Origin of the sequence: Paenibacillus spiritus (assembly GCF_008710135.1) — a bacterium.
Classification (GTDB): Bacteria; Bacillota; Bacilli; order Paenibacillales; family Paenibacillaceae; genus Paenibacillus_AQ; species Paenibacillus_AQ glufosinatiresistens.
This window is the reverse complement of the sequence record NZ_VYKK01000030.1, coordinates 1-57,671: the sequence shown is the minus strand read 5'-3', so window position 1 is coordinate 57,671 and position 57,671 is coordinate 1. Positions and strand designations below refer to the sequence as shown.

Annotated in this window: 48 protein-coding genes and 3 riboswitches (1 of these 51 running past the window's edge); of the genes, 38 read left to right on the top strand and 10 right to left on the bottom strand. The window is 60.8% G+C overall.

Features of this window, described 5'->3' with window-relative positions; all coding sequences use genetic code 11:
- The 3 genes from F4V43_RS17910 to F4V43_RS17900 all read left to right on the top strand — a co-directional run.
- Nucleotides 1–311, top strand: the final stretch of a protein-coding gene (locus tag F4V43_RS17910; protein ID WP_150459633.1) for an MFS transporter. Its footprint begins 1,000 nt before the window's first position; the window shows 311 of its 1,311 coding nt (coding positions 1,001–1,311); the start codon falls outside the window, past its left edge; its stop codon occupies nucleotides 309–311.
- 129 nt (nucleotides 312–440) lie between these two features.
- On the top strand, nucleotides 441–1,211 hold the full coding sequence (locus F4V43_RS17905) for an ABC transporter ATP-binding protein (protein WP_223879960.1): 771 nt from the start codon (nucleotides 441–443) through the stop codon (nucleotides 1,209–1,211).
- A gap of 11 nt (nucleotides 1,212–1,222) precedes the next feature.
- Entirely contained in the window at nucleotides 1,223–2,503 is a 1,281-nt protein-coding gene (locus tag F4V43_RS17900; RefSeq protein WP_191089639.1) for an ABC transporter permease, read from the top strand.
- 70 nt (nucleotides 2,504–2,573) lie between these two features.
- On the opposite strand, the gene F4V43_RS17895 is transcribed toward F4V43_RS17900, so the two are convergent.
- The gene (locus F4V43_RS17895) at nucleotides 2,574–3,905 is read right to left on the bottom strand and encodes an NAD(P)/FAD-dependent oxidoreductase (protein ID WP_150459631.1); all 1,332 of its coding nucleotides are present in this window, start codon (nucleotides 3,903–3,905) and stop codon (nucleotides 2,574–2,576) included.
- Nucleotides 3,906–4,058: 153 nt separating this feature from the next.
- On the opposite strand from F4V43_RS17895, the gene F4V43_RS17890 reads away from it, so the two are divergent.
- Nucleotides 4,059–4,496: a BrxA/BrxB family bacilliredoxin gene (locus F4V43_RS17890; protein ID WP_150459630.1), complete on the top strand. Its 438-nt coding sequence runs from the start codon at nucleotides 4,059–4,061 to the stop codon at nucleotides 4,494–4,496.
- A gap of 102 nt (nucleotides 4,497–4,598) precedes the next feature.
- On the opposite strand, the gene F4V43_RS17885 is transcribed toward F4V43_RS17890, so the two are convergent.
- Nucleotides 4,599–5,423 (bottom strand): alpha/beta hydrolase family protein, encoded by an 825-nt coding sequence (locus F4V43_RS17885; protein ID WP_150459629.1) that lies wholly within the window; start codon nucleotides 5,421–5,423, stop codon nucleotides 4,599–4,601.
- A gap of 145 nt (nucleotides 5,424–5,568) precedes the next feature.
- On the opposite strand from F4V43_RS17885, the gene acpS reads away from it, so the two are divergent.
- Nucleotides 5,569–5,967: a holo-ACP synthase gene (gene acpS, locus F4V43_RS17880; protein ID WP_150459628.1), complete on the top strand. Its 399-nt coding sequence runs from the start codon at nucleotides 5,569–5,571 to the stop codon at nucleotides 5,965–5,967.
- On the top strand, nucleotides 5,960–7,291 hold the full coding sequence (gene mutY / locus F4V43_RS17875; RefSeq protein WP_150459627.1) for an A/G-specific adenine glycosylase: 1,332 nt from the start codon (nucleotides 5,960–5,962) through the stop codon (nucleotides 7,289–7,291). The genes acpS and mutY overlap by 8 nt, the downstream gene beginning before the upstream one ends.
- A 166-nt stretch (nucleotides 7,292–7,457) precedes the next feature.
- On the opposite strand, the gene F4V43_RS17870 is transcribed toward mutY, so the two are convergent.
- Complete coding sequence (locus tag F4V43_RS17870) at nucleotides 7,458–8,066, bottom strand: superoxide dismutase (RefSeq protein ID WP_150459626.1); 609 nt, start codon at nucleotides 8,064–8,066, stop codon at nucleotides 7,458–7,460.
- Nucleotides 8,067–8,459: 393 nt separating this feature from the next.
- Here F4V43_RS17870 and F4V43_RS17865 point away from each other — a divergent pair, with 393 nt between their 5' ends.
- From F4V43_RS17865 to folE, 5 genes are all read left to right on the top strand, one after another.
- Nucleotides 8,460–8,879 carry a GNAT family N-acetyltransferase gene (locus tag F4V43_RS17865; protein WP_150459625.1) on the top strand — a complete coding sequence of 140 codons (420 nt, stop codon included), beginning with the start codon at nucleotides 8,460–8,462 and terminating at the stop codon, nucleotides 8,877–8,879.
- Between the two features lie 172 nt (nucleotides 8,880–9,051).
- The gene (gene lepB, locus F4V43_RS17860; RefSeq protein WP_150459624.1) at nucleotides 9,052–9,666 is read left to right on the top strand and encodes a signal peptidase I; all 615 of its coding nucleotides are present in this window, start codon (nucleotides 9,052–9,054) and stop codon (nucleotides 9,664–9,666) included.
- Nucleotides 9,667–9,711: 45 nt separating this feature from the next.
- A complete protein-coding gene (gene queG, locus F4V43_RS17855; protein ID WP_223879953.1) occupies nucleotides 9,712–10,887 on the top strand; it encodes a tRNA epoxyqueuosine(34) reductase QueG in 1,176 nt (391 codons plus the stop codon).
- A 91-nt stretch (nucleotides 10,888–10,978) separates the two neighbouring features.
- Complete coding sequence (locus F4V43_RS17850) at nucleotides 10,979–11,230, top strand: YneF family protein (protein WP_150459623.1); 252 nt, start codon at nucleotides 10,979–10,981, stop codon at nucleotides 11,228–11,230.
- Nucleotides 11,231–11,296: 66 nt separating this feature from the next.
- A complete protein-coding gene (gene folE, locus F4V43_RS17845; RefSeq protein ID WP_150459622.1) occupies nucleotides 11,297–11,890 on the top strand; it encodes a GTP cyclohydrolase I FolE in 594 nt (197 codons plus the stop codon).
- Between the two features lie 144 nt (nucleotides 11,891–12,034).
- Here the strand turns inward: folE and F4V43_RS17840 are convergent, their stop codons facing one another.
- Nucleotides 12,035–13,351 (bottom strand): 2-isopropylmalate synthase, encoded by a 1,317-nt coding sequence (locus tag F4V43_RS17840; protein ID WP_150459621.1) that lies wholly within the window; start codon nucleotides 13,349–13,351, stop codon nucleotides 12,035–12,037.
- 223 nt (nucleotides 13,352–13,574) lie between these two features.
- Here F4V43_RS17840 and F4V43_RS17835 point away from each other — a divergent pair, with 223 nt between their 5' ends.
- Entirely contained in the window at nucleotides 13,575–14,075 is a 501-nt protein-coding gene (locus tag F4V43_RS17835; protein ID WP_150459620.1) for a pyridoxamine 5'-phosphate oxidase family protein, read from the top strand.
- Between the two features lie 157 nt (nucleotides 14,076–14,232).
- On the opposite strand, the gene F4V43_RS17830 is transcribed toward F4V43_RS17835, so the two are convergent.
- Together F4V43_RS17830 and F4V43_RS17825 are read right to left on the bottom strand one after the other, a co-directional pair.
- A complete protein-coding gene (locus F4V43_RS17830) occupies nucleotides 14,233–15,294 on the bottom strand; it encodes a Fe-Mn family superoxide dismutase (RefSeq protein WP_150459619.1) in 1,062 nt (353 codons plus the stop codon).
- A gap of 241 nt (nucleotides 15,295–15,535) precedes the next feature.
- Nucleotides 15,536–16,597: an alpha/beta hydrolase gene (locus F4V43_RS17825; RefSeq protein WP_150459618.1), complete on the bottom strand. Its 1,062-nt coding sequence runs from the start codon at nucleotides 16,595–16,597 to the stop codon at nucleotides 15,536–15,538.
- A gap of 231 nt (nucleotides 16,598–16,828) precedes the next feature.
- On the opposite strand from F4V43_RS17825, the gene F4V43_RS17820 reads away from it, so the two are divergent.
- Nucleotides 16,829–17,575: an IclR family transcriptional regulator gene (locus F4V43_RS17820; RefSeq protein WP_150459617.1), complete on the top strand. Its 747-nt coding sequence runs from the start codon at nucleotides 16,829–16,831 to the stop codon at nucleotides 17,573–17,575.
- Nucleotides 17,576–17,682: 107 nt separating this feature from the next.
- Here the strand turns inward: F4V43_RS17820 and acnA are convergent, their stop codons facing one another.
- Nucleotides 17,683–20,421, bottom strand: a complete 2,739-nt coding sequence (gene acnA / locus F4V43_RS17815; protein WP_150459616.1) for an aconitate hydratase AcnA — start codon at nucleotides 20,419–20,421, stop codon at nucleotides 17,683–17,685.
- A 224-nt stretch (nucleotides 20,422–20,645) separates the two neighbouring features.
- On the opposite strand from acnA, the gene F4V43_RS17810 reads away from it, so the two are divergent.
- From F4V43_RS17810 to def, 9 genes are all read left to right on the top strand, one after another.
- Nucleotides 20,646–21,701, top strand: a complete 1,056-nt coding sequence (locus F4V43_RS17810) for an amidase domain-containing protein (protein WP_150459615.1) — start codon at nucleotides 20,646–20,648, stop codon at nucleotides 21,699–21,701.
- Between the two features lie 15 nt (nucleotides 21,702–21,716).
- Entirely contained in the window at nucleotides 21,717–22,814 is a 1,098-nt protein-coding gene (locus F4V43_RS17805) for a D-alanine--D-alanine ligase (protein ID WP_150459614.1), read from the top strand.
- Nucleotides 22,815–23,003: 189 nt separating this feature from the next.
- Nucleotides 23,004–23,327, top strand: coding sequence for a hypothetical protein (locus tag F4V43_RS17800; protein WP_150459613.1), 324 nt, complete (start codon nucleotides 23,004–23,006; stop codon nucleotides 23,325–23,327).
- On the top strand, nucleotides 23,324–24,334 hold the full coding sequence (uvsE, locus tag F4V43_RS17795; protein WP_150459612.1) for a UV DNA damage repair endonuclease UvsE: 1,011 nt from the start codon (nucleotides 23,324–23,326) through the stop codon (nucleotides 24,332–24,334). Before F4V43_RS17800 ends, uvsE begins: the two co-directional genes overlap by 4 nt.
- 119 nt (nucleotides 24,335–24,453) lie before the next feature.
- Nucleotides 24,454–25,221, top strand: a complete 768-nt coding sequence (fabI, locus tag F4V43_RS17790) for an enoyl-ACP reductase FabI (RefSeq protein ID WP_150459611.1) — start codon at nucleotides 24,454–24,456, stop codon at nucleotides 25,219–25,221.
- Nucleotides 25,222–25,252: 31 nt separating this feature from the next.
- A complete protein-coding gene (locus tag F4V43_RS17785) occupies nucleotides 25,253–26,128 on the top strand; it encodes an inositol monophosphatase family protein (protein WP_150459610.1) in 876 nt (291 codons plus the stop codon).
- A 65-nt stretch (nucleotides 26,129–26,193) separates the two neighbouring features.
- The gene (locus F4V43_RS20045; RefSeq protein WP_317983794.1) at nucleotides 26,194–26,628 is read left to right on the top strand and encodes a hypothetical protein; all 435 of its coding nucleotides are present in this window, start codon (nucleotides 26,194–26,196) and stop codon (nucleotides 26,626–26,628) included.
- 151 nt (nucleotides 26,629–26,779) lie between these two features.
- Nucleotides 26,780–28,051 carry a GDSL-type esterase/lipase family protein gene (locus tag F4V43_RS17775; protein ID WP_150459609.1) on the top strand — a complete coding sequence of 424 codons (1,272 nt, stop codon included), beginning with the start codon at nucleotides 26,780–26,782 and terminating at the stop codon, nucleotides 28,049–28,051.
- An 83-nt stretch (nucleotides 28,052–28,134) separates the two neighbouring features.
- Nucleotides 28,135–28,701, top strand: a complete 567-nt coding sequence (gene def, locus F4V43_RS17770) for a peptide deformylase (RefSeq protein ID WP_317983796.1) — start codon at nucleotides 28,135–28,137, stop codon at nucleotides 28,699–28,701.
- A gap of 160 nt (nucleotides 28,702–28,861) precedes the next feature.
- On the opposite strand, the gene F4V43_RS17765 is transcribed toward def, so the two are convergent.
- Nucleotides 28,862–30,169 (bottom strand): glutamate-1-semialdehyde 2,1-aminomutase, encoded by a 1,308-nt coding sequence (locus F4V43_RS17765; RefSeq protein WP_150459607.1) that lies wholly within the window; start codon nucleotides 30,167–30,169, stop codon nucleotides 28,862–28,864.
- A gap of 189 nt (nucleotides 30,170–30,358) precedes the next feature.
- On the bottom strand, nucleotides 30,359–31,411 hold the full coding sequence (locus F4V43_RS17760; RefSeq protein WP_150459606.1) for an LCP family protein: 1,053 nt from the start codon (nucleotides 31,409–31,411) through the stop codon (nucleotides 30,359–30,361).
- A gap of 108 nt (nucleotides 31,412–31,519) precedes the next feature.
- Here F4V43_RS17760 and bcp point away from each other — a divergent pair, with 108 nt between their 5' ends.
- The 5 genes from bcp (at nucleotide 31,520) to F4V43_RS17735 (ending at nucleotide 39,139) form a co-directional block, all read left to right on the top strand.
- A complete protein-coding gene (gene bcp, locus F4V43_RS17755) occupies nucleotides 31,520–32,011 on the top strand; it encodes a thioredoxin-dependent thiol peroxidase (RefSeq protein ID WP_150459605.1) in 492 nt (163 codons plus the stop codon).
- A 125-nt stretch (nucleotides 32,012–32,136) separates the two neighbouring features.
- Nucleotides 32,137–36,390: a 2-hydroxyacyl-CoA dehydratase gene (locus tag F4V43_RS17750; RefSeq protein WP_150459604.1), complete on the top strand. Its 4,254-nt coding sequence runs from the start codon at nucleotides 32,137–32,139 to the stop codon at nucleotides 36,388–36,390.
- A 56-nt stretch (nucleotides 36,391–36,446) separates the two neighbouring features.
- Nucleotides 36,447–36,974 (top strand): DUF5412 family protein, encoded by a 528-nt coding sequence (locus F4V43_RS17745; protein ID WP_150459603.1) that lies wholly within the window; start codon nucleotides 36,447–36,449, stop codon nucleotides 36,972–36,974.
- A 180-nt stretch (nucleotides 36,975–37,154) separates the two neighbouring features.
- A complete protein-coding gene (locus tag F4V43_RS17740; RefSeq protein WP_150459602.1) occupies nucleotides 37,155–37,613 on the top strand; it encodes a MarR family winged helix-turn-helix transcriptional regulator in 459 nt (152 codons plus the stop codon).
- Nucleotides 37,610–39,139 carry a DHA2 family efflux MFS transporter permease subunit gene (locus tag F4V43_RS17735; RefSeq protein WP_150459601.1) on the top strand — a complete coding sequence of 510 codons (1,530 nt, stop codon included), beginning with the start codon at nucleotides 37,610–37,612 and terminating at the stop codon, nucleotides 39,137–39,139. The genes F4V43_RS17740 and F4V43_RS17735 overlap by 4 nt, the downstream gene beginning before the upstream one ends.
- Before the next feature lie 108 nt (nucleotides 39,140–39,247).
- Here the strand turns inward: F4V43_RS17735 and F4V43_RS17730 are convergent, their stop codons facing one another.
- Nucleotides 39,248–39,922, bottom strand: coding sequence for a DedA family protein (locus tag F4V43_RS17730; RefSeq protein ID WP_150459600.1), 675 nt, complete (start codon nucleotides 39,920–39,922; stop codon nucleotides 39,248–39,250).
- Nucleotides 39,923–40,040: 118 nt separating this feature from the next.
- Here F4V43_RS17730 and F4V43_RS17725 point away from each other — a divergent pair, with 118 nt between their 5' ends.
- The 11 genes from F4V43_RS17725 (at nucleotide 40,041) to F4V43_RS17680 (ending at nucleotide 57,219) form a co-directional block, all read left to right on the top strand.
- Entirely contained in the window at nucleotides 40,041–41,405 is a 1,365-nt protein-coding gene (locus F4V43_RS17725) for a polysaccharide deacetylase (protein WP_223879952.1), read from the top strand.
- 160 nt (nucleotides 41,406–41,565) lie between these two features.
- A complete protein-coding gene (locus F4V43_RS17720; RefSeq protein ID WP_150459599.1) occupies nucleotides 41,566–43,269 on the top strand; it encodes a DUF58 domain-containing protein in 1,704 nt (567 codons plus the stop codon).
- Complete coding sequence (locus tag F4V43_RS17715; RefSeq protein ID WP_150459598.1) at nucleotides 43,242–45,662, top strand: transglutaminase-like domain-containing protein; 2,421 nt, start codon at nucleotides 43,242–43,244, stop codon at nucleotides 45,660–45,662. Before F4V43_RS17720 ends, F4V43_RS17715 begins: the two co-directional genes overlap by 28 nt.
- Nucleotides 45,663–46,025: 363 nt before the next feature.
- Nucleotides 46,026–47,564: a glutamine-hydrolyzing GMP synthase gene (gene guaA / locus F4V43_RS17710; protein WP_150459597.1), complete on the top strand. Its 1,539-nt coding sequence runs from the start codon at nucleotides 46,026–46,028 to the stop codon at nucleotides 47,562–47,564.
- Between the two features lie 310 nt (nucleotides 47,565–47,874).
- Entirely contained in the window at nucleotides 47,875–48,024 is a 150-nt protein-coding gene (locus tag F4V43_RS20115) for a DUF6199 family natural product biosynthesis protein (protein WP_411898472.1), read from the top strand.
- A gap of 97 nt (nucleotides 48,025–48,121) precedes the next feature.
- Nucleotides 48,122–48,221: riboswitch (purine riboswitch) on the top strand.
- Between the two features lie 135 nt (nucleotides 48,222–48,356).
- Nucleotides 48,357–49,763, top strand: coding sequence for an NCS2 family permease (locus F4V43_RS17705; RefSeq protein ID WP_150459714.1), 1,407 nt, complete (start codon nucleotides 48,357–48,359; stop codon nucleotides 49,761–49,763).
- Between the two features lie 279 nt (nucleotides 49,764–50,042).
- Entirely contained in the window at nucleotides 50,043–53,861 is a 3,819-nt protein-coding gene (locus tag F4V43_RS17700) for a glycosyltransferase family 39 protein (protein ID WP_150459596.1), read from the top strand.
- 105 nt (nucleotides 53,862–53,966) lie between these two features.
- Nucleotides 53,967–54,971 carry a glycosyltransferase family 2 protein gene (locus F4V43_RS17695; protein WP_223879959.1) on the top strand — a complete coding sequence of 335 codons (1,005 nt, stop codon included), beginning with the start codon at nucleotides 53,967–53,969 and terminating at the stop codon, nucleotides 54,969–54,971.
- Nucleotides 54,964–55,413 carry a GtrA family protein gene (locus tag F4V43_RS17690; protein ID WP_150459594.1) on the top strand — a complete coding sequence of 150 codons (450 nt, stop codon included), beginning with the start codon at nucleotides 54,964–54,966 and terminating at the stop codon, nucleotides 55,411–55,413. Before F4V43_RS17695 ends, F4V43_RS17690 begins: the two co-directional genes overlap by 8 nt.
- Before the next feature lie 25 nt (nucleotides 55,414–55,438).
- A complete protein-coding gene (locus tag F4V43_RS17685) occupies nucleotides 55,439–56,083 on the top strand; it encodes a class D sortase (protein WP_150459593.1) in 645 nt (214 codons plus the stop codon).
- 115 nt (nucleotides 56,084–56,198) lie between these two features.
- Nucleotides 56,199–56,281, top strand: a riboswitch (cyclic di-GMP riboswitch).
- A gap of 34 nt (nucleotides 56,282–56,315) precedes the next feature.
- Nucleotides 56,316–56,397, top strand: a riboswitch (cyclic di-GMP riboswitch).
- A gap of 15 nt (nucleotides 56,398–56,412) precedes the next feature.
- Nucleotides 56,413–57,219 carry a transglutaminase-like domain-containing protein gene (locus F4V43_RS17680; protein WP_150459592.1) on the top strand — a complete coding sequence of 269 codons (807 nt, stop codon included), beginning with the start codon at nucleotides 56,413–56,415 and terminating at the stop codon, nucleotides 57,217–57,219.
- Nucleotides 57,220–57,671 lie beyond the last annotated feature (452 nt).

Genomic DNA, 57,671 nt, shown 5'->3' with positions numbered 1-57,671 from the left:
TGGTGGCAGGGGCCGGAGCGGGAATGATCTTCATCCCGTTCCAGACCCTGCTTCAGCAGCGGACGCCGGAGACGTACAGCGGACGCGTCTTCGGGACCGTGGGATCGCTGACCAGCGCTGCGGTCATTCTCGGCCCGGTCGCCGGGGGAGCGCTGGTCACCGCTGCGGGGCCGCTCTCGGCCTACCTGCTGTCAGGGTCGCTGCTCGTGCTTCTGGGCTGCGGCATGCTGCTGCTCCGCACAGCCATTGAGCGCCGGGATATACGGTCGAGCGAAGCTGCGGCGGCTCTGCCGGAGACGGCGGTACTCTAGACGGATAATGGTCCGTCCGTTTCGGTTTTGTATCAGGACCTGCAGCGTCTCTAAAGGAAGGCTGTATCCATAGACTGGAAGTGTTATGATAGAGTCCGTCAGAGACAAAGGAAACGGAGAGTGGACGGTGTGGAGGAGAAGCGGACGGAAGAGACGCCAGCGGCCCTGGGAACAGAGCCGGAGACGGTGCTCCGTGTTCATATTGAGGAAGCCGGTTACGAAGCCGGAGATGTGCGCATCCGCGACATTGGCTTTCAGGTCCGGCGCGGCGAGCTGCTCGGGCTGATCGGTCCGAACGGAGCGGGCAAGAGCACGACCATCAAGACGCTGCTCGGGCTTTTGAAGCATGCCAAGGCGGAAGTGTCTTTCGGAGGAAGCGGCGAAAGCGGCGAAGGCGGGAAGGCAACCTACGCCTATGTGCCGGAACAGCCCGTATTCTACGAAGAGCTTACCCTGTGGGAGCATCTGGATCTGGCAGCGGCGGCATACGGACTGGACTACGGGACATTCGCCACCACAGCGGAAGAGCTGCTGGTCCGGTTCGGCATGGAGCATGTCCGGCATGACTTGCCGGCCGGGTTCTCCAAGGGGATGAAGCAGAAGATGATGCTGATGCTCGGATTTCTGGTCCGGCCGGACGTGTATGTGGTGGACGAGCCGTTTATCGGGCTGGACCCGAGAGCGACGAAAGACTTCCTGAATCTGCTGAAATCAGAGCGGGAGCGGGGAGCGGGCGTCCTGATGTCCACCCATGTGCTCGATACGGCCGAGAAAATCTGCGACAGCTTCGTACTGGTCTCTGCCGGCGAAGTGGCGGCTTCCGGCACGTTGGAGAAGATCCGGGCAGCGGCGGGGCTGCCGGAGGCTTCGCTGTTCGATTGTTTTGACGCGTTGACATGAGGGGTCCCACTGTGACTGTGCCAAAAGAACCCGCCCCGGCCCGCCGCCGGGACGGCTATCGCACCGGTTCGCCCGGCCGGCTGCTTCGCAGGCGGCTGACCGGGCATATCCGCGAGCAGCTCGGAATGATCCGCACCGTCGCCGACTGGACGGTGATGCTCTATCTGATTATTCCCGGCCTGCTGCTGGGCGGCCGCTATTACTACGGCTACTGGCAGGAGCCGCTGCCCGGCTGGTCGCTGAACCTGCCCTTGGCGCTGCTTCCGGGCATCCTGGCGCTCGGGATCGTCTCGGGCGGCCTGCTGCTCCTGCTGCATGAAGGGGATCTGCTGTTTCTCCGCCAGCAGCAGCGCTGGGTACGGACGCTGATGCTGGGCGGCACGGCCTACAGCCTGCTGCTTACCGCGCTCAAGCTGCTGGCGGTCTGGGGCGTCATGCTGCCCTTTCTGATCCGCGGCTATGCCGTCTCCTGGCCGTCGGCCTTGGCGCTGGCAGCGCTGACCTTAGCCTGCGGCTGGTGCGTCAAGCTGCTTCGCCACCTGGTGCTGGTGCAGCGGCAGGGGTGGCGCCGCTGGCTGTGGCTCATTCCGGCTGCCGGCGTGCCTGCAGGCCTGTACGTCCGGGCAGTCTCCGCCTGGATGCAGACGCCGGCTCTGCTGTGGCTGGCTGCGGCGGTGTATCTGGCCGGCGCGGCGCTGGCGCTCCGCACCCGCCTCTCCCTGCGCGGCAGCTTCACCGGCGATGTCCGGGAGGATTTCAAGCAGCGGATGCGGATTGCGGCTTTTCTGCTGAGCGGCGTCATCGACAAGCCCCGGCCGACGCGGTACCGGCCTTGGATCTTCCGCAAGTCGCAGACGCTGCTGGCCACCGCCCCGGCCGAGAAACGGCTGACGGAGGCCGGAATCAAGGCGCTGGTCCGGCATACCGGCCATCTGAAGCTGTACCTTCAGTTCCTCGGGGTATCGCTTGCCGCCATCTTTATTGTGCCGTACGGCTTCAAATGGCTGGTGATCGGGGTGCTGCTGGCCATGCTGTCCTTCTGGCTGGTGTCGTTCTGGAAGTCCCTGATGGGCGAGGAGTTCGCCGCGCTGCTTCCCTTCTCCAAGGAACAGAGGGCGGTGGCGGGGACGAGAGCCGTTCTCCTGCTGTCGCTGCCTTACAGCGCGCTCACTTCGCTGCTGGCGGCTGTTCAACTGTACGGCTGGTGGGGAATAGTGTTCTTTCTCCCGGCGGGATTCGGACTGAGCTGGGTGCTGGCCGGGATGTTCGCGGGGATGAGGCTGGAGCGGTAAAAGAAAGGCGGGTGCCCGTGAACGGGCACTCGCCTTTTTGGGATAGCGTCTCATCACCTAAATCAGTAACCTACTGCGCCGAATAATGCCCTGCCCGCTCGGCGGCGTGCTTACCCGCCGTGTAGCCGGTCGAGAAGGCGGCGGTGATGTTGTAGCCTCCGGTATAGCCGTGGATGTCGAGCACCTCGCCGCAGAAGAACAGGCCGGGCATGAGCTTCGACTGCATGGTGCCGGGCTCAATTTCTTTGAGGTGGACGCCGCCGCCGGTGACAAAAGCCTCGGACAGCGAACGCGTGCCGTGAGCCGTTACGGGCAGGCGCTTCAGCATCCCGGCCAGCGCGGACTGGGCGGCCCGGGACAGGCTGCCGGCGAGAAGGTCGCCGTCCAGCCCGGCGCTGCGCAGCACGAGCGGAACGAGCCGCTCGGGAAGCAGCCCTTTCAGCACATTGCGCAGCGCGCGTTTGGGCTCAGCGCCAAGCTTGTCCGCGAGTAAGTCCTCGGTCCCGGACATATTCAGATCCGGGAACAGGTCAATGGAGAGCAGAACGGCCTTCTGGCCCGTCTTCTGCTGGACCTGGCGGAGGAACTGGCTGCACCGCAGCGCAATCGGCCCCGACAGGCCGAAATGAGTGAAGATCATATCGCCCCGGTGGGCGATTATTTTTTTGAGGGAGAGGAACGGGTCGGCTTCGGGATCGCCTGCAGCCGCGGCCTTCCGGCCCTTGGGCCCCCAGACGGACAAGGTGACATCCCGGAGGGACAGGCCCTGCAGCTCGCCGGACTGAATCCAGTCCTCGCGCGAGACAATCGGCACCTCGGTGGGATAGAGCTCGGTTATGGTATGCCCGGCAGCCATCGCCCAAGGATACCCGTCGCCGGTAGAACCCGTCTGGGGAACCGATTTGCCGCCGGTGGCCACGATGACCGATTTCGCGTCAAGGGTCTCTCCCGAGGCCAGCGCAACGCCGCTTACTTCTTCCTTCCCGTAGCGGACCTCCCGGACCGATTGTCCGGTACGGATCTCGACGCCCAGTGCGCGCACCCGTCCGATCAGCGCCGAGACGACGCTTGCGGCTTTGTCCGAGACCGGGAACATCCGGCCGTTATCTTCTTCTTTCAAGGCGATGCCGAGACCCTCGAAGAAAGCGATGATATCGCGGTTGTCAAAATGCTGGAATGCGCTGTACAGAAAGCGCCCGTTCCCCGGAATATGGGCGATCAGCTCGTCCGGTTCCTTGGCGTTGGTCACATTGCAGCGGCCGCCGCCGGATATGCCCAGCTTGCGGCCCAGTTTGTTGCCCTTGTCGAGCAGCAGCACCGAAGCGCCGCGCTCCGCCGCCGCCACGGAGGCCATCAGGCCCGAAGGCCCGCCGCCGATCACGATGACATCGTAAGCGTTCATGAGAGTAGCTCCTTCTTCCAAGTTGTAGCTGGCCCCATCATAGCATTAGACAAGGACCGAAGCCAGCCTGAAGGGGTCCGCCGGCTGTTCTCTTGCTTTCAGAGAGTTGGAATGTATAATAAAGTTAGTTCATTACTAAGGAGAGTGACCGACATGTCGATGTTTTTTCACCAACATATGAGAGACTCCATCCAGCCGATGCGCGATGACCTGACCAGCATCGGGTTCCAGGAGCTGCTGACGCCGGAGGACGTGGAGGCCGCGCTGCCTAACGCCAAGGGAACCGCGCTGGTCGTCGTCAATTCCGTCTGCGGCTGCGCTGCCGGACAATGCCGTCCCGGGGTCGCCGAAGCCCTCAGAGAGAGCGGAGTCAAGCCGGACCATCTGTTCACGGTGTTCGCCGGACAGGAGAGAGAAGCTACGGCCAAGGCGCGCGAATACTTCGCTCCGTACCCGCCGTCCTCGCCGTCCATCGCCCTGATGAAAGACGGAGAGCTGGTGCATTTCATCGAGCGTCATGGCGTGGAAGACCGCTCCGCCGCCGAGATCGCGGATGAGCTGAAGGAGATTTTCAGCCGGTACTGCCAATAATCTGATTAGAACGCAGCGATCCCGCCGCCCCTTTCGTGGGCGTGCGGGATCGCTGCGTTCCGGGCTGCGAAGATTCATTCAAGGAACAGCTGCGGACGGGGATTAACCCGCCAGCACCCGTTCCACGAAGGCCCGGGTGGCCGCAAGGGCGGCTTCGAGCTGCGGCGTCGTTCCGGCAAAAGGATGGACGGTGCCGAAAGTATGGTTGCCTCCCGGAATCCGTACCCATTCGATATCCGGCCGGACATCGACAAGCCGCTGCGATCCCCGGATCAGATGTTCTCCGTCCCCGGTGCCTTGAATCAGCACGACGGGGAAGTCGGCTCCGGCCAAGCGGAAGATCAGCTGGTAGCGGTCACGCTGCCGCTCGAGATCTTCCAGAATCACGGCATCCAGCGGCATCTGCTGGCCGGTCCGTCCGTTCAGCACGAAGGCCCGGCCGTTCTCGCGCATCCCCTGCTTCTGCTCTTCGGTGAACAGATCGAGGTCGGTCACGCCGTTCCAGCAGATGACCCCGGCGGCTTCGCCCGGATGATCCAGGGCATAGAGCAGGCAGTCGCCCGCTCCCCGGCTGTGGCCGATCAGGAACAGCGGCAGTCCGCCGAGCTTGGGATGCTGGCTGAGATAGGCCAGCAGCACCTGCAAGTCCCGGCTCTCCCGGTCGTAGGTATTGCGGGCGAACTTCTCCAGCTCGGTGAAATTCATCAGATCCTCGCCGATTCCGCCGTGGGAGAAATTGAAGGTAACAACTTCATAGTCCCGGCTGAGCGTCTCGGCGGCATAGGGGAACATGCCCCAGTCTTTGAAGCCTTTGTAGCCGTGGGCGATGACGATAAGCGCTTTGGCTCGGGCGGCCGGGGAAAAACGCGAACAGCGGAGAACGGCGTCGTCTCCGGCCGGAATCTCAAAGTGCTGAACGTTCTTCATAACAGTGCGCTCCTTGTCTGATGGGATAACCGGCGTCTGGACACCTGCCGGATTATTATATAGAATAAAGAAATTTGTTGAGAGGAACTCTTCCTCTATTAAGATAGCAGAAACGGAGCTGCAAAACTACTAAGGAGCGAAGGACATGATATTCGGAATCGGACATGATCTGGTCGAGATCGAACGGGTAGGGCGGCTGCTGGCCGGCAAAAGCGCGGAGCGGTTCCTGGACCGGATTCTGACCGTCCGGGAACGGGAAGCCATGCGGGCGCGGCCCGGGCGCGAGCAGGAATTCGCCGCCGGCCGGTTCGCGGCGAAGGAAGCCATCGCCAAGGCATTCGGCTGCGGCATCGGCGCAACGCTCGGCTTCGGCGACATGGCGATTGTGCCGGCCGAAGGCGGCCGTCCGGCGGCAGAGCTGAGCGAGGCGGCGTGGACCCGGCTTGGCCTGGAGCCCGGCCGGTGCGCCGTTCATCTGACGATTACGCATGAGCGGCAGATGGCTTCGGCCTTTTGCGTGGTGGAGGTGAAGCGCGGTGACTGATACGAAACTGGAAGAACGCTGGCCCCGCGAAGACCGGGAATTCTTCAGTGCGGGACTGCTGGACTGGTATTTGGCGCATAAACGCGATCTGCCCTGGCGGCGGACCCGCGACCCGTACCGGATCTGGGTATCGGAAATCATGCTGCAGCAGACGCGGGTGGATACGGTCATTCCGTATTTCCTGCGGTTCGTCGAACGCTTCCCCGATGTGACTGCGCTGGCGGATGCGCCGGAGGAGGACGTGCTGAAATGTTGGGAGGGCCTCGGCTACTACTCCCGGGCGCGCAATCTCCAGCAGGCTGCGAAGGATGTGAAGGAGCGCTACGGCGGCGTGATTCCAAACGATGTGGAAGCAGTGGCCGGCCTGAAGGGCGTCGGACCGTATACGGCGGGCGCAATTCTGAGCATCGCGTTCGGGCGGCCGGAACCGGCGGTGGACGGCAATGTCATGCGGGTGCTGTCGCGCTTCTTCCTGATTGACGACGACGTCGCCAAGCCGAAGACACGCATTCTGATGGAAGGACTGGCCCGGGAGCTGATCCCCGAAGGGGAAGCGCGGGAGTTTAACCAGGCGCTGATGGAGCACGGGGCCATGACCTGCACGCCGAAATCGCCGCGCTGCCTCGTCTGCCCCGTGATGGAACGCTGCGCGGGGCGGCTGGCGGGCCGGGAGAACGAGCTGCCCGTCAAGAGCAAGGCGAAGCCGCCGCGCCCCGAGACGCGGCTTGCGGCGCTGGTGGAAGGCCGCGGCGCGCACGCGGGCAAGGTGCTGATCCGGCAGCGTCCGGCCCAGGGCCTGCTGGCCCGCATGTGGGAGCTGCCGCACTGGCCGGCGCCGGAGGAGAGCGGCGCCTCCGAGCGTCCCCGGACCGGAACGGGGACGCGCAGAAGCGGCCTTCCGGCGGCGCCGCCGGAAGAAGCCGTGCGGGACCGGCTGCGCCGGTCCCTGGCGGGGGCCGGGATCGCAGCCCGGCCCGGGAAGCACTGGATGGCTGCCGAGCACACGTTCAGCCATCTGCAATGGACCCTGCAGGTGTACCTCTGCAGGGAGGAAGAGCTTCCGCTGCCGATGGCTGCGGAAGCCAGGGTGCCTTACGGGGCGGCGGGCGCAGCCGCCCCGGGGGAGGCTCCGGCAGGCGAAGCGCCGGAGCCGGTGCTGCCGTTCGAGGCCGGGCCCGGCTCGTCCGGGGATTCCGGCCCGCACCGCTGGATCGGCCGGGAAGAGATGGCCGGCTACGCTTTTCCGAACGTGTTCCTGAAGCTGCTGAACGCCTACTTCGATCAGCGGGAGCAGGGGGAGACGCGAGGACAGGAACCGGAGTAACAGGTAACAGCAGGACGGACAGCAGAATCTGCCGCCAAATCGACAGCAGAACCTGCCGCAAATCGACAGCAGAACCTGCCGCTTGTCCGGCAGGCGGCGAACAGCAAGAAGCCCCGAACCTTCCGGTCCGGGGCTTCTTGCTGTTCAGGCTATAGGCGGGACAGAATTATTTTGCGCTGTCGTAGCGCTTGCCCACGGCTTCCCAGTTCACAACGTTCCAGAACGCCTTGATGTAATCCGGGCGCTTGTTCTGGTATTTCAGGTAGTAAGCATGCTCCCATACGTCCAGGCCGAGGAGCGGAGTCGCGCCGTCCATGATCGGGCTGTCCTGGTTCGGGGTGCTGGTAACGGCCAGCTTGCCGTCCTTAACGGTCAGCCAGGCCCAGCCGCTGCCGAAGCGGGTAGTGGCCGCAGCCGCGAAATCTTCTTTGAACTTATCGAAGCCGCCCAGTTCCTTGTCGATGGCTTCAGCCAGCGCGCCGGTCGGAGCGCCGCCGCCGTTAGGGCCGATTGTCTCCCAGAACAGCGAGTGGTTAGCATGGCCGCCGCCGTTGTTGCGGACAGCCGTGCGGATCGCTTCCGGTACGGAGTTGATGTCGGCGAGCAGTTCTTCCAGGCCCTTGCCTGCGAGTTCCGGAGCCTTTTCCAATGCAGCGTTCAGGTTCGTAACATAGGTGTTGTGGTGGCGGTCGTGGTGGATTTCCATCGTTTGAGCATCAATGTGGGGTTCGAGTGCGTCGTTAGCGTAAGGAAGTGCCGGTAATTCAAATGCCATGGAAAAATCCCTCCTGAGTGGTATTGGAATTGATATGACCATTAAACCGCATTCGCTGGAAGAATGCAACACTAAACAAACACAAACGTTTGTTTAGTAAGGAGCCTTTGCCTCCGGGGAGGAGACAGCTGTTCGGTCCGGGAACACAAGGCTGACACTGCTTTACACAGATCGGGAAATTTCAAAAATTCGCAGGACTGAAATTCAATGAATTTACATAAATCTCGATGAAAACGCTTTATATAAAGCGCTTTCGGGAGAAATGTAATGATATCGCGAGAAAAGTATGTTTTAATACTACTAGAAGCAGGTATTCCTCGAAATTTGATGTTTCCACCCGCCTATCAAGGGAACTCCTTCAATCCATGCCAAAGAAAAGGGAGATTTTGAAGAATGCAGGTTCGATCCATTCAGTTAAGCGATTGCAGCTCGGTAATAGAGCTGCTGCAGACAGCCCTGTCTGAAGAATGTTTCGAGAACACGATGGAGCCTTTTTCCCGGCAACTGTCGTGGGACTCCGACTTGATTGTCGTAGCCGAAGAAGACGGCGCCATTGTCGGCGCGCTGATCGGCACGATCGAGAAGAACCAAGGCTGCTATTTCCGGATTGCCGTACATCCCGACTATCGCCGCAGAGGAATCGGCCGCAGTCTTGTACAGGCAATGGAGAGCCGCTTCCAGGCCCGCAAGGTCGGCGGGATCTATGTGGCGGTGGACGAGCATAACGATCCTGTACTGCCGCTCTACGAAGCGATGGGCTACGGAGAGAACAAGGCATTCCGCTCGGTGCGCCATTTAAGCATTGTGGGTTGACAGCGTTGTATCCGGTTCCAAGCCGGACAAGTGACCGTACTTATAGAAGCAAATGGAATTGAACCGGATGTGCCGGTTCCTTTATACTAGGCATATCCCCCGGGCCTTGAGGCCGGTTAGGGATATGCTTTTCTATTGGAAGACGGCTAACGGACCGTCGGAAGGATCAGCCATGAACGAACCTGAACGCGAAGGCGTTGCGCCCCAGTTCCCCAACCGTACCGACATGCACACCCGGCGCCGCCGGCTGCGGCGAAGAAGCGGCTGGAAGGGCGCTCTCCGGGATATTATAATTGCCGCAGCAGTCGCGGTGGCGGCGGTTACCCTGCTGAACCTGTATGTCTTCAACCTATCCGTCGTGGAAGGCCAGTCGATGCAGCCGACGCTGCTCGAGGGCGAACGGCTGTTCATTAATAAGATCGGCCTGCTCTTCACGCCCCCGGGAAGGGGCGAGATTGTCGTGCTTCATGATCCCGAAGACGGACCGCAGGCCAAGGAATATCTCGTCAAGCGGGTGATCGGCATTCCCGGCGACACGGTGGAGGTGCGGGAGCACGAATTGTACGTCAACGGGAGACCGGTGCCGGAGTCCTATACCGACGCGCCGATCGGCGATGCCGATTTTGCGGCGGTCACGGTCAGCCCGGATCATTACTTCGTGATGGGCGACAACCGCCGGTCCGGGGCAAGCCGGGACAGCCGGTTCTTCGGGGAAGTGGACGAAGAGCGGATTGTCGGACGGGCCTCGCTGATCTGGTGGCCGCTGTCCAAGTTCCGCGGGCTGTAGCGCCCGCGGGCAAGAAGAAGGCAATAATTAGAGGAGGCTTACTCAATGAACCCCATGAACCCGGCAGCGGAAGTATCCGCTTCCCGTCGCTGGGAACAACTGAAAGCCGAGCTGACATCGGCCGCGCCGGCGCTTGGCATTGACAGTATCGGGTTCGCCGCGGCGGACCCTTTTCTATATCTCAAAGAACGGCTGCAGCAGCACCGGGACCGGGGCCATGAATCCGGGTTCGAGGAGCCGGATCTGGACAAACGGACGACTCCGGCGCTTGCGGCCGGAACGCCGCGCTCGATTCTGGCGGTCGCGGTGGCCTACCCGTCCAAGATGAAGAACCCGCCGAAGTCGGAGCCCGGCGCGCGCCGGGGCATTCTGGCCCGCTCCGCCTGGGGGCGGGACTATCATCTGGTGCTGAGAGAGGCGCTGGAGAAGCTGGAGGCGTTCATCCGGGAGCGGGTGCCGGAGGCCGTCATGGAGAGCATGGTCGATACCGGCGTGCTGGTGGACCGGGCGGTGGCAGAGCGGGCCGGGATCGGCTTCAGCGGCAAGAATTGTTCGATTATTTCGCCGGAGTGGGGCTCCTGGATCTATCTCGGCGAGCTGGTGACGGATATCCCGTTCCCTCCCGACAAGCCGGTTGAAATGGGCTGCGGCGACTGCACCAAATGCATCGACGCCTGTCCGACGGGAGCCCTGGTCGGCCCCGGAGAACTCAACGCCCAGGCCTGCGTGTCCTACCTGACCCAGACCAAAGGCTACTTAAGCGATGAATATATGGCCAAAATCGGCAACCGGCTGTACGGCTGCGACACCTGCCAGATTGTATGCCCCTACAACCGGGGCAAGGATTGGGATCACCGGCCGGAGCTTCAGCCGGACCCCGAACAGGCCAAGCCGCTGCTGCTGCCGATCCTGGATCTCAGCAACAAGGAATTCAAGGAGAAGTTCGGCAGCAGCGCAGCTGCCTGGAGAGGTAGGAAGCCGATTCAGCGGAATGCGGTGATCGCGCTCGGCAACTTCAAGGAAGCCGGCGCGGCGCCGAAGCTGGCCGGGGTGCTGGCGGACGATCCCCGGCCGGAGCTGCGGGCTGCGGCGGCCTGGGCACTGTCCAGAATCGGCGGAGACGAAGCCCGCGAAGCGCTGGAGAAGGCCCGCGGACGCGAGCGCGAGGGCGAAGTGCTGGCCTATATCAGCCGCGGTCTGGAGCGGCTGGACAGCCGCTGATTTTCCAATTGCTGTCCCCAGAGTGAAATGCTATGATAGAATCGCGCGCTTGAGGCGCGCCAATATACAGAACGGGGTGGGCTTGTACACGATGAATATTGCGCTTCCTATTATCACCTTGATCGTTGGGCTGCTCGGCGGCTTTTTCATAGGCGTCTTCTATCTGCGCAAGCAGATGACACGGATGCAGAACGATCCGGACATGCTGCAGAAGGTAGCGAAGCAGATGGGCTACAATCTGAACGGCAAACAAATGCAGCGTGCTCAGCAGATGCTGAAGAACCAGAATCCGCCCGCACGCGGACAGGCTCCGGCGAACCGGGCGCCCAAGCGCAAGAAATAACCAGAATAAGAGAGCGGAAGCAGGCAGCCGTTTGAACGGCAAGAGCCGTCAGAAGGGAGTAGCCGCATGAGAGGCGTCAAGGATTGCCGCAACGTTAAAGTTGCGGAGAACCGGGAATTGATCGAGGGCCATATCCGCGAGATTCTGGAGCTGATCGGCGAGGACCCCGGCCGTGAAGGGCTGCTGGATACGCCGGCCCGGGTAGCCCGGATGTATGAAGAGATATTTGGCGGATACGCGGCGGACCCCAGGGAGACGCTCGGCGTAACGTTCGACGAGAGCCATGAAGAACTGGTTATTGTCAAGGATATCGTGTATTACAGCCAGTGCGAACACCATATGGCGCCGTTCTTCGGCAAGGTGCATATCGGCTATATTCCGAACGGCCGGATCGCCGGTCTCAGCAAGCTCGCCCGGCTGGTCGAAGCGGTCACGCGCCGCCTGCAGGTGCAGGAGCGCATTACCTCCCAGATCGCCGACATTATGGAAGAGGTGCTGGAAGCCCAAGGCGTTATGGTAGTCGTGGAAGGCGAGCATCTGTGCATGTGCGCCCGCGGCGTGAAGAAGCCGGGAAGCAAGACGGTTACGACGGCGGCACGGGGATTGTTCCGCGCCGATCCGGCGGCCAGAGCAGAATTTCTGGCACTTATCAAGGAATAGCACCGATACGGTTATAACAGAAGAGGCGGCCAGGTACGGGATTGACCCGTATCTGGCCGCCTCTTGGCGTATCGGGAGCCGGGGAGCGAAGGGCTGACCCCAAAGCACTCCATATCGGCGGCGATCCGGCGCTTGCGCCGGCTGTCAGACCTTCAGCATCTTCGTATACTCGGGAAGAAACTCCCGGGCCGCCTCCATCAGTTCCGCATCCGACAGACTGGTGGTCCGCCCGTCGCTGTACTGCTCCGCCACCCAGGCGGTCATCTTCTGGATGCCGGGATGCCGCTTGTCGATCGTCTCTCCGCCGGGAATCGGCAGATGAGCATTGACCCAGAAAGCGACCCCGGCTGCGCCGGCTTTGTCGGTGACCTGCACGCCGAGCGGACGGTTCAGCAGCTTGCCGGTATCAAAGATATTGTAGATTTCCTCGTTCTTCACCAGCCCGTCGGCGTGAATCCCGGCTGCGGTGACGTTGAACTGCTTCCCGACGAACGGCGTCATTGGAGGCACCTCGTATTGAAGCTCCCGGCCAAAGTATTCGGCCATCTCCGTAATCACCGTCAGGTCCACATCCGTATCGCCGGTCATGCCCATATACTCGATCAGCATCGCTTCAATCGGCGTATTCCCCGTCCGCTCCCCGAAGCCGAGCAGCGTACCGTTAACGCCCCCGGCGCCGTAGAGCCAGGCGGAGGCCGCATTCGTCAGCACTTTGTAGAAGTCATTGTGTCCGTGCCACTCCAGCATGGACGAGTCGATCCCGGTCTCGCTGCGCAGCGTGTGAATCAGCGCCGGCACGCTGCGGGGCAGCGCGGCGCCGGGATAGGAGACGCCGAGTCCCATCGTATCGCAGAGCCGGACCTTGACCGGAATGCTGCTCTGGCGGGAGAGCTCCATCAGCTTCTGGACAAAAGGAATAACCATGCCGGGAACATCGGCCCGGGTGACGTCTTCCAAGTGGCAGCGGGGACGGATTCCGGCTTCCAGCGCGGCTTCCACGATGCCCAGGTACTGGTTCATCGCTTCCTCGCGCGTCAGACCGAGCTTCAGGAAGATGTGGTAGTCGGAGATCGAGGTCAGAATGCCGGTCTCCTTGATGCCCATCTCCTTGACGAGCGCGAAATCCTGCTTGACGGCCCGGATCCAGGCCGTAATCTCGGGGAATTCATAGCCTTTCTCCATGCAGGCGTAGACCGCATCGCGGTCTTTTTGACTGTAAAGGAAGAACTCGGACTGGCGGATAATCCCCCGGGGGCCGGATAAGCGGTGCAGGAAATCGAACAGATCGGCAATCTGCTTGACGGTATAGGGCGGCCGGGCCTGCTGGCCGTCGCGGAAGGTAGTATCGGTAATGAAGATATCTTCCGGCAGGGCGGTGGGAACGGTCGTGCCATCCCATACAATGCGGGGAGGAGTCGAATAAGGGAACTGGTCACGGTAAAATTCGGGCTGCGCCGTCATGGCGAATCATCATCTTCTTTCCGGTTGAATAAATGCTTTAAGACGATGATACAGCGCAGTGCCATAATAAGTAAAATGAATAAATTCTATTTTATTGAAAGATTTTTTGTATCAATTCGGTCGCCTGGAGGCCCTTCTCGGGTTAAGGGGAGCAGAGGAAGGGTAAGATTAAAGGGTAAGATTAATTGTAGGCAATCCATCCTAAACAAGAGGTGACGCTACGATGAATCAACCGAATGATTGGAATGCAGAAGCCATCGACAAAGTGAAGGAACTGATTAAAGGAATGGACACCGCCATGCTGACCACGATCAGCGACAAAGGCCCGGTCTCGCGTCCCATGAAGACCCAGGAGGTCGAGTTCGACGGCGACATCTGGTTCCTGACGAAGAAGGATACCAGCAAATATCAGGAGATTCTCGGCAACCGCAATGTGAATGTTGTGTATGCCGGCAAGTCTTATGTCTCCGTTCGCGGAACCGCCGAGATTGTGGAGGATGCCGCGAAGAAGAAGGAATTCTGGAATCCGGTATACGAGAAAATGCTGGAGACTTCCTATGACGATCCCAACGTGGTGCTGATTAAGGTCCACGCAGCCGCTGCGGAGTACTGGGATACCGGAAGTATGGTGAAGAGCGCAATCTCTCTGGTCCGCAAAATCACCGGCTCCTCCAAAGACACGCATCTGAACGAGACGGTCGAGCTGGACGGAAGACAGCCCTGACCGGATCATTCGGCCGAACCTTCTGGCGGCTTTAAAATGACCCGGTAGTCATTACTCTCTATCCGGGCGGGGCGGGGAGCTTACAGGCCCTTTGCCCGGTCTTACAGCCCGCTCCCTAGCCGGAAGCGGGCTGTGAGACTCTTCTGGGCCAGAACGGCTAGAACGGCTGCCATTTCAACCGGCTGGCAGCCTCGAACCGCTCCGATACATACGGCCAGTTCACCACATTCCACCAGTCCTTGATGTAATCGGCGCGTTTGTTCTGGTGCTTGAGATAATAGGCATGCTCCCAGACATCCAGCGCCAGCAGCGGCACTGCATCCCACTGTGAGAGGTTCTGGTGCTTCTCTGCGGTCAGGATCTCCAGCCGCCGGCTGCGCGGGCTCCAGACGAGAATCGCCCAGCCGCTCCCTTCAACTTTCTCGGCCGCCTGGCTGAACTGCTTCTTGAAGGCGTCGTAGCTTCCGAAGTCGCGCTCGATCGCCTGCAGAAGCGGTCCGGTCGGCTGCCCGCCGCCCTTCGGCGACATTTCATCCCAGAAGATCGTATGCAGATAATGACCGGCTCCGTTGAACGCAAGCTCCCGCTCCCAGTGCTTCACCAGCTCGAAATCGCCGCTCCGGCGCGCGTTGGCGAGCTTCTTCTCGGCCTTGTTCAGACCGTCGACATACGATTGGTGGTGGATGTCATGGTGAATCCGCATCGTTTTCTCGTCGATATGAGGCTCCAGCGCATTGTAGGCATAAGGCAGCGGAGGGAGCGTGTGGCCTCCGATCGGTACAGACTTCTCCGTCTTCTCGCGAACCGGTTCGTCCTGGGGAAGGGCGGCGGGATAATTCTCCGACTCGCGGATCGGCTGCCGGAGCAGATCCTGGCCGGCCGGGAGCGCTTGGACCGCCGCGCTCTGTTCGGCCAGCGCTCCGAGCTGGCGGATGAACGCCTGCGACTGCGCCCGGGCTGCCGAGAGCAGCGTCCCCGTCCGGTCTGCTCCGTCGCGGGCGGAGCGGTCCGAAGCCGACACTTCTTCCAGCAGGCTGCGGGCCGCTCCTTCGGTCGCCTCGAAGACGCGGGCCCATTCGCCCAACAGATTGACATAAGGGGGCTCGAGCGCCGGGATATGGCGTATAAGGAGCTCTGCGTGCTCCTTCTCCCGTCTCTTCCAGAATATGATTTCCTCCAGTGTGCGCATTGGCGGTACAGATCCGTACACATACAGCATTCCGTCCGACCTCCCGTCATTGATCTCTCCTACAGCCTATGAGTCGCATCGGGGAGTCATACCTGCTTGATTGTGCACCGGAGTCCCGCTCGCCCGCTCTCCGAAGAAAGATGCGGCGGGCCTTAACCGCAAAACGCCAGCCCCAGGCTAATCCTGGGACTGGCGTTTTGTCGTTTAATAGAAGAAAAGTCCGCCGCGGCGACCGGAATTGAACGATGATGCCGGGCGGGCTGCCTCCGCTTTATCGGCCGGCAGAGTCGTCCGCGGCAGCCTCCGCCTTGGACTGGGCAGCCGCATATTCCTTCGCCAGCGGAACATTGCCCAGGAAGGCCGAGACCCGGCGCAAATATTCGCGCGGATGCTCGCGGAACAGCAGCTCATGATGGCTGCCTTTGACGATCCAGGAGCCGGAGTACGGGTTGGTCTGGCCAGCGGCCAGCTCCTCGGCGATGGCGTAGGGAGCCTTGACGTCACTGGTTCCGTGCAGGAAGAGAATCGGGAAAGGGTAGTCCTCCGACTTCACCTTCCGGTAAGGAATCTGGTCCAGCCCGGTTCCGTTAAGAACGGGGAAGAGCATTTCCATTATCTCCAGGGACGGATGCCGGGGGAGATCGATATTTTGCTTAATATTGTGGTAGAGGGTGTCCGGCTCCAGCAGGAACGTGCTGTCGAGAATCATGGCATCGATATCGCCGGTGCGCAGTCCGGCCTGCAGCGCCGTGCCCGCTCCCATCGAGAAGCCCCAGACGACGATCTCCTGCGCACCGCGCTGTTTGGCCAGCTGGACGGCGCCCAGAAGCTGCTGCGATTCTTTCTTGCCACCGGTGGCGATGTCCTTGTTGGTCTGGGAAGCAAAGCCGTAATCGAACATGACGACATTGAAATTCAGCTTGTGCGCATAGTGGGCCAGATCATACATCGGCACCCAAGATTCCTCGCGGTTCGCCCCGTAGCCGTGGCTGAACACGATGGTCTTGGTCGATCCTTCAGCCGGAATATACCAGCCCTGCACATTGCGGCTGCCGTCCATTGCCGGGAACGTGACGTCCTCGTATTCCAGGCCCTTGGCCAACATCGGATTGGAGAACAGCGGCGCGACGGTCGGGTTGGACAGCACCCAGGCGATGTAGCCGTGCAGCGAGATAAAACAGAAGGCGAAGAAGAAGAAGATCGAGAGCAGCAGCGCCCAGACGATATGGCGGAACCGGATCATCCGCAGCGACAGCTTGGGCTGCGTCTCGGACGGTGTGCGCTTGGATCGGGGGGAGACCGGCGTACCGGGCTGACGAGTGACTAGATCCATATGGGGTCCCCTCCTGGAATGGAATACGGTTAAGGCTCTGTATGACTTATGGATTAAATATTTAACTTTGTAAATTAATCGTAGAGTGCCGGCGGCGATAAGTCAATGAATCCGATGCTTTTGTAATGGAACTGTAAACTGGACTTTTGGCGGTCTTTTGTTAAGATAAGGGGAGTACATAGATATGTAACCGGGTTTCACATGATGAAACACTCGAAGGGGAGCTATACAATGGATGATGAACGCAAATCAACCGTGCGCGCCGTGGAGCGCGCTCTTGATATTCTGCTCTGCTTCACGCGAAGCACGGAGCTGAGCCTGACCGAAATTGCGGCCGCCATCAGCCTGCACAAGAGCACCGTGCACCGCCTGCTGGCGACGCTGGAGGAGAAGGGCTTCCTGACCCGCGATGCGGCCACGGACAAATACCGGCTCGGCATCCGCATCTGGGAGCTGTCGACCCGGCTGCCGGTCACCGGCGAGCCGGCGGCCCTGCTGCTGCCGCAGATGGAGAGCCTGCGCGACCGGCTCGGCGAGACGGTCAGCCTGTACCTGCGAGACGGTCTGGAGCGGGTGCGCATCCAGGCCGTTCAGAGCCACCAGGCAATCCGCCGGGTCGCGCAGATCGGGGCCCGGCTGCCGCTGTCGGTCGGCGCTTCGAGCAAAGTCCTGGCTGCCTATGCGCCGCCGGAGGTGCAGCAGCAGCTACTGGATGCTGCCGACTGGCCGGCCTTCATCGACAAGGCCGGCTATATCCGCCAGCTAGAGGAGGTCCGGCGGCTCGGCTTCGCCGTTAGCTTCGAGGAGCGGGAACCGGGGGCGGCAGCGGTAGCAGTGCCGATCGTCGGCCGCTCGGGCGCGGTCGCGGCGGCTCTGTCGCTGTCGGGCCCCGTCAGCCGTCTGTCGCGGGAGACGCTGGCGAACTACGCGGCGGTGCTGAAGGATGCGGCGGACGAGATGGGTCTGATGGTGCCGTGAGCGGCATGCAAAGAAGCAGCGCCGGAAGGATCGCATCTAGCGAGCTTCCGGCGCTGCTTTTATTTATTAAGAAGGTATGGATTTCAAAATAAAAGGGAGATCGGGGATTACTCCGCCGCCGCAGCCGCAGGCGAAGCATCGCTCAGCATTTGGCGCAGCACCGTCTGGAGAATGCCGCCGTTGTGATAGTAGTCAATGTCCACCATGCTGTCGAGCCGCGCAATGACCGGGAAGTCGAACTGTGTGCCGTCTTCGCGGGTTACGGTCACCGTCAGCTCCTGGCCCGGCTGCACTTCGTTGCTCAGACCGCTGATGTCGAACGTCTCGCGGCCGGTCAGACCGAGGCTGCCCCAGCCGTGTCCTTCCTGGAATTGCAGCGGCAGGACGCCCATGCCGACCAGGTTGCTGCGGTGAATCCGCTCGAAGCTCTCGGCGATGACGGCCTTCACGCCGAGCAGCAGCGTGCCCTTGGCCGCCCAGTCGCGGGAGCTGCCGGTGCCGTATTCCTTGCCGGCAATGACGACCAGATTCTGGCCGGCAGCCTGGTAGCGCATCGAGGCGTCATAGATGGACATCACTTCATCCGTCGGCAGGAAGGTGGTAACGCCGCCTTCCGTTCCCGGAGCCACCGCGTTGCGGATTCGGATATTGGCGAAGGTGCCGCGCATCATCACTTCATGGTTGCCGCGGCGGGAGCCGTAGGAGTTGAAGTCCTTGCGTTCAACGCCGTGCTCCTGAAGGTACAGTCCGGCCGGACTCGACAGCGAAATATTGCCCGCAGGCGAGATATGGTCGGTCGTTACGGAGTCGCCGAGCATGGCCAGAGCCCGGGAGCCGGAAATATCGGCGATGTCGTTCAGGCCGTCCGCCAGATTCTCGAAGAACGGCGGGTTCTGGATATAGGTCGAGTTCTCATCCCACTCGTACAGCTCGCCTTCGGGAACGGGAATGGAATTCCAGCGCTTGTTGGCGGTGAAGACATTCTCGTACTTGCGGCGGAACATCTCGGGGCTGACCGAGAGGGAGATCGCTTCGCGGATCTCGGCCGAGGTCGGCCAGATATCCCGCAGATATACCGGTTCGCCCTGCGGATCTACGCCAAGCGGTTCGGTCTCCAGGTCGATATCGACCGTTCCTGCCAGGGCATAGGCGACGACGAGCGGCGGAGAGCCGAGGTAGTTGGCCTTGACCTGGGCGTGCACGCGGCCTTCAAAGTTCCGGTTGCCGGAGATGACGGCGGCCACTGTCATATCGTTGTCGGCAATGGCCTGGGCGACCTCGTCCGGCAGCGGGCCGGAGTTGCCGATGCAGGTGGCGCAGCCGTAGCCGGCAACGTGGAAGCCGAGCTTCTCCAGCGAATCGAGCAGGCCGGCCTTCTCCAGGTACTCGGTGACGACCAGCGAGCCCGGCGTCAGACTGCTCTTGACGTAGCCCGGCTTTGTCAGGCCGCGCTCCACGGCCTTCTTCGCGAGCAGGCCGGCTCCGAGCATCACGCTCGGGTTGGAAGTGTTCGTACAGCTCGTGATCGCCGCAATGACGACCGAGCCGGTCTTCAGCACGCTCTTGCTGCCGTCCGGGTGGGACAGTTCAACGCCCTGGGCAATCTTCTCGTCACTGAGACCGTATCCGCCCTTGTCCACCGGTGTGCGGATGATGCCTTCCCAGTTCTCCTTCATATGCGTCAGCTCGATCCGGTCCTGCGGACGCTTCGGTCCCGCAAGGCTCGGTACGACGGAAGCAAGGTCAAGCTCAATGATGTCGCTGAATACCGGGTCCGGCGTGTCTGCGGTGCGGAACATGCCCTGGGCTTTGTAGTAAGCTTCCACCAGCTGAACCAGCTCTTCCGGACGGCCGGTGCTGCGCAGGTAGAACAGCGTCTCGTCGTCGACGGGGAAGAAGCCGATGGTCGCGCCGTACTCCGGCGCCATGTTGGCAACCGTCGCCCGGTCGGCCAGGCTGATGTTCGCGAGTCCGGGGCCGAAGAATTCGACGAATTTGCCGACAACGCCCTTCTTGCGCAGCATTTGGGTAACGGTCAGCGCGAGGTCGGTCGCCGTAGCGCCTTCCACCAGACTTCCGGTCAGCTTGAAGCCGACGACGTCCGGCGTAACGAAGTACAGCGGCTGTCCCAGCATGCCGGCTTCCGCCTCGATGCCGCCGACGCCCCAGCCGACAACGCCGAGACCGTTGATCATGGTCGTGTGCGAGTCCGTACCCACGAGCGAGTCGGGGAAGACGAGCGTCTCGCCGTCTGCGGTCTTGGTTGCGGCGACGGAGGCCAGGTATTCCAGATTGACCTGATGGACAATCCCGGTTGCGGGCGGAACGGCCCGGAAGTTGTTGAAGGCCGTCTGCGCCCAGCGCAGGAAGCGGTAGCGCTCCTCGTTGCGTTCGAACTCGACGTTCATGTTATATTCCAGCGCTTCAGGCGTGCCAAAAGCATCGACCATAACCGAATGGTCGATAACAAGGTCAACCGGCACCAGCGGATTGATCTGCTTGGGATCGCCGCCGGCTTTCTTGACGGTATCCCGCATGGCTGCGAGATCGACCACGACTGGTACGCCGGTGAAGTCCTGAAGCACGATACGTGCGGGAATGAACGGAATTTCCTTGTTGCGGTCGATATCTCCGCTCCAGCCGACGAGCTGCTTCACATGCTCTTCCGTAATGGCATGGCCGTCGAATTGACGGACGGCGGCTTCAAGCAGCACTTTAATCGAGAAAGGGAGGGAGGAAATGCGGCCGGGGTTCTGCTCTTCCAGAGCGTTCAGGTCGAAGTAGCGATACGTCTTGCCGCCCGCTTCGAGCGAACGGGCAATTTGAAACTGATCCTTGCTTGGCATGAATGCGCCTCCTTGTTTCATCTGGTGAAACAACATTTCATAAATTTCTATACTTTTAGTATAACGGTTACATCAGGGGGAGTAAAGGCTTTTTCCGTCCATTTCAGCCGAATTGTCCGTTCAACCGGATGGCTTCCAGCGTATAGCCGGCATCTTCCCTTCATATAAATGAGAAGCGGAAGCTTATGCGCCGGATGCGGCGACTTGGGAGGGGTGCAGGAACGATGGAACAGAACCAGTGGAAACAGGCGCTCTATTTATATGTAGACGGATGCAACCGGAGAAGGGTGGAGCCGCTCGTCCACGGCGGCGGTTATCCGTCCGGGGAGAGCGGAGGCCGCGGTCCGGACGCCGGTCTTCTGTCTCCGCAGCTCTCGGCGCTGGAAGCGGAGCGGGCGGCAGCGCTGGCGGAATGGTACCGGGAGCGGGGAATCACGCCCCGGCGCGGCGAGACGGGAGTCAAGGTGCTGCACGCTGCCGAAGCGGCAGGTTCGGTGACGGCCGAGGTGGAGCTGCACAGCGCATTTTATTATGAAAAAGGAGGCGCGACCCACCGCGAGGACCGGCTGGAGCGCGAAACGCTGATCTTCGAGCCGGCCGGAGCCGGCTGGCGTCTTCGCACCGTGAAGCGCCCGGTGCCGGAGCACCTTCCGTTTCGCCTCCCCGAGCCGGTCTTGGCGGGCGGGGGGCTTGCGGCGGACGACGCGGCGGCTCCCCGGCTCCCAAGGCCGCTGCTGGGCCGGCAGGTAACCGGTCCGGACTGCGTGCGGGAGGTCCGGTACCGGCGGGAGGAGGCGGCCGCCTATGCCGACCGGTGGTGGAACGGGGGCAACCCGGAGTACGAATTTTTCGAGGTAGACTGCACCAATTACGTCTCCCAGTGCCTCTTTGCAGGGGGTGCTCCTTTCCTCTATACTGGTAAAAGAGAAACGGGCTGGTGGTATAAAGGACGGATCGGCGGACAGGAGTGGTGGAGCTACAGCTGGGCGGTGTCCAACAGCCTTCGCCAATATCTGGAAGGAGAGCGGACCCAGGGTCTCCGGGCTGAATTGGTGGCTCGGCCGGAAGAGCTGCAGCTCGGCGACTGCATCCTGTACGACTGGGACGGAGACGGACGCTATCAGCACAGCACGGTTGTCGCCGCGTTCGACGCGGGCGGCATGCCGCTTGTCAACGCGCATACGGTGCCGAGCCGGCACCGCTACTGGGACTATCGCGATTCGTATGCCTGGACCGAGCGAACAACGTACCGTTTTTTTCATATTGCAGATTATTTATAAGAGAGAGGTACAGGAATGAACAACGCCAAAATTACCGTCGGTCTGGTGTACGGGGGGCGCTCGGGCGAGCATGAAGTTTCGCTGCAGACCGCTTTTGCCGTAATGAACGCCTTTGACTACGAGAAATATGCCATTATTCCCTTCTATATTTCCAAGCAGGGGGTATGGAAGATGGGAGAGCGTCTGGATTCCCCTCTTCGTGCGCCCGAACAGATGAAGCTGGAGAGCGTGGAGCCGGATATGGGCAAGGCGCTCAACGCCGTATTCGCGGGGCTTGCCGCGGGAGACCGGCAAATTGACGTGATGTTCCCGATGCTTCACGGAACGTTCGGCGAAGACGGGACGATACAGGGTCTTTTTGAAATGGCAAATATCCCTTACGTGGGTGCGGGCGTGCTGGCTTCGGCTGCCGGCATGGATAAGGTGGTTATGAAGAAGCTGTTCGACGAAGCGGGTCTGGACCAGTGCAAATACTGCTACTTCACCGCAGGCGTCTGGAAGCGCAAGAGCCATGATCTCATCTTCGATCTGGAGGACCGGCTCGGCTATCCGATGTTCGTCAAGCCGGCGAACCTCGGCTCCAGCGTCGGCATCTCCAAGGCTTCCGACAAGGAAGGCCTGATTCAGGCGGTGGAGACGGCGCTGCGCTATGATACCAAGGTCATCATCGAGGAGTTCGTCGATGCCCGCGAGCTTGAAGTCAGTGTGCTCGGCAACGATGATCCGGAAGCGTCCGTTCCCGGCGAGATTGTCTCTTCGGGCGACTACTACGATTATGCGGCCAAATACATCGACGGCAAATCGCAGATGCTCATTCCGGCTCCCGTCGATCCCGAGACGGCGGACCGGCTGCGCGAAGCGGCCGTGAAGGCTTTCCGCGCGATTGAGGGAAGCGGCATTACGCGGGCCGACTTCTTCGTCCGCCGAAGCGACGGCGCGATTCTGATCAATGAAGTCAACACGATGCCGGGCTTTACGCCGTTCAGCATGTATCCGCTGCTGTGGCGCGAGACGGGCGTATCGTATCAGGCGCTGCTCGACCGGATGATTGAGCTGGCGCTGGAGCGGTTCTCGGACCGGCAGAATCTCAAATACGACAACGACACGGTCTAGCGCGCGCATTCGCGTCTTGTCCGGAGGCTTCGTCCAAGGAGGCGGAGCGCGGGAACGGGCAGCGGGTATGCCGCGGCGGCGGTTAACCTATACTGGGCGTACGGGCCCGCGTTCCGGCCGGGCGGGGAAGCCTCCCCGCCGGCGGAAGAGGGATACAATCAGGCCGCTGGCCTTGAGGGAGATGGGACTATGGGATTTCAGACGGAGTTCAATTCGGTATGCAAGTTCAAGAATGAGCAGGAGCTGTACGAGCTGCTGGAATACGGGCGCACCAAGATGGTCAAGCAGGGCTTCCGCGTCTATCCGACCGGCCAGAAGGTCATCGCCTACACGCCGGACAACACGGCTGTCGCCATTGTGAAGATTTCGGCGTCCATCGCCGAAATCAACTTCCAGGGCCATGAAATTACAGCGGTCGAGATGGAGCTCGTCCGGAAGCTGAATGAGGAAGAGTCCCGGGTGCAGACCGCCCTCGCTTACGAGATGTTCTTCGGGGAACGGGCAGGCAAATGATTGTCCGCTTCGGTTATGTCGCAATGTCCACGATGATCCCCGACTGTTCGCCGTCCAAGACGATGACGATGGCTTCCTTCCGCAAGCTGGACGACCGCGAAGCGGCCATCCGCCGGCTGGAGAGCATTGCCCGCGGAAATCTGCACAACACGCTGCGGCTTCTGAAGCATAACGCCGGCTCGGACATCCGGGTCTACCGGATGACGTCCAAGCTGGTGCCGCTGGCGACGCATCCCGATCTCGCCGACTGGGACCCCATGACGGCTCTGGCCGCCGACTTTGCCGAGGTCGGCGCGTACGCGACGGACAAAGGGATTCGGGTATCGTTTCACCCCGATCATTTTACGGTTCTGAGCACGCCCAGACCGGAAGTGCTGGCGGCATCGGTGCGCGACCTGGAGCATCATGTGGACATGCTGGAAGCGATGAATCTGCCCGCCACCGCGAAGAACAATATTCATATCGGCGGAGCCTATGGGGACAAGCCCACAGCTTCGGACCGGTTCGCACGGCATTTCCGCGAGCTTCCGGAGCGGCTGCAGAAGCGGATCACGCTGGAGAACGACGACAAGACCTTCAATGCTCCCGAGACGCTGGCGGTCTGTCTGGATCTGGGCGTTCCGATGGTACTGGATATTCATCACCAGTGGGTCAACAATGACGGCGAGCGCCCCTGGGAGCTGTGGCCCGCCATTCTGCGGACCTGGCAGACTCCGCTGGCGCTTGCCGATGTGCCGGAAGGCGGGACGCTGCCGCCGAAGATCCACGTCTCCAGTCCGCGCGGACCGTCCGATCTGCGCAGCCATGCCGACGGGGTGGAGCCCGCGCCGCTCTTGTCGTTCCTCAAGCGGATCGCAGCGGACACGCCGGCCGTCGATGTCATGATCGAAGCGAAGGCCAAGGACGGCGCCCTGTTCGGGCTGATGGAGGAACTGAAGGCGATTGCCGCAATTCCCGGCAGCGGCGTCTCCTTGCGGGATGGAGCCTCGGTTGTCATCGAGTCCTAGGGAATCCGTCCCTCACTTGATCTGCCGGACGAAATAAGGTACGGTGAAGGCAGCGGGAGGCCGGGCATCCGCTTAGAGCCGGCGGTCTCCAATTCTAAATATAAGGGGAATCTGGAATCATGGGAGAATTGCTCGCAGGGAAGAATATTGTCGTAATGGGCGTGGCCAACGACCGAAGCATCGCCTGGGCGATTGCCAAGAGCCTGTCCGAACAGGGCGCGCGTCTGGCTTTTACATACGAGAGCGAACGGGTGGAAGGGCGTGTGCGCAAGCTGGCCGAGACGCTGCCGGGTTCCCTCATCCTGCCGTGCAACGTGACGGCAGACGAAGACATCGACACGCTGGCGGCGGTGCTGAAGGAAGAATTCGGCGTGCTGCACGGCATTGTGCACAGCATCGCTTTTGCCAAGGGAGAGGATCTGGAAGGCCGTTTTGCGGATACGTCCCGTTCCGGCTTTGCGCTGGCGCATGATATCAGCGCCTATTCCCTGGTGGCGGTCGCGCAGCGGCTGCATCCGCTCATGACCGAAGGCGGTTCGATTCTGACCATGACGTATATGGGCGCGCAGCGTGTAATGCGCAACTATAATGTCATGGGCGTGGCGAAGGCGGCGCTGGAAGCCTCTGTCCGCTATCTGGCAAGCGACCTGGGACCGGACAATATCCGCGTCAATGCCATTTCGGCGGGTCCGATCCGGACGCTGGCGGCCAAGGGCATCAGCGATTTCAATTCAATTCTGCGCATTGTGGAGGAGAAGGCGCCGCTGCGGCGGGGCACGGACGTCGCCGAGGTGGGCGACACCGCGATGTTCCTGATGAGCCATCTGGCCCGGGGCATCACGGGAGAGACGATTTATGTAGACGGCGGATACCATATTATCGGGTGATTGAACACGATCCAGAAAGCGAAGTGAAGTCATGAATGCGACCAATCCAGGCGGCCAGGAGCGCGAGCCTTACATCGTGACGGGGAAGGGCTACACGGCAGTCGCCATCAACGCGGCCGCCAAGGCCGGAGAATTCATCAAGAGCAGACAGGGGCAGATCAAGGAGGTCGGAACGAAGGCGTCCGCCCAGGATCTGGTCACTGAAGTGGACAAGGGCGTCGAGCAAATGGTGCGCCGGCTCGTGATGACGCATTATCCCCATCATGCCTTCCTGGGAGAAGAGAGTGTGGAACCGGGAACGCCGCTCGCGGATTTTGCGCGGCGCGAGGCGGAGAAGAACGAGTATTTGTGGGTGGTCGATCCGGTGGACGGCACCGTGAACTTCGTCCACGGCTTCCCGTTCTACTGTGTCTCCATTGCGCTGTACATCAAGGGCGAATTGTCGGTCGGCATCATCTATGACCCGATCCGCGACGAAATGTTCGTCGCCGAGAAGGGCAAGGGCGCCTACCGCCACGGCATCAAGACCCGTGTCTCGGCGGAGCGGAAGCTGGACGACAGCCTGCTTGCCGTAGGGTTCCCGCCGGACCGCGTGCATGCCCAGCCTGCCAATCTGGCCGGTCTTCAGGCGCTGCTGCCGAAGGTGCGCAGCGTCCGGGCCGCCGGATCGGCGGCGCTACATCTCGCCTATGTTGCGGCGGGCCGCGTCAGCGGCTACTGCGAATTCGGCCTCAGTCCCTGGGACTGCGCGGCCGGGGTGCTGATGGTGACGGAATCGGGCGGCACTGTGACGGAAATTTCGGGCGCGCCCTATACGATTGGCAGCCGGAACATTGCGGCAACGAACGGCCTGATTCATGACGAGCTGCTGACCACGCTGCGGGAATCCGGGGCTGCCGGAGAGTAAGCAGAGGGAAGAAGCAGCCCGGCGACCGGCCGGTGGAAGAAGCGCGAAGGGAGCGGGAATTCGGCATGGCAGAGAATGAAGAACGGAAGAACAGCCGAAGCGAAGAAGCGGCGGGAACCGGCGGTGAAGACGCCGAACTGGAACGCCGTCTGATGGAGCTTCTGGAAGCCGGAGAGCTGGTGGAACAGGGCGACGAGACCGAAGAACAGCTTCGCCGTCTGTCTCCGCGCTACGAGGTTCGCATCCAGACGACATTCGATCCCATTGTGGAGGAGACCGTCCGTTTCCGGCAGTTCGGCACCGAGCTGGATAACCGGTACGACAAGTACATGGAGCGGGCGCAGGCCCGGGCAACCGAAGCCGGCAGCGGGGCGGATACCGGGAGCGCCAAGCCTCCCGGCGGACCGGCATCCGGCGAAGCGGCGGTCCGGAAGACAGCCGAATCGGAGCCGGACGCTGGCGGGGCGCAGGACTCCGGGCCGAAGCGGACAGAAGACTGACGCCGGCGCTTGGCGGCAGGCCAAGAAGGAAGAAGCGGGGGCAAGCCCCCGCTTTTTTTCATGCAATGCGGGCCGGACGCTCCCCGAAGACTCTATAACTCCCTTGGCGATTAATGATAGAATAAGGGCACTACCGAGGGGAGGGATTTATTTGAACAAGTTCTGGAGAATAACCGGAGCGGCTCTCGCAGGCGGTCTGCTGCTGGCTTCCCAGTGGCTCGCGGGCAGCGCACAGGCCGCAGCCGGGGGCGCCGCGCCGCGCGAGTTCCATCTTGTCGCGTTGGGCGATTCCATTACGGCGGGCTATGAGCCCGGCATTACCGAGGCCGGTCAGGCCTACGGCTATGCCGAACGTCTGCTGGAGCAGGCCTGGTACCGGGGCGAGCGGGCGACGCTGGTCAATGAAGGCATTCTCGGGCTGACGTCGGCCGGACTGAAGCATTACACCGCTGCGGTCCAGACCGGAACGGCGGTCAAGCCGGAGGAGATCCAGACCGGCTTGGCCGATCCGCGGATCGCTGCATTCGCTTCCGGGGTGCCGCAGGCCAGAGCCGATCTTGCCGCCGCCGACCTGATTGTCATTACCATCGGCGGGAATGACGTCATGGACCTGTTCAAGAACGTCCAGAAGCTGCCGGACCCGGAATTTCAGACCGGATTCGCTCAGCGGCTGGCCGGCTATAAGGAGAACCTGACAGCTTCGCTCGCCAATATTCGCAGCGTGAATCCGTCGGCGGTTATCCTTCTGGCTGACCAGTATCAGCCGGTGCCGTCCATTGCCGGCTCTGTCTACCAGAAGCTGAATGCGGCGGCCGACCAGTTCACCGCCGCAGCGAAGGAGATCGCGGCAGCGGCAAGCACGGACGGAGGCAAAGTCGTGCTGATCCCGGTATCGGAGCGGTTCCGGGGCGCCGAGGGGTCGCTGACCCATTTTCTCAAGAACGGCGATATTCATCCGACCCAGGACGGGTATGAACAGATCGCCCAAGCCTTCGCCGAAGCGATCTGGAGCCAGTACCGGGTGCCCGCCGCGCTGACGGTTCCGCTGCCCGCAGGCCAGCAGCCGCCGATGACGATTGTGGTCAACAGCACGGAGCTGAATACGCCGAACAAGCCGATCCTCAAGAGCGGCCAGAATTTCCTGGCGCTGGCGGATGTGCTGAAAGCCATGGGCGTGCAGGGCAAATGGGACAACCGTACCTCCAGCGCCACGATTGTCAACGGTTCGCGGACCATTGTGATCACAATCGGTTCCAAGACGATGAAGGTGAACGGCCAGCCCGTGGCGCTTGCGACGCCGGCGTTCCTCCAGAGAGTCGGCAAGACCGACAAAACGTATCTGCCGCTGGCGGCGCTGGCCTCCGGCCTCGGCTTTGACGTGCAGTACAGCGCCCATTTGCGTACCGCTTTTATAAATCCGTAAATACAATGGCAGGAACAACTCCGTACAAAGGTGGAGAACAGGAAGTGTCTGAAATTCGATTTACTCCGGATTATATATTGACGATGGATGATATCGTGCGCGAGGGCCATCCCGTGCTGCGGGAGAAGGCCAGACCGGTGCCGCTTCCGCTTGGAGAAGAGGAGCGCGGCGAGCTTCTGTGCATGCTGCAATTTCTGAAGAACAGCCAGGACGAGGAGATGGCTGCGGCCTACAAGCTGCGTTCCGGCGTGGGGCTGTCGGCGAATCAGATTGGCCTGGCCAAGCGCATGTTCGCCATGTACACGACGAATGAGCGGGGAGAGCAGATTGAACTGGCGCTGGCCAACCCGAAGATCATCAGCCATTCGGTGGCGATGGTCTACCTGCCCGAAGGCGAGGGCTGCCTGTCGGTGGACCGGCCGGTGGATGGTTTCGTTCCCCGCTACGAGTCGGTGAAGCTGAAGGGCTTCGACGCGGTCTCGAACCGGGAAGTGCAGCTGCGCTTCAAGGGCTATACGGCCATCGTCGTCCAGCATGAGATGGACCATCTCGATGGAATCATGTTCTACGACCGCATTCCGGCGGGCAACCCGTTCAAGCTGCCGCAGGATGTGTCGATTCGCAGCGTGTGGGAGCGGGACGGAGAGTAAGCGCCGGCCCCCCGGCACGTGAAGCCTTCACGGATGCGCCAAAAGAAAGCCGCAGTCCCGTCCATCGGGTCTGCGGCTTTTGGTTTCTTGCAGCGCGGCGTCAGCGCTTATGACCCGCGCCTGCGGGTTACAGCGCCGGGACCGCCGGAACCTGCCCTGCTTACGCCATCGCTTTCAGCGAGGCTTCCGCAGCTTCCAGCGTCTCGTCGATGTCGGCTTCGGTGTGGGCCGTGGTCAGGAACCAGGCTTCGTACTTGGAAGGGGCCAGGTAGATGCCCCGGTCGAGCATGAGCCGGAAGAAGCGGGCGAACGCTTCGCCGTCCGTGTCTTGGGCTTCGTCATAGTTGGTGACCGGATGGTCGCAGAAATGGGTCGAGAACGAGCCGCGAATCCGGTTGATGGTCAGCGGAATGCCGTAGCGGTCGGCCGATTCCTTCAGGCCGGACGCCAGCTTGGCGGCCAGCCGGTCCATTTCCTCGTAGACGCCCTCGGCCTGGAGCACTTCGAGGCAGGCGATGCCGGCGGAGATGGACGCCGGGTTGCCGGCCATGGTGCCGGCCTGATAGGCGGGGCCGAGCGGCGCGACCTGGTCCATGATCGCCTTGCGGCCGCCGTAGGCGCCGATGGGCAGGCCGCCGCCGAAGATTTTGCCCATGGCCGTAAGGTCCGGCATAATCGCGTCGTGGTTCGCAAGACCGGCGAAGTTCTGCGCGCCGCCGTAGTGGAAGCGGAAGTTCGTAATGACTTCGTCGTAGATGACGAGCGAGCCGTTGTCGTGCGCCATCTTGCACAGACCTTCCAGGAACCCCGGCTCGGGCATTACCATGCCGAAGTTGCCGACAATCGGTTCCACCATAACCGCGGCGACGTCGTCGCCCCAGCGTTTTAGAGCGGCCTTCAGGCCGTCCAGGTCGTTGAACGGAACCGTGATGATCTCCTGGGCAATGCTGCCCGGAATACCGGCGCTGTCCGGAATGCCGAGCGTGGACGGGCCCGAACCGGCGGCGACGAGCACAAGGTCGGAATGGCCGTGGTAGCAGCCGGCGAACTTGATGATCTTGGTGCGGCCCGTATAGGCGCGGGCCACGCGGATCGTCGTCATGACGGCTTCGGTGCCGGAATTGACGAAGCGGACCTTGTCGAGGGACGGGATGGCGTCCTTGAGCATTTTGGCCAGCTTCACCTCAAGCGCGGTGGGCACGCCGTACAGGACGCCGTTCTCGGCGGCCTCGGTGATCGCCCGGGTAATATGCGGATGCGCATGTCCGGTAATAATCGGGCCGAACGCGCACAGGTAATCAATATAGCGGTTGCCGTCCTCGTCGAAGAAATGCGCGCCGGAGGCGCGCTTCATGAAGACGGGAGCGCCTCCGCCGACGGCCTTGAAGGAACGGGACGGACTGTTGACGCCTCCAACGATATGCCGGAGAGCTTCCTCGTACAATTGCTCGGAGTTGGAACGATTCATTCGGGTCATCCTTTCTGGGGTGAAGCCGCATGGGGGCGGCCGGTAATCAGGGAAGAACGAGCTTAAGCGCGCAGCGGGCGGAGGGCGCTGATGCGCCTTCCGCCCGCTGGCGTGGTTGCCGCGTATGCGTATAACGTTCCGGACACGGCCTGGCCGCTGGAAGGGAAGCAGCCGCAGCAGGCTGCGGGACTATTGCCCGGAGACGGCGGAAGCCGCCGGAGAAGCCGTGGCTGCCGGGGACGGCGAAGGGTCCGGCGCATTCAGCACATCCTGGACGTAATCCTTCAGCTTGTTCTCACTGCGGATGCTGAGCACATCGCCCAGAGAGCCCATCGATTCTTCGACAAGCAGGTTGTTCGGCGGGATCTGCGCACTGCCGGCAATCGAACTGTCATAGCCGACGCTGGCGAGCTTCAACATGTCCGATACCGACAGGTTGGTGTCCACGTAAGGGACAAGCTGATTCAGAATGGACGGCAGCTTCAGCAGCGACGTCGTGCTCTTGAGTCTGTCGGCGACGGCGCCGAGGAAGGCGCGCTGGCGTTCCGTCCGCGTGAAGTCGGAAGTGGCATCGTGGCGGAAGCGGACGTACTGCAGCGCCTTGGCTCCGTCAAGGTGCTGGTAGCCTTCCTTCAAGTCGATGTTGTATTCGGCGTCGGCAATCGTCTTATAGACCATGTCCTTCTCGACATAATAATCCACGCCGCCGACGGCATCGACCAGCTTGATAAAGCCCTGGAAGTCGGTATAGACCCAATACTGGATCGGAATGCCGAGCAGATCACTGACGGCCTGGACCGCCGTATCCGGTCCGTGGGTAATCGCGCTGTTGATCTTGTTGTTCTTGTAGCCCGGGATCGAGGTGTACGTGTCCCGCATGATCGAGAAGAGATGAATCTTCTTCTTCACGGGATCGAGCGAAGCGACCAGCATGGTGTCGGAACGCGGAACCTCGCCTTTCTTGATGCCGCGCGCATCCACGCCCATAAGCAGAATGTTGACCGGTTCGCTGCCTTCCCATTTGGGCGGGGTAGGGACCGGTGTTCCCGACGGCTGAACCACGCCGGCGAAGGGGGACTCGTCCTTATTCTTCTGCAGATTGTCCAGGCCCTTGTAGAGAGAGCCGAAGTAGTAGGCGGCGAAGCCGAGAACCAGCAGGAGGAGGACCAGAAGCGTCCAGAGAAGCGGTTTTTTGGACTTGCTTGTCTTCTTCTTGGCATGTCGTTTCGATCTTGGCGGCATCTCTCGTTCTTCCTTTCGCGAGTACAGTTCTTCTATTATAATTTCTTTTAAAAGTACAAGCAATTACAGGATTGACGCCAGCCCGAAGCAGAGAAGGAGAATTCGCTTATGACCCAGAAGATTACAGATTCATCGCCGTCCCCGGAGTCTCTCCATATCGGAGATCCTGCACCGGATTTCGCCCTTCCGGCAGCCGGGGGAGAGACCGTTCGCCTCAGCCAGTTCAGGGGCCGCAAGGTCCTGCTCTATTTCTACCCGAAGGACAGCACGCCCGGCTGTACCCAGGAAGCGTGCGATTTCCGGGACCGTTATGAAGCGATTGCCGCCCGTAACGCAGTGGTGCTCGGCATTAGCCCGGACAGCCCCAAGTCGCATGCCCGTTTCGCCGAGAAGAACGGCCTGCCGTTCCCGCTGCTCTCGGACGAAGATCACCGGGTCAGCGAGAGCTACGGTGTCTGGCAGCTCAAGAAGCTGTACGGCCGCGAGTTCATGGGAATTGTCCGGTCCACCTTTCTGATCGGCGAAGACGGAACGGTACAGAAGATATGGCGCAAGGTGAAGGTAAAAGGGCATGCAGAGGACGCCGCCGCCGGTTTATAGAGCGGGACACGCCTCTCGTTTTCTGCCCCTGGCTGTTACATTTGTAACAGCCTCCGGTTGCATCACTCATGATATAGTTGCAATATGAATTGTTAAAATTTGCAACAAGGCATGGTGATTCCATAATGCAGCCGCTCGTGATCGGCCTGGATGTAGGCTCAACGACCGCCAAGCTGGTCGTACTGGAAGATGGAAGAGTTGTCCATCAGAATTATGCGAGACATTATAGCGATATCCAGACCGCGGTCCGTTCGCTGCTGGAAGAGGTAGCCGCCCGTTTCCCCGGAAGCGAGGCGGCCCTTTCCGTAAGCGGTTCCTCGGGACTGTCTCTCTCCAAGCTCGGCGGCATTCCGTTCGTTCAGGAAGTCATCGCCTGCACGAAGGCCATCTACGAGCTGCTGCCGGACTGCGACACGGCGATCGAACTCGGCGGCGAGGATGCCAAGATTATTTACCTCAGCGGCGGCGTGGAGCAGCGGATGAACAATGCCTGCGCCGGCGGTACCGGGGCGTTCATCGACCAGATGGCAGCTCTGCTCCAGACGGATCCCGGAGGTCTGGACGAGCTTGCGGCCGGCAGTACGCGCATCTACCCGATCGCTTCCCGCTGCGGCGTGTTCGCCAAAAGCGATGTTCAGCCGCTGCTGAACGAAGGGGCGAAGCGGGAAGATGTCGCCGCTTCGATCTTCCAGAGCATCGTCAACCAGACGATCAGCGGCTTGGCCTGCGGCCGCCCGATCAAGGGAAGGGTCGCGTTCCTCGGCGGACCGCTGACCTTCCTGCCGCAGCTGCGGGCGCGGTTCGTCCGGACGCTGGATCTGAACCCGGAGGAGATCCGGTTCCCGGAGCGGTCGCAGTATTTCGTTTCCATCGGCGCCGCGCTGGCCGCAGAGCCGATGGCCGCCCTACCCGTCGGCGAATGGATCCGGCGGATTGCGGCCGTGGATTTTGCGGCCGACCGGGCTGCGGACGCCGAGCTGCCGCCGCTGTTCGGGGATGCCGGAGAGTTGGCGGCGTTTCGCCTTCGGCACGGCCGGGCCGCTGCGGCGCGCGGCGATCTGGCGGCCTGCCGGGGACCGGTCTATCTCGGGATCGATGCCGGATCGACCACGACGAAGCTGGTGCTCACCGGGGCCGATGACGAGATTCTGCATACGCATTACGGCAGCAACCAGGGCAGTCCGCTGCAGTCCGTCAAGGACGCCCTCGGGGAGATCTATGCCCTGCTGCCGGACGGCTGCTTCATCGCGGGCAGCTGTGTAACCGGCTATGGAGAAGGACTCATCAAGGCCGCGCTGAAGGCGGACAGCGGCGAGGTGGAGACGGTGGCGCATTATAAGGCGGCCGCCCGGTTCATGCCGGAGGTCGATTTCATTCTCGACATCGGCGGCCAGGATATGAAATGCATCAAGATCCGGGGAGGGGCAATCGACAGCCTCATGCTGAACGAAGCCTGCTCGGCGGGCTGCGGCTCGTTCCTGGAGAGCTTCGCTGCGGCGCTCGGCTACGGCATTGCCGACTTTGCGGCGGCGGCGCTGGAGGCCCGGCGCCCGGTCAACCTCGGCTCCCGCTGCACGGTATTCATGAATTCCAAGGTGAAGCAGGTGCAGAAGGAAGGCGCGTCGCTGCCCGACCTGTCGGCGGGCCTCGCCTATTCGGTTATCAAGAATGCGCTGCAGAAGGTCATCAAGGTTCGCAATCCCGAGGACCTCGGCCGCCATATCATCGTTCAGGGCGGCACCTTCTACAACGAAGCGGTGCTGCGGGCGCTGGAGCTGCAGACCGGCCGGGAGGTCGTCCGCCCGGATATCGCGGGCGTCATGGGCGCATACGGCTGCGCGCTGCTTGCCAGAGAGCGGGCCGCCGAAGGCCAGCCGAGCACGCTGCTCGGGCCGGAGGAACTGGAGCAGTTCACCTGCGAGGTCACCCAGGGACGGTGCGGCCGCTGCGGCAACAACTGCGCGCTGACCATCAGCCGTTTTGCCGACAGGAGCTTCCATGTTACCGGCAACCGCTGCGAGCGCGGAGCCGGAGGGAAGAAAGAGAAGAACACCCTGCCGAATCTGATGCAGTACAAGTACGACCGCTTCTTCGCCTACGAGCCGCTGCCGGAGCCTGCCGCCGTTCGGGGAACGGTTGGAATTCCGCGCACGATGAATCTCTTCGAGAACTATCCGTTCTGGCACACCTTCTTCACCCGGCTGGGCTACCGGGTCATTCTGTCCCCGAAGTCGAGCAAGAAGCTGTTCGAGAGCGGGATGGATACGATTCCGTCGGAGGCGATCTGCTATCCGGCCAAGATGGCGCACGGGCATGTGCAGAGCCTCTTGGACCGGAAGGTCGACTTTATTTTCTATCCCGCCGTCGTGTACGAGAAGAAAGAGGACCGGGCCGCCGACAATCATTTCAATTGTCCGGTGGTTGCGTCGTACCCGGAAGTTATCCGCAACAACATGGATGCCCTCAAAGAACGGGGCGTTCCGCTGATCAGCCCGTTCCTGACGTTCGACGATATTCCGGCGCTGATCAAGGGTCTCTCCCGGACGTTCCCCGAGCTTTCCCGGGATGAGGTTGCGGCCGCCGTCCAGGCGGGCCTGGCGGAAGCCGACCGCGCCAAGGGCGATGTCCGGCGCAAGGGAGAAGAAACGCTGGAGTTCCTGGAACGGACCGGGACGAAGGGCATTCTGCTGTGCGGACATCCCTATCACGCCGATCCCGAGATCAATCACGGGCTTGCGGATCTGGTCACCGGAATGGGGCTCGCGGTGCTGACCGAGGATGCCATCTGCCATCTCGACAACCGGGAGAGCGATGTCCGCGTCGTCAACCAGTGGACCTACCATGCCCGGATGTACCGGGCGGCCCGGGTGGCGGCCCGCCGCACCGACCTGGAGCTCGTGCAGCTGACGTCTTTCGGCTGCGGCATCGATGCCATTACCTGCGACGCCGTCCAGGAGATTATGGAGCGCAGCAACAAGATCTATACGCTCATCAAAATCGACGAGATCAGCAATCTCGGCGCGGCCCGCATCCGCCTGCGTTCACTGCTGGCCGCCATGCGCGAACGGGAGCGGCACGGGATCGAGCCGCAGGCGGCGGCCGCAGCAGAAGCGGCGGTTCCGTTCACCAAAGAGATGCGGGAGAGCTACACGATTCTCGCTCCGCAGATGTCGCCGGTTCATTTCGAGCTGTTCGAGCGCGTGTTCCGCGATTTCGGCTACCGCCTGAAGGTTCTGGAGACAACCGGTCCCGAAGAGACGGAGGAAGGGCTGAAGTACGTCAACAACGACGCCTGCTACCCGGCGATTGTGACGATCGGCCAGATTCTCTCGGCCCTGAAGAAAGGCGATTATGACCCCGAACGGACGGCCGTTATCATGTCCCAGACCGGCGGCGGCTGCCGGGCGACCAACTACATCTCGCTGCTTCGCAAGGCGCTGGCGGACGCCGGACTCGGGCGGATTCCGGTAATTTCGCTCAACGCCTCGGGGCTGGAGACGCAGCCGGGCTTCCGCATCGGCCTCAAAATGATTAACCGGATGTTCGCAGCCGCCTGTTACGGCGATCTGCTGCTCCGTCTGCTTCACCATTTCCGGCCTTATGAGCTGGAGCCGGGCAGTGCGCAACGCCTGTTCCGCCGCAGCATGGAACGCTGCAAGGACAGCCTGTCTGCGTTCTCCTTCCGGGAATACAAACGCCTGTCCCGGGAGATTGCGCTGGAGTTCGGCAGACTTCCGGTCATGGACGGAACCAAGCCGCAGGTCGGCATCGTCGGCGAAATCCTGATCAAATTCCACCCGGACGCCAATAACCGGATCGTCGAGATGATCGAAGCCGAGGGCGGCGAGGCCGTCATGCCCGATTTTATGGACTTCATCTTCTACTGCCTGTATAACCCGATCTACAAAGCGGAGCAGTTCGGCAAAAGCAAGACGCTGGGCTACATCAACCCGCTGCTCATTTCGTATCTGGAGATGTACCGCAAGCCGGTATCGGCGGCGCTTCAGGCGGCCGGCCTGTCCAAGGGTGGGGAGAGCATTTACCGGCTGGCCGAAAAGGCGGGTCGGCTCGTCTCCGTAGGCAACCAGATGGGCGAGGGTTGGTTCCTGACCGCGGAGATGATGGAGCTGCTCGACCACGGGGTGTCCAATATTGTCTGCATCCAGCCTTTCGCCTGTCTGCCGAACCATATTACCGGACGAGGCATGATCAAGGGCCTGAAAGAGCTGTACCCCGGAGCGAATATCGCGGCCATCGACTACGATGCCGGGGTCAGCGTCGTCAACCAGAGCAACCGCATCAAGCTGATGATGTCGATTGCGAACGGGCTGGGCGGCCCGGCGGAGACAGGTCTGCGGGCGGAAGCGGTACATGTCTAGGACGGTTCGGATTTAGAGCGATTACGGCGGTTACGGAACAACAAGGAGGGGATGCCATGAGGCTGTGGAACGGGTTGTCCTTTGCAGGAGTGCTGGTGTTGTATATCCTGACCGGATATGCGGTGTATACTAACCTCCATGGCGAGTGGGATATCCTCCCGCCCGTGTATGTGATTCTCCTGGTATCTGTATTCGCCTTGCTGAGCGCCCTGGCCGGTTTCCGCGACCGGTCAAGCCGGTTTTCGAGAATGAGAAGCCGGATTTCTACCGTGCTCTCTTTGATTTCAACGCTCGTACTTCTTGCGGCCCTGTTGTTTACAAACATGTTCTCGGGCTCAAAAGAACGGATCACCGCTTCTCAATCCCCGGATCGCACGTACACCCTTGAATTTTATCGTACCGATGCAGGGGCGATGGGCAGCTTTGGAATTGTAGGGGAACTGGATGGGCCGCTCTGGTTCACCAAAAGAGTCTATACGGAGAAGCGGGCAGAGCAAGTTCAAGTGAAATGGGAGAATGATCATACCGTAATCATTAATACGCATAAGTTGAACTTGGATGTTGGGGAAGTCTGGAATCCATAAATCCATCCAGTGAAGGAAGCCCGGGCCTTGGCCAAGGGCTTTTTTCGTTGTCGGTTCGGAAATGATTGCTTGTCCTGAAAATGAACAGCAACTTTCAGAAATCTTCTTGACGAAAGGATTAGATAAATAGTAAAATAATTCGCATGCGAAATAATTATCAGGTTGGAATGGAGTGAAGAAGTGAACGGGGTGGAGGAGAACACACAGCTAGAAGAAATTATGACCTCCTTCCGGCGTCTGAGCCATGTTTTTCATCAACTGCTGTCCAGAGGAGCCGAACAGTGCAACATTACGGGAACTCAGCTGACGGTTCTGCGCAAAGTGAGCCAGCATCCGGAGATTCGGATCTCCGAGCTTGCGGAGCTGATGCATCAAGGCAACAGCGCGGTCAGCGGAGTTGTGGAACGGATGGTGAAATCCGGCTGGCTGACGAGAGTACGGTCCGAGGAGGACCGGCGAATCTGCAGGCTGGCTCTGACGGAAGAAGGAGAGCGGATTATGGAGCAGGCCCACGTGCTGTTTCAGCATCATGTAGATTCCCTGGACCGGCTTTCGGACGAAGATGTTCAGACGCTGCTTCGCATTCATGAAGATATGATTCAGATTTTAGAACAAAGGAGAGAAAGCAACGAATTATGAGTACAATGACTGCAAAAACTGCCTCGGCGGTATCCCACATTCGCAGAGGCCCGCTCATGGCCGCTCTGATTATCGGCGCCTTCGTAGCGACGCTGAATCAGACGCTGATGAACGTCGCGCTGCCGAAGATGATGGAAGACCTGAACATTCAGGCGAATACGGCCCAATGGCTGACGACCGGCTTCATGCTGGTCAACGGCGTGCTGATTCCGATCAGCGCCTATCTGGTCGAGAAGTTCACGACCCGTTTTCTGTTCATGGCCGCGATGATTCTCTTCTCGCTCGGCACGCTCGTCTGTGCGACGGGGACCGGGTTCGAGATGGTCATGATCGGCCGTCTGATCCAGGCGGCGGGAGCGGGCATTCTGATGCCGCTGATGAACATTATTTTCCTCATGATCTTCCCGATTGAAGAACGCGGCAAGGCGATGGGCATGATGGCGATCGCCATGATCTTCGCTCCGGCGGTCGGGCCGACGCTGTCCGGCTGGGTGGTGCAGAACTATTCCTGGCGCGTACTGTTCTACATCGTGCTGCCGCTGGCGCTGGTTGCCACGTTCATGGGCGCGAAATTCATGCAGAACGTAACCGAGAAGACCTCGCCCAAGCTCGACAAGCTCGGCATTATATTCTCCACCCTGGGCTTCGGCGGCCTGCTGTACGGCTTTAGTGATGCCGGAACGGACGGCTGGAACAACCGTACGGTTATTGTTTCGCTGATCGTCGGTGTCATTGGCCTGATCCTGCTGGTATGGCGGGAGATGACCGCAGAGAAGCCGATGCTGGAATTCCGGATATTCCGCTATAACATGTACACCCTGACCACGATTATTAATATCGTCGTTACGATGGCGATGTATTCGGCCATGATCCTGCTCCCGCTGTATCTTCAGCAGGTCCGCGGTTTCACGCCGATGCGCTCCGGTCTGCTGCTGCTGCCGGGCGCGATTCTGATGGGCATTATGTCTCCGATCACCGGTATTATCTTTGACAAAATCGGCGCGAGATGGCTGTCGGTCCTCGGCCTTGCCATTACGGTCGCCACGACCTGGGAATTCAGCCAGATCACCCAAACGACAAGCTATACGCATCTGATTCTGATCTACTCCGCGCGGATGTTCGGGATGTCTATGCTGATGATGCCGATCACGACAGCCGGCCTCAACCAGCTGCCGCAGCGGTTGAACTCGCACGGAACGGCCATGTCCAACACGCTGCGCACGGTCTCCGGCGCGCTCGGCATGGCGCTGTTCGTCAGCCTCTTCACAAGCCGCAGCAAGGATCTCGTCACCGAAGCGCTCGTGAGCGGAGCCGTCTCGAAGACCGACAAAGTCGGCATGCTGAAGGTGACGAACGACGCGATGGTCAACGGCATTACGTACTCCTTCCATATTGCCACCTGGGTGGCCGTAGTCGCCTTCGTGCTCGCCTTCTTCATCCGCAAGACTTCGCCGGCGGCGGACTATGCGGCACAGGAAGAAGAAGCTCCGGCAGCGGGCAAGCAAGAGGCCCTGAAGGCCAACTAAAGCTCACCTCCTTCAGAATAAGACCAGCCAGACAACAGAACCCTCCCGGGACCGGGAGGGTTCTTCGTTGTTCCGGAGCCGACGGACGGATAGCGGCCAGCCGGATAATCAGCGTTTTCTTGAGGTTTTCTTAACCTTCACCTTGGGTTTCAGAAGGGCAAGCGCTTTGGGACGGGATATCAGCAGAGCGACCGAACGCCGCTTGCGCCAGAGAAGGAAGAGGGCGGCCGGAAGAACGATGGCGAGAACAATCCAGACGGCATAGGTTTCCAGCAGATGAAAGACCGACGTCCACTGCGGACCGAATACCCGGCCAACGCCGAGGAACAGCACGACCCATAGCAGAGCGCCGGAGTAGGCGTAAAGAGCGAACTTGCGGAAGGGAAGGGCGATCAGGCCCGAGAAATAACCGGTAAAATGGCGGACGCCCGGCACGAAATAGCCGACAAACACCAGGAAGCTGCCGTAACGCTCGAACCAGCGCTGCGTTCGCTCCAGCTTGGAGGGGGAGAAGAAGAACCAGCGGCCGTAGCGCTGGATGAACGGCATGCCGGCCTTCAGCCCGAGGACATAGGTCAGGGTCATCCCGATGGTCGTACCGGCCAGGGCAATCAGAATCAGCAGCGGAAAATCCAGCCGGCCCATATAGGACAAATAGCCGGCAAAAGCCATGGTCGTTTCGCCCGGAAACGGAAAGGCGACGAACTCCAGCAGCAGGCCGAAGAACAGCACGCTGTACCCGTATTCGGCGAACATTTCCTGAATCCATTTCAGCATTTCCATAGATGCTCACTCTCCAAACGGATATCTTCCAGTCTAGTCTATCGGACCGCCTGTCCTCATATGATTCAACAAGAGGCCTGATTGGGGGGCCCACCCGAGAATGCTGGAGGTCATGCTTATGTTGTCATGGTTGAACGTTCGCCGCAGGGCGGCGGCCGCAATGTCCGGAATTATACTCTGCGCAGTGTTTGCCGGAGGGGGAGGAGGCTTCTCTCCGATTCCTTCCGGTCCTTCCGTGGTTTCGGCGTCGGGAGACGCCAAAGTCCAGGCTGCCGGCGGTCCTGCCGCCAAGGCAGCTGACGCTGCCAAAGACGCGGGCCGTTCCGAAGGGAAGCCTCCGGCGACTGCATCTCTGTCCGCGGCGCCTGCCTCATCCGAATCCGCGGGAACCGGACGGCAGCAGACCAAGACGATCTATCTGACGTTTGACGACGGACCCAGCAAGGTCACGCCAGACGTATTGAATATTCTGAAGCGCGAGAAGATCAAGGCGACCTTCTTCGTGCTCGGCGAGGCGGCCAAGCGGCATCCCGAATGGATCAACGCCATCTATGAGCAGGGACACACCATCGGCAACCACACCTATGATCATACCTACAGCACGCTGTACAGCGGTTTTCCGGCTTTCTGGAGCGAGATCAAAGAGACGGAGGAGACGCTCCGGCTCATTACCGGCCAACGTCCGAGGCTTGTGCGGGCTCCCGGAGGAACAGCGGGTCATTTTGATGATACCTACTTCTATCTGATGAAGCAAGCGGGCTATCTGGTCTCGGACTGGACGGTGGACAGCGGAGACTCGCTGCGGCGCGGCGTGCCCGCGGCCGACATTCTGTCCGCATCCCTTGCGGGTCTCGGTGAGAAGCGCGTCATTCTCCTTCTCCATGACGGAGCGGGCCATGAAGCGAGCGCAGAGGCGCTGCCGGAGATTATCGCCCGTTACCGTTCTGCCGGGTACATGTTCAAAACGATGGAGGACGAGGCCGACACCGTCCGCTTCAAGGTGCATCCTTCCGCTTCTTATGCCAAGCGGACTCCGCCTTCGGCAGCCTGGATCGCCGGCCATATCGCTTCTAATGCCGAGCTGTTCGCGGACGGGCGGCCGCTTGTTCTGGAAGTCGGCATGATGCAGACCACACTGGCCTCCGGAGAGTACACCGTTCGGGACGGCCATTATGCCGTTCCGCTGCGGGCGGCGGTTGAACGGCTGGGGGGCTGCGTGTCCTGGGATGCTGCCTCCCGGACGGCCCGGGCAGAATGGAACGGCAGGCTGCTGACTGCCGATCCGGCCGGGGGGGCGGTACGCATAACAGGGAAGGGCGATCCCGGAGCAACAGCCGTCGTTCTGCGGGAGCAGAACGGGGACGGCGCCTTTATGCGCGGAGATACGGTCTGGATACCGCTGCGGACGCTGCTGGGCGGAATGGGGCATCCGATTCTGGAGACGGTGTCCGGCAGAGAAGAACAGAGAGTGAAGGCGGGCTAGAGCCAGAAGCGCGGTTCCGGCCGGAGAATCGGAATCAGACCGGCATGGAGAGCGCTGCCGGGCCGCTTGCTCAAGCCGTCTGTACCTGCTGGTTCATGGGCATACTGGTGCCGTAGAGCTTCGAAAGAGAAGCCATCCTTGACAGAAGGGAGACGGACCAGTGGAATCCAATGAATACAAGCGCTCCTTCCGGGAAGGCGGGAATGGGGGGGAGAATCGAATTCCGGGTCTGCCGGCGGAAGAGACAACATCGGCGGGAGGGTATCCGCCCAGAGGAAAGCGGAGCAGCGGGGCCGGCGCGGCAGATTCGGCAAGCCGGACTCCGGACGGGAAGAAGCAGAAGCGGGGGAGACTGTGGAGCCGGAGAAGAACCGGCAGACCCGGCGCCGAGAAGGAATCCGTCCCCGGCACACGGGAGAAGAATCGCCCGTCTGCCATGACGGCAAGCTCCGTAACCGGCTTGGGTACAGCCTGGGCAGACACGGGGCGATCTTCCCATCTGTTGTCGGACCCATCACCCGGACCGAAGGCGGTCCCGACAGGCGAATCGAAGGAGCATGCGCGCGGGAGCTCATCTTCGCCAAGGCGGGCGGCGGAGTGGGCCCGGGCTTTTGCCGTTCTTGGCCTGCTGGCAGGCTTGTATGCCGCGCTGGGCGGAGCCTCCCTGCTGTTCCTGCTGGAACTGTACGGGCTGCTCCTGCTGGGCGGCGCCGCGCTGCATCTGTTCGGTCCGCGCGCCTTCAACGCCGACCGGACCCTGTCCCGCACTTCCCTTGAGGCCGGGGGGACGGTCACGGTACATACAGAACTGACTTTCTCGTCTTGGCTTCCGGTTCCCTGGCTGCTGGCCGAAGACCGCTGGAACCGGACATGCCGGACAACGCTGCTGTTCCCGGGCCTCCGCCGCAAGCTGAGCTTCGACTATGAGCTGAATGGCGTTCAGAGAGGACGGCACCGGCTGGAGCTCGGACGGGCCGTCTGGGGGGATCTTCCGGGCTGGTTCACCGGCAGCCGTGAGACGGGGGACGGCCCCGAGCTTCTGGTAACGCCGGCGCCGCTGTATTACAGTCCCTTAAGCCTCACGCTTGCAGACTGCGCGGGCGCCGCAGTCCGCCGGGGCAGGGGAGATGGCGAAGAGTCCGATATCCGCAGCTATCGTCCGGGCGATCCGTTAAGCCGCGTTCACTGGAAGAGCAGCGCCCGCCGGGGAGAGCTGCTGACCCGCGAGCCGGAGCGGGAACGGAGCCGGATGCTCTGTATCGTCCTGGACAACAACGCCGCAGCCTATGAGCCGCTCCGCCCGCCCGCCGGAACCCGAGCGGGGACCGGGGCGGAGCGGCTGGCTCCGGCGCCCGCCTTTGAACTTGCAGTCTCGGCCGCCATGGGGCTGCTCCGGACCGCCGAGCGGGAACGGGCGTACACGCAATTGTTCGCCGAAGGCTGGCCGGAGCAGCAGGCCCGCTACGAAGGCCTCGGTCGCATCCCGGAACGGGTTCTGGCCTATATGGCCGAGGTCGCTCCCGTGGGCAGCCGCAGCCTGACCGCCCTGCTGGAGGAGGCGTCCCGCCAGTGCCTTCCCGGCATGTCGTTGGCCGTTGTGACCGGACGGCTGGAGCGCAGCGGCGCTTCGGCCCTGGCCCGGCTGCTTGCCCAGGGCGTGGAGGTGCAGGTGTATTACGCCTGGGACGAGGAAGCACCCGCAGCGGCGGCTCCGGGAGAAGCCGCCGACGCTGCCTGGAAGTCCTCCGCCGGCATCGGAGAGAGTCTCCGGCGCCTGGGGGCCGTTCTCTATCGGCTGGACCAGGGGCAGCGGAGACTTGAAGGGGGCGGGCAGGCATGGACCGGCCGCGGCCAAGTGCTCTGAGCGCTGCGGGTTCCCGTTCGGACCGGAAGAGAGCCGCTTCCTTCTCCTCCGTGCGGGACGGCGGCCCGGCTCCCGCGGACGAAGCGGAGCTTCCGCTGGCCTACCGGCTTGCCATTGCCGCCCTGCTGTGCGGAATCCTCGGGCTGTGGCTGTACCCGCTTCGGGCCTTGGGCGGCTCCTCCCATGCGGAACTGCTCCGGACGCTGGGCCTGCTGGCCGGAGCGCTGCTGCTGACAGACGCCCTGCGGTTACCCCGGCGGCTGCGCGCCGCGGTTCGCCTTGTGCTGGTTGCTGCGGTCTGGCTGTATTTGGCGGATGCAGCCGAAGCAGCGCAATCGGGAGGCTGGCTGCGGCTTGGCCTGCGCGACGCCGTGCTGCTGGTCTCGGGCCGCGTCACCGAGATGAGCGGCAGCGGCCGTCTGGCGCTGCTGCTCGCCGGCTGGGGACTGCTGGTCTGGTCGGTCGGTTATTTGGCCGCTGTCCGGGGAAGCTGTCTGCTGTTTACAGCGATTACTGTCGCTTACCTGGCTGCACTTGACCGGGGGCTGGAGTTGGACACGCTGGGCGTTACGGCCGCAGCGGCCGCGCTGCTGCTGGGGCTTCACGGCCTCTGCGGTCTGATTCGCCTGCGGGAGAAGGCAGCGCAAGCGGAGACAGAAACGGGGACGGAAACGGAGATAGCGGCGGAACCAAAACTCGGGAGTCTACCCGGATTCTTCCGGATTCAGGAAAGCGGCGGCCAGCCGCAGCCGCCCTTCCGGAGCTGGTGCCGCGGAAGCCTGGCGGCTGCGGCGCTGATTGCCGGCCTGGCCTGGTGCCTTCACGGCCGGATGGGAATTCCGGAGCGGGATGCGCCCGGAATTGTACCGATGCTGGAACGCCTGCGCAGCTGGGATGCAGGCTACAGGGAGCGGAGCGGAGGCGATGCGCCTGGAGCGGTTCCGGCTTCTACCGGCTATGGAACAGACGCCCGGACAGAGCTGGGCCGTCCGCTTCACCCCTCTGATCTGCCGGTATTCCGTGCTCTAACGCCGGAACGCACCTACTGGCGCGGGGAGAGCTATGACCGTTACGACGGCCGGAGATGGAGCAAGTCCAAGGAGCTGACGCCGGTTCCCTTGAAGGAGGCCGGAATGAGGCTTCGGGAGGAAACAGAAGAAGAGGCCGGAGCTTCCGGGGAGCGCCGTAAGATCATTCAGCAGGTGGTGCTCGAACGGACCCCGCCCGCGTCCGGCCTGCCGCTCTTTGCCGGAGGAGAAGTGGCCGAGGTCGCTTCCGTTCAGCTCAGAGGCGGAAGCAGGCTGGGCTATGTCCTTCTGGACGAAGCCCGGGGCGACCTCCGGCTGCCCGGATCGCCCGGGGCTGCCGGCTCGGACGGCTCGCTGCCGGCGGGTCTCTTCCCCGCAGGGGCCGGCCCGAGAAGCACAGTCACAGGGTATAAGGTCAGCGCGTATCTGCCTTTGACCGATCCGGCCGCGCTCCGGCGGGAGAAGGGCGCAGACCCGGCGGCGGTTCGGCGCGAGCTTCAGCTTCCCGGAGAGCTGCCGGACCGGGTGCGGAAGCTGGCCCGGCAGCTGACGGCCTCTGCGGCTACCCGGTATGACGCCGCAGTCGCGGTCCGCGATTATCTGCGCCATACGTACGCCTACACGCTGAATACGCGGATTCCCCCCGCGGACAGCGACTTTGTCGACGACTTTCTGTTCACGGCCCGGCGGGGCTATTGCGTGCATTTCGCAACGGCGATGACCGTCCTGCTGCGCAGTGCCGGGATTCCGGCCCGCTATACGGCGGGCTACGGGCCCGGAACGCCGTCCGAAGGTCAGCCCGGGACGGTGACGGTAACCGACGCAGATTCCCATGCCTGGGTCGAGGTTTATTTTCCGGGCGCCGGCTGGGTGCCGTTCGACCCGACGCCTGCGGCGTCCGGTCTTCCCCAAGCCGCCGCCGGCCCGGGCGCGCCCGCGCTGCCGCGCGCCCGGGCCGCGCAGTCCGGCGGTCCTGCGGCCGCCGCCGGCCTGCGCGCTGCGCCGCCCGCAGCCGCGGCGGCGCTTCTGGCTGCCGCCGCGGCCTGGCGGCGGCGGCGGACGCTCGCGCTGCTGCGGCTGTGCAGCGCGGGAAGGGACGAGCGGCTGGCGCAGGCCGCCGCTCTCGCCTGGGCCGGGCTTGCGGCGCGCTACGGAGCGCCGCCGCCCGGCCGGACGGGCAGGGAGTATGCCGACTCCCTGCCGATCGACGATGCCGGACTGCGCGAAGCGGTCCGGCGGTTCGTCCGCCAGTGGGAGACACTGGCGTATCGCCGGCCTCCGGCCGGCGGGGCGGGGTCCGGCGGAATGGATGGCGGAGAGCGGTTCCTCCGCGACTGCCGGACTATCGTGGCCCGGCTGGAGTAGCGGCCGGCCAGGGAGCTGCCCTCCCCCCGGCAGGGCAGCTCGGGTCCGCCCGGGCTTCCCGCAGGCGGGGCAGTATGGAACAGCCCGGCGGAACAGCACGCCAGGCCCAGAGTCTTCGCCTACCCCGGACTGAAGTTCCCTCCCGCTTCAGCGAGACTGCCCGGTTGCCCGGTCCCGGTTGGCCCGGGACCCTGTCTGGTCCGGCCCCGTTTCCCGGCCTGGGGAGCGGGGCCTTTGCTTGCCGCTTCGCCGGGAGTCGGGTCCTCGGAGCAGAGGGGTGACCTTGTACGGCGGACATTTCCCGCCGTTGTCGTTTTGGAGCCGCACGTGTATAATGAATCCAATAATTAAGGGAGGCAAGTAATGAATAAGCCAAATGAATTGATTGTTGTGCTTGATTTCGGGGGGCAATACAACCAGCTGATCGCTCGCCGTATCCGGGACCTCGGGGTATACAGCGAGCTGATGCCGTTTAATACGCCGGTCGAGAAGATCAAGGCGCTGTCGCCGAAGGGCATCGTGTTCTCCGGCGGACCGATGAGCGTCTACGCAGAAGACGCGCCGCATGTCGATCCGGCGATCTATGACCTCGGCCTGCCGATCTTCGGCATCTGCTACGGGATGCAGCTCATGGCCCAGCAGCTCGGCGGCACCGTCGAACGTGCGGAGAAGCGGGAGTACGGCAAGGCCGCACTGCGCTTCGGAGAAGGCGCGAAGCTCGTTCAGGGCCTGGAGAGCGTCCAGACCGTCTGGATGAGCCACGGGGACCATGTCGTCCGGCTGCCGGAAGGCTTCAAGCTGGATGCGGGCACCGAGAGCGCTCCGATTGCGGCGATGAGCGACGAGAAGCGCGGTCTGTACGCCGTACAGTTCCATCCGGAAGTTCGCCACTCCGTGCAAGGCAGCGAGATGATCTCCAACTTCCTGTATGAAGTGTGCGGCTGCGAGGGGAACTGGACGATGGAGACGTTCATCGAAGACGCAATTGCGGACATCCGCGGCAAGGTCGGCGACCGGAAGGTGCTCTGCGCGCTGAGCGGCGGCGTGGATTCCTCCGTGGTGGCGATGCTGATTCACCGGGCGATCGGGGACCAGCTGACCTGTATGTTCATCGACCACGGCCTGCTGCGCAAGGGCGAGGCCGAGAGCGTCATGGAGACCTTTGTCGGCAAATTCGATATTCACGTCGTGAAGATCGACGCCCGCGACCGCTTCCTCGGCAAGCTGGCCGGTGTGGACGACCCCGAACGCAAGCGCAAAATCATTGGCAATGAATTCATCTACTGCTTCGACGAAGAATCGGCCAAGCTCGGCGATTTCGACTTTCTGGCCCAGGGGACGCTGTATACCGACATCGTCGAGAGCGGAACGGCTACCGCCCAGACCATCAAGTCGCATCATAACGTCGGCGGTTTGCCGGAAGACATGAAGTTCAGCCTGATCGAGCCGCTGAACACCCTCTTCAAGGATGAAGTCCGCAAAGTCGGCGAAGAGCTCGGCCTCCCGCGCGAGATCGTCTGGCGTCAGCCGTTCCCGGGTCCGGGACTGGCCATCCGCGTGCTGGGCGAAGTGACGGAAGACAAGCTGCAGATCGTCCGCGACTCCGACTTCATCCTGCGCGAAGAGATTGCGAAGGCCGGTCTGGACAACGAAATCTGGCAGTATTTCACGGCGCTACCGAACATGAGAAGCGTCGGCGTGATGGGCGACGCCCGCACCTACTCCTACACCGTCGGCATCCGCGCCGTAACCTCCATCGACGGCATGACCGCCGACTGGGCCCGCATCCCGTGGGATGTGCTGGAGAAGATTTCGGTACGGATCGTCAACGAGGTCGATAACGTCAACCGCGTAGTGTACGACATCACATCGAAGCCGCCGGCCACCATTGAGTGGGAATAACCTGGGATTCACCGTTGAATCACATTTCTGTCTGAGGCAATAACGCTTGATTTCCTCTCTTCTATTTGCGTCGTTTAGCGAATGGAAGAGAGTTTTTTATGTCCATAATTAAATGCCAAAGTAATGCCAAAGTATTAAGAGCATCACTGTCTGCCGGACTCATCCGCTGTAGAATCTTTGCCAATCAGAGGGATTCGCCGTATGGCGGAATTCAGGGAGGGGATGATCGGGTGCCGCCTGAAATCAAAGTGATATCCGGGTTGTATACAATCTTCTTATGCTTTGGACAGGAGCTGCATGATTCGCCGCGATAAAGCCAAGAACATTTTGGAGTATAACGCAGGGTTGGAAGTCAACACGGGAGCCTTCACCTGCGTATTTTCTATTTTCCCGGGTCGGAACCAGCCATCCCACAGAGAGAATAACATCGCTGCCATGTCCGCACATTCGCTTGCCGTAGCAGACAATTATTGCAATAATCCGAACATTAATGGATATAAACTTCCGAATGTTCGTTTTTACCATTGACAACTCATGTGAGCCCGTCCTAAAATGAGAGGCGTTGGCACATCAATATTCGTATAATTCCGGGAATCGGCCCGGAAGTTTCTACAAGGTCACCGTAATGACCTGGCTACGATTAGAGATGCCGCAGGTTTGCCGTTCTTTGCGTTTTTCATCTTTGCGCAAAGAGAGAGCACTTGGCGGCATTCTTTTCCGGCCGGGGTCGATTTTGACACCGGTCTTTTGCTGTTGCCCGTCTATCACCATTTACCTTAGGGGGAGAACATGTTGGAACGCTTTTTCAAGCTCAAGCAGAATGGTACCACCGTACGAACGGAAATTATGGCCGGTCTGACCACCTTCATGGCTATGGCCTACATCCTGTCCGTCAATCCGAGTACGCTGACCGCGTTCGGGCAAGTTGAAGGGCTGGGCTGGTACTCCGTTTTCCTGGCGACCGCGCTGGCCGCGGGTATTTTTACGATCGCCATGGGCTTGTTCATTAATTTTCCGGTAGCGCTCGCGCCCGGTATGGGGCTTAACGCCTACTTCGCATCGGTGGTTCTCTCGTCCGCCACAACGGATCACCCGTTCACCTGGGAGATGGGACTGACAGCCGTCTTTATCTCGGGTCTGATCTTTATCCTGCTCACCATTACGCGCGTTCGCCAGATTCTGCTGGATGCGATTCCGGACGGACTCAAGCATGCCATCACCGTCGGCATCGGGTTGTTCATTACTATTATCGGTCTGAAGAACAGCGGTCTGATGACGATCGGCGTGGAAGCCGGCAACGATATCGCCGCAGGCAAGTTCACCGACATCCTCTCGTTCGAGAGCGTGATTCATCTAGGAAGCTTGGAAGACAAGAACGTTCAGCTCGCTATCATCGGCCTGCTGCTGATCGGCGTCCTGATGGTGCTGCGTGTGAAAGGCGCGATCCTCTTCGGGATTCTGGGTACCACCGTCGCCGGCATTCTGATGGGCGTTGTCGACTTCGATACCCTGTCCAACCCGGCTACGCCTTGGACGCCGGACTTCAGCCAGCTCAACTTTGCCTCCTTCGACTGGGACGGCATTATGCATACCGGCCTTGTATCCGCCATCGCAACCTTTACCTTTGTTGAACTGTTCGATACCTTCGGCACACTGGTCGGCACCGCAACCCGCGCCGGAATTATGGACGACCCTGAAGAAGGCAAGCGCCGCGTCGGCAAAGCCATGTTGGTCGACGCCGCTGCCGTTACCGGCGGAGCCCTGCTGGGCACCTCGACGACAACGGCCTATGTGGAGAGCGCAGCGGGCGTCGCCGAAGGCGGACGCACCGGTCTGACCGCCGTAACCACCGGCATCTGCTTCCTGCTCGCCCTGTTCCTGGCTCCGGTAGCCGCGCTGATTCCGGGCTCGGCCACCGCCGCCGCCCTGATTATCGTTGGCGTGCTGATGGCCCAGTCCATCAAGCACATTGATTTTGACGACATGGTGATTGCGATTCCGGCGTTCATGACGCTGGCGATCATGCCGTTCACCTACAACATTGCCAACGGCATTTCCTTCGGCATCGTATTCTACGTCATTCTGGCGACCATCGCCAATCTTAGAGGCAGCGAGAAGACATACAAAGTTCACTGGATGATGTGGCTGCTCGCCGTTCTGATCGTTCTGCGGTATATCCTGATCGGCAGCCAGGGCTAAAGCCCGGCCTTACCGGCAGGCTTCAAGCCTTTCTTCCCGTATTTAACCGAATATCGCGGCAGAGCGCAGCGCGCCCTGCCCAAGCCGGCCGGCCAAGAAGCTTCTCGCGCTTTTTGACGGCCGGCTTTTTAGTCTGTCCGTCCCTTCCGTCCCGACGGACATTACAGGGTCGCTCGTCGCCTTTCCTTCAACCGCCAATTGCATTATATTGAAGTGAGGAAGTTCGACAGATTACATAGAGACTACTTATTCAGAAGGGACGAAGACGAGGGTGATGACATGTTGAAGGTAAGGCGGATCGCCGCAGCCGTACTCACGGTCTGGCTGGTCGCCCTGCTGGCGGTTCCCGGGGGAATCGGCCACGCTGCAGGAAATATGCTGAACAATTCGGGATTTGAAGAGCTGGACGGCAATGCACCGGCGGGCTGGACCCGGGATGCCTGGGTGCCGGACGAGGCGGCGGGAACGATCGCGGTGGAATCAGAGGAGGTTCATTCCGGCAGGAACGCCGCCGTGATCGAGAACGTTCAGCAGAACCATGCCAAATGGCTGCAGACCGTAGCGGTCAAGCCGGATAGCCTCTACCGGATTTCGGGCTGGATCAAGGTCGTCAGCGCGGGGGCGGAGGGCTTCGGGGCCAATATTGTCGTCGCGGGTCTTGGCAGCGGCTATCCGGCGCTGTCCGATACCGGCGGACAATGGGAGAAGCTGGAGTTCGTCGGCCGTACGGGCGGCGACCAGAAAGAAATCTCCATAGGTCCGGCGCTTGGCGGCTACGGCAGCCTGAACACCGGCAAAGCCTATTTTGACGATATATCAATAGAAGAGCTGTCGGAAGCGCCCGCCGGCGCTTCGGTCATTTCACTTGACGGGGACCAGACCTCGGCGCCGAAGGAGGAGTCGGGCAACACCGGAGATGTTTCTCCCAAGAGCGTCCTGCTGTTCTCTGCTTTGTTCACCGTTTTCTTTGTGCTGATGTACCGCTCGGCCATGCGCAGCAGACGGCTCCTGGACCGCCCGGAGAAGACGGTGCGTTTCTGGTTCATCCTGACGCTTGCGGCTGCGTTCGTGCTGAGACTCTGGCTCGGCTGGACCCAGCAGGGCTACCTGAACGACATGAAGACCTTCATGTACTGGGGGCAGCGGGTCGCCGATCTGGGACCGGGCCGCTTCTATGAAGAGGGTGTCTTCGCGGACTATCCGCCGGGTTATCTCTATATTCTGTATCTTCTGCATGAGATCAAGCTGGGACTCGGGCTGGCGGCGGGCTCTTCCGGCGAAATGCTGCTGTTCAAGCTTCCGGCGATTGTGGCCGATCTGATTACGGGCGTGCTGCTGTACCGGTTCGTCTGCAAAAAATGGGGCAGCGGCCTCGCGCTGGCGCTCGCCGCCCTTTACTTGTTCAATCCGGCCGTCCTGACGGATTCGGCCGTGTGGGGCCAGGCGGACTCGTTCTTCGTCCTGTTCCTGCTGCTCAGCATTATGGCTGTCGCCGACAAGCGGTTGGCGGTAGCCGCCCTGTGGTTCGCCATTGCGACCGCAGTCAAGCCGCAGGCGCTGATCTTTACCCCGGTGCTGCTGTTTGCGTTCTATCATCATCGCGCCTGGAAAGAACTGCTGAAGGGGGCGCTGTACGGACTGGCGGCCCTGGCTGCCATCGCGCTGCCGTTCTTCTGGGGCAACGGGGGCATCAAAGGCATAATCGACCTGTACAGCAGCACGCTCTCGTCCTATCCGTACTCAACGGTCAATGCCTTCAATCTGTATACGCTGATTGCGCCGTCCTGGGCGCCGATCGACCGGACGTGGCTCGGCATCCCGTTCCGGATCTGGGGGAGCATCTTCATTGTCGTAACGGTGCTGCTGGCCGGCCTGTTCTCCTTCCGGAAGAACCGGCAGGATCTCTCCAAGTCGTACTATATCGCCATGCTGATGATCGTCGTCATGTTCGTGCTCGGCACCAAAATGCATGAGCGCTACATGTTCCCGGCGCTCATTCTGTCGCTCTTTGCCTATGCCGCTTCGCGGGACCGCAGACTGCTTCTGCTGTTCTTCGGCTTCTCGCTGACCCAGTATATCAATGTCCGGTATGTGCTCATCTTCCTGAACGCCTCCCAGACGCCGGGTTCGGACGGCATCGTGCTGCTGACCTCCATTGCGAATCTGGGGCTGCTGCTGTATATGCTCTATGTCGGCTGGGATATCTATTTCAGAGGCCGGGTGCTGCCGCTTCCGGGCCCGCGGTCCGAAGAAGAGCAGCGCCGGTCCCAAATAGCGCTCGCCGAGGAGCTGCGGCCGCTGGCCGGCTCCGCCGTATCCCGCGGTGCGCGGATGGGACGGAAGGACTGGATCTGGATGGGCGCCATCACCGTGCTGTACGGCGCTCTGGCTTTGACCAACCTCGGTTCGGACCGCTCCCCGCAGACGGTCTGGGAGCCGCAGACCGGCAGCAGCGTCGTTGTCGATCTCGGAAGCTCGCAGCAATTGGAGAAGGCCAAGACATTCGGAGGAGTGGGGACCGGCGCCTTTAAGCTGGAATTCAGCGAGACGGGGGATAATTGGTCGGGACCGGTCATCGTGAATGAGGAGGTCGGCAATGTATTCATCTGGAAGGAACAGGTGCTGAATACATCCGCCCGCTATGTCCGGATCACAGCGACCTCGCCGGGATTCTTCCTGCACGAAATGGCCTTCTATGCGCCCGGAACCTCGGAGCCGCTGCCGGTTGCATCGGCGGTAGATGCCGGCTCCCCCGCCAAGAAGGGGACGGGAGCCATGCTGTTCGATGAACAGAGCAAGGTTCCGGCCCATATGGGCTACATGAACAGTTCCTATTTTGATGAAATCTATCATGCCCGGACCGCTTATGAGTACATGCACGGCATCGTGCCTTACGAGAACACCCACCCGCCGCTCGGCAAGCTGCTGATTGCCGCCGGGATGGAAGTGTTCGGCGTCACGCCGTTCGGCTGGCGGATTGTGGGCACGCTGTTCGGTATCGCAATGCTGCCAACGCTCTATGTAATGGCGCTCCGCCTGTTCGGCAGAACCCGTTACGCGGCGCTGGCCGCAGGACTGTTCGCGCTGGACTTCATGCATTTTACCCAGACGCGAATCTCCACCATTGATGTCTACGGCGTGTTCTTCATTATTCTGATGTTCTACTTCATGCAGCGGTACGTGGCAATGGACTTCTACCGCGTGCCGCTTCGAAAGACGCTTTGGCCGCTCTTCTGGTCCGGGCTGTTCTTCGGCATCGGCGTCGCCTCCAAATGGATTGTGCTGTACGGAGGAGCGGGCCTTGCCGTTATGCTGTTCATTGCGCTCTATGACCGCTACCGCCAGTACCGGGCGGCCCGGGGAGTGCTGGAACGCGGGAGCGGCGATCAGGAGCTGGCCGCCGCCTGCCGGTCGGCGTCGGCCGTCTTTTGGCGAAACACCGTTCTTACGCTTGGGTCCTGCGTGGCATTCTTCGTTCTGATTCCGGCGGCCATCTACAGCCTGTCGTTCATACCGGTGCTGTCGGTGACAGGGCAAGGCTATACGTTCAGCGGCCTGATTGAGGCCCAGAAGAACATGTACGATTATCACAGCCAGCTGACCGCGACCCATCCGTTCGCTTCGCAGTGGTGGCAGTGGCCGTTCATGAAGCGGCCGGTCTGGTTCTTCAGCGGCGGAGACGGCCTGCCGGCCGGCAAGGTCAGCAGTATTGTGACGATGGGCAACCCGGTGATCTGGTGGACCGGCATTTTTGCCCTGCTGGCTGCCCTGTGGATGACGATCAAGCGGGGCGAGAAGAAGCTGTATGTGCTCTGGATCGGCTTCTTCTCCCAATTCATTCCCTGGATGCTTGTTCCGCGCCAGACGTTCCTTTATCATTATTTCGCGATGGTGCCTTTCCTGATTCTGGCTCTGGTATATATGCTGAAGCTTGCCGACGGCAGACTGGCTCCGAAGCGGGCGAACGCGCTGCTGGGTATCTATGCAGCCGCGGCCGCCGTCTTGTTCGTGATGTTCTACCCCGTTCTGTCGGGTATGCAGGTCACCAAAGACTACGTGGACATTATGCTCCGCTGGTTCCCGACCTGGGTATTCTGATCTTGCGTTTTAAGAGAGACATAACCGTGCGGGCAGTTTCCGGGACTGGAGCTGTCCGCATTGTTTATCATTTGTGTGTATAGGAGGCTTATGGTGGTGAATGCGGTGAATGCCAAATACAGTGTCATTATTCCGATGTACAACGAGGAACAGGTCATTGCCCACACCTATGAACGGCTGTCCAAAGTCATGGACTGCTGCGGCGATACGTATGAACTGGTGTTCGTGAACGACGGGAGCCGGGACCGTACTATGACGATTATGAGGGAGATCGCAGACCGCGATCCGCGGGTGAAGATTATCGATTTTTCCCGGAACTTCGGTCATCAGGTGGCGATTACGGCAGGAATGGATTACGCCCGGGGAGAGGCGATCGTCGTCATTGATGCGGATCTTCAGGACCCTCCCGAAGTCATTCTGGAGATGATTGCGAAGTGGAAGCAGGGTTATGAAGTCGTGTACGGCAAACGTCTGAAGCGACACGGCGAGACGGCGTTCAAGAAAGTGACAGCCAAGCTGTACTACCGTCTGCTCAGCAGCATGACAAGCGTCGATATCCCGACCGATACCGGAGACTTCCGGCTGATTGATCGCAAGGTGGCCGACGTGCTGCGCGGCCTTAAGGAGAAGAACCGGTACGTTCGCGGACTGGTGAGCTGGGTAGGCTTTCAGCAGACGAGCGTGGAATACGTGCGGGAGGAACGTTTTGCCGGGGAGACCAAGTATCCGCTCAAAAAAATGCTCCGGTTCGCCCTAGACGGCATCACCTCTTTCTCTCACAAGCCGCTCAAGATCGCGTCCTATATCGGCTTTGCCTTGTCCCTTTCGAGCTTTCTGTACCTGTTCTTCGTGCTGTTCCAGAAGCTCTTTACTTCCCGGACCGTCCCCGGATGGGCCTCGATTGTCGGCGTCAATCTGCTGTTCAACGGGATTATGCTGATGCTGCTGGGGGTAATCGGTGAATATATCGGCCGGATCTACGATGAGGCCAAAGGCAGACCGCTGTATATCGTGCGTCAGGAGACCGGATACGCAAGGCTGCCGGGTGAAGAGCGGGAGCTTCTGGAAGAGGACGGCGCTCAGGCAAGGGAGGAGAACGGCCGTGGCTGAGTTCAAGCGACGGGCCGATCTGATTCAATTCCTTAAATTCAATGCGGTCGGCGTGCTGAATACGATAGTGGACTTTGCCGTCTTCACCGTACTGAACAGTCTGGGGCTGTTCTATACCGCGGCCCAGGTGCTGTCCTACAGCGCGGGCACGGCCAACAGCTTTATCTGGAACAAGAAAATAACATTTCGGGATCAGGAGAGTTCCCGGAACGACCGGTTTGACCGCGGCCAGCTGCTGCGGTTCATCATTCTGAATCTGTGCGTAATGGGACTCTCTCTCGTTCTGATCCGTTTACTGACCGATACACTGGGGATTCAAGTGCTGCTCTCCAAAGCGGCGGTTACCTTCATAACCGTCATAATCAACTTCTTCGGCAGCCGCAAATGGGTATTCGTCAAGCCGAAGGGGACGCCGGTCGGCGACCGGACGTCTTCGCAATAAGCGGACCGAGAAAGGAGCTTCTTCAATGCGGAAACTATCCTATCTGCTGATTGCAGCCGGAATACTGGTCTTGCTGTATCCGTGGGGCAACGAGCGTTATAACGACTGGCAGCAGGCGAGACTCCTGGCCGAAGCGGAGAGAAGCTTTGCCGATGCCGATACCGCAACTCCATCGCCGGGAAGCTCCGATCTGCGAAGCAAATATGAGGCCGTATCCCGGATTCTGCAGGAGGGGGAATTGGAAGAGCCGGAGGCATCTCCCGAAGCGGCATCCGAGGAGCATGCCATCGGGGTGATCGAGATCCCTTCAATAGAAGTGAAGCTCCCGATTCTTGAAGGAGCGACCAAAGCGAACATGAAGCATGCGGCAGCTCATGTCGCCGGGACGGCACCGCTCGGAGAGAGCGGCAACTCTGCCGTTGCGGCGCACCGGGCGCATACCAAAGGGCGGCTCTTCAACCGCCTGGGAGAGGTCAAGATCGGGGATTCCATCGTAGTTAAAGCTCGCGGGCAGATCTATTCGTATAAGGTCGTTGAGATCCGGCGCGTGCTGCCGACCGATCTTAGGGTGTTGGAAGACCGGGGCCAGGACTCTATGCTTACTCTGATAACCTGCGATCCAATGATCAATCCCACCCACAGACTTATCATCCATGCCAAAATGCCTTGATGCAGTAAAGTTCAACCGGGTTTTTACGAAAAAAATATTAAAATTTGGAAGTTTTATTGCTCGAAACTATTGAACGGGCTCTGCAAATATGGTAATCTATTAACAGAAAAGCTAAACACGATAACGGCAAACCTGTCGAAAGGCAGGGACGCAAAGCTACAGGGCCTTTCCCGCAAGGGGTGGCAGCCAGCTACCGAATGAAGAGGCTTTTTTTGTTGTTTAGATAAGGCTGCAACGATAATAGCAAACCTGTCGAAAGGCAGGGACGCAAAGCTACAGGGCCTTCCCGCGAGGGGTGGCAGCCAGTTGCCGAAAGGAGTTTTATCAAAATGAATAAGAAATGGTACAGCATGCTGCTTGCAGGCGTCATCGGCCTCGGCGCTCTCCCGCTCGTTCCGTCCTCTGTCCAAGCCTCCGCCGACTGGATGGATACTTCCAAGGTGAGTCAGGGAGTTGTCGGCGTACAATATGATGTTACCCCGTCCGTCCGAACGAAAGTTATGATAACCAAAGACGGCAAGAGCTATAACTACACACTGCCGAGCGATTCCGAGGAATGGTTCCCGCTTCAGCAGGGAAATGGCTCGTATCAAGTCTCCGTACTGGAGAACACAAGCGGCAACAAATACAAATTGATCTTCTCCGAGACGGTGTCCCTCTCCCTGTCCAATCCGAATGCGGCCTATCTCGGCTCGGTACAGAACATCAAATGGGATGCCACCGACAAATCTATTCAGATCGCGAAGGAACTGACGAAGAATGCTTCGACAGACATGGACAAGGTGAAACTGATCTATAACTACGTAGTAGACAATATTAAATACGACTACACGCTGGCCGCCAACCTGCCGGCTGACTATATCCCCAACATCGAGAATACACTGAGCAGCAAGAAGGGAATCTGCTATGACTACTCGGCTTTGTTCGCCGCGATGCTCCGCAGCGTAGGCGTTCCGACCAAGCTCGTGATGGGCAGCAGCGATTATGTGAAAGAATATCATGCCTGGAACGAAGTCATGGTCGGCGGCACATGGATCACGATTGATACGACCGTGGACGCCGGGCTTGCCAAGAGCAAGAAGAGCGTAGCGCTGGCCAAGAGCAGCAGCAAGTACGCTCCGGCCAAGGTTTATTAATCTTCTGAATAGTGAAGATGCTGAATAATGAATGAAATCAAGGACAAGCCCATAGAAGAGGGGTTGTCCTTTTTGGTATAACGCAAATCTTGGGAATTTAATGTAATTAAATAATTTACGAAAAAGGGTTGCATTCAGTTAGCGAGCATGGTATATTCTTATTCCGGCCGATTGATCCTGATTCGATCGAATGAAACAAGATCAAAAAAAGTGCTTGCACAAAACGGTCGGACGTGATATAGTATAAGAGTTGCTGGTGCGAATGAGCATCAGCGATGAAGATGGTTTGATCTTTGAAAACTGAACAACGAGTGAGTATTAATCGAGAGTAACATCTCGTCAGATTCATCTTATGAGCAAGTCAAACGAACTTGTTCGTCCGAAAGGATCGGCTCAGCTGAGCTCAATATCTTTCGGACGTTCAGCTCGACGAAGGTCGAGCCTTTTATGGA

What these genes read in the sequence shown, in the direction of transcription:
- F4V43_RS17820 (WP_150459617.1), top strand. Translation starts at nt 16,829, where the DNA reads ATGGATGATGAACGCAAATCAACCGTGCGCGCCGTGGAGCGCGCTCTT.
- F4V43_RS17765 (WP_150459607.1), bottom strand. Translation starts at nt 30,169, where the DNA reads ATGAATCGTTCCAACTCCGAGCAATTGTACGAGGAAGCTCTCCGGCAT.
- F4V43_RS17760 (WP_150459606.1), bottom strand. Translation starts at nt 31,411, where the DNA reads ATGCCGCCAAGATCGAAACGACATGCCAAGAAGAAGACAAGCAAGTCC.
- def (WP_317983796.1), top strand. Translation starts at nt 28,135, where the DNA reads ATGGATGATATCGTGCGCGAGGGCCATCCCGTGCTGCGGGAGAAGGCC.
- F4V43_RS17895 (WP_150459631.1), bottom strand. Translation starts at nt 3,905, where the DNA reads ATGAACGCTTACGATGTCATCGTGATCGGCGGCGGGCCTTCGGGCCTG.
- F4V43_RS17805 (WP_150459614.1), top strand. Translation starts at nt 21,717, where the DNA reads ATGAACAACGCCAAAATTACCGTCGGTCTGGTGTACGGGGGGCGCTCG.
- F4V43_RS17835 (WP_150459620.1), top strand. Translation starts at nt 13,575, where the DNA reads ATGAATCAACCGAATGATTGGAATGCAGAAGCCATCGACAAAGTGAAG.
- folE (WP_150459622.1), top strand. Translation starts at nt 11,297, where the DNA reads ATGAGAGGCGTCAAGGATTGCCGCAACGTTAAAGTTGCGGAGAACCGG.
- F4V43_RS17730 (WP_150459600.1), bottom strand. Translation starts at nt 39,922, where the DNA reads ATGGAAATGCTGAAATGGATTCAGGAAATGTTCGCCGAATACGGGTAC.
- uvsE (WP_150459612.1), top strand. Translation starts at nt 23,324, where the DNA reads ATGATTGTCCGCTTCGGTTATGTCGCAATGTCCACGATGATCCCCGAC.
- F4V43_RS17680 (WP_150459592.1), top strand. Translation starts at nt 56,413, where the DNA reads ATGAATAAGAAATGGTACAGCATGCTGCTTGCAGGCGTCATCGGCCTC.
- F4V43_RS17825 (WP_150459618.1), bottom strand. Translation starts at nt 16,597, where the DNA reads ATGGATCTAGTCACTCGTCAGCCCGGTACGCCGGTCTCCCCCCGATCC.
- fabI (WP_150459611.1), top strand. Translation starts at nt 24,454, where the DNA reads ATGGGAGAATTGCTCGCAGGGAAGAATATTGTCGTAATGGGCGTGGCC.
- F4V43_RS17885 (WP_150459629.1), bottom strand. Translation starts at nt 5,423, where the DNA reads ATGAAGAACGTTCAGCACTTTGAGATTCCGGCCGGAGACGACGCCGTT.
- guaA (WP_150459597.1), top strand. Translation starts at nt 46,026, where the DNA reads ATGAATAAGCCAAATGAATTGATTGTTGTGCTTGATTTCGGGGGGCAA.
- F4V43_RS17700 (WP_150459596.1), top strand. Translation starts at nt 50,043, where the DNA reads ATGTTGAAGGTAAGGCGGATCGCCGCAGCCGTACTCACGGTCTGGCTG.
- F4V43_RS17890 (WP_150459630.1), top strand. Translation starts at nt 4,059, where the DNA reads ATGTCGATGTTTTTTCACCAACATATGAGAGACTCCATCCAGCCGATG.
- F4V43_RS17725 (WP_223879952.1), top strand. Translation starts at nt 40,041, where the DNA reads ATGTTGTCATGGTTGAACGTTCGCCGCAGGGCGGCGGCCGCAATGTCC.
- acpS (WP_150459628.1), top strand. Translation starts at nt 5,569, where the DNA reads ATGATATTCGGAATCGGACATGATCTGGTCGAGATCGAACGGGTAGGG.
- F4V43_RS20045 (WP_317983794.1), top strand. Translation starts at nt 26,194, where the DNA reads ATGGCAGAGAATGAAGAACGGAAGAACAGCCGAAGCGAAGAAGCGGCG.
- F4V43_RS17870 (WP_150459626.1), bottom strand. Translation starts at nt 8,066, where the DNA reads ATGGCATTTGAATTACCGGCACTTCCTTACGCTAACGACGCACTCGAA.
- F4V43_RS17685 (WP_150459593.1), top strand. Translation starts at nt 55,439, where the DNA reads ATGCGGAAACTATCCTATCTGCTGATTGCAGCCGGAATACTGGTCTTG.
- F4V43_RS17800 (WP_150459613.1), top strand. Translation starts at nt 23,004, where the DNA reads ATGGGATTTCAGACGGAGTTCAATTCGGTATGCAAGTTCAAGAATGAG.
- F4V43_RS17810 (WP_150459615.1), top strand. Translation starts at nt 20,646, where the DNA reads ATGGAACAGAACCAGTGGAAACAGGCGCTCTATTTATATGTAGACGGA.
- F4V43_RS17840 (WP_150459621.1), bottom strand. Translation starts at nt 13,351, where the DNA reads ATGACGGCGCAGCCCGAATTTTACCGTGACCAGTTCCCTTATTCGACT.
- F4V43_RS17750 (WP_150459604.1), top strand. Translation starts at nt 32,137, where the DNA reads ATGCAGCCGCTCGTGATCGGCCTGGATGTAGGCTCAACGACCGCCAAG.
- lepB (WP_150459624.1), top strand. Translation starts at nt 9,052, where the DNA reads ATGAACGAACCTGAACGCGAAGGCGTTGCGCCCCAGTTCCCCAACCGT.
- queG (WP_223879953.1), top strand. Translation starts at nt 9,712, where the DNA reads ATGAACCCCATGAACCCGGCAGCGGAAGTATCCGCTTCCCGTCGCTGG.
- F4V43_RS17785 (WP_150459610.1), top strand. Translation starts at nt 25,253, where the DNA reads ATGAATGCGACCAATCCAGGCGGCCAGGAGCGCGAGCCTTACATCGTG.
- bcp (WP_150459605.1), top strand. Translation starts at nt 31,520, where the DNA reads ATGACCCAGAAGATTACAGATTCATCGCCGTCCCCGGAGTCTCTCCAT.
- F4V43_RS17830 (WP_150459619.1), bottom strand. Translation starts at nt 15,294, where the DNA reads ATGCTGTATGTGTACGGATCTGTACCGCCAATGCGCACACTGGAGGAA.
- acnA (WP_150459616.1), bottom strand. Translation starts at nt 20,421, where the DNA reads ATGCCAAGCAAGGATCAGTTTCAAATTGCCCGTTCGCTCGAAGCGGGC.
- F4V43_RS17735 (WP_150459601.1), top strand. Translation starts at nt 37,610, where the DNA reads ATGAGTACAATGACTGCAAAAACTGCCTCGGCGGTATCCCACATTCGC.
- F4V43_RS17850 (WP_150459623.1), top strand. Translation starts at nt 10,979, where the DNA reads ATGAATATTGCGCTTCCTATTATCACCTTGATCGTTGGGCTGCTCGGC.
- F4V43_RS17715 (WP_150459598.1), top strand. Translation starts at nt 43,242, where the DNA reads ATGGACCGGCCGCGGCCAAGTGCTCTGAGCGCTGCGGGTTCCCGTTCG.
- F4V43_RS17745 (WP_150459603.1), top strand. Translation starts at nt 36,447, where the DNA reads ATGAGGCTGTGGAACGGGTTGTCCTTTGCAGGAGTGCTGGTGTTGTAT.
- F4V43_RS17865 (WP_150459625.1), top strand. Translation starts at nt 8,460, where the DNA reads ATGCAGGTTCGATCCATTCAGTTAAGCGATTGCAGCTCGGTAATAGAG.